Here is a 57,671-nt window from a genome sequence, read left to right on the forward strand (position 1 = left end):
TCGAGCAACGCGACGTCTACGTGTTGCCCAGTGCCAGTATGTTGACGCGCCAATAGCGCCGCCTGAATACCTATTGTCAGCTGCAACCCTGCAAACAGATCAACCACTGCGACGCCAACTTTGTGCGGTTCGCCATCGCTAGGACCCGTGATACTCATCAGCCCTGACAACCCTTGAATAATATAATCATAACCCGGACGCGCCGCATCTGGTCCTGTCTGACCAAACCCTGTCAATGAGGCATAAATCAAACGCGGATGGTCTTGCTTGAGACTGTCATAGTCTAAGCCGTATTTTTTCAGACCACCAACTTTAAAGTTTTCGACCAAAATATCACTCTCAGCGATGAGCTGCTTAATAATGGTTTGTCCTGTTAGCGTTGTGATATCCACTGTCAGTGACTTCTTATTGCGGTTAATGGTCGCGTAATAAGCGGAGGTATCGTCACTGAATACTGGCGGTGCCCAGTGCCGCGTCTCATCACCAATGTGTGGACGCTCAACCTTGATAACGTCTGCGCCCAGATCAGCGAGCACTTGCGTGCAAGAAGGCCCTGCCAACACTCTCGATAAATCAAGCACTTTTATACCGTGCAATGCACCCTCTGGCATATTAGCTATATCAGTCATATCTGCCATGAAATTCCCTTACCATGTCGCGTATTTTTTGATTTTTTGATCATAGAGTTATTCTTCATGATGTAATTGCCAAGCAGTTAAATCATGAAGAATAACTGAAGAACGTACGCTACTGCTTATATATGCTTCGTAAAAAGCCAAGCAGCAACGTACGTTAGGGCATGTTCCAAATCTGAACGTTTAACTTAACATCAGTTTAAAAGAATGCTTGGATACCTGTCTGTGCACGGCCTAGGATAAGCGCGTGGATATCATGTGTGCCCTCGTAAGTATTGACCGCTTCCAAGTTCATCACGTGACGGATAATGTGGAACTCATCAGAGATACCATTACCGCCATGCATATCACGAGCGATACGAGCGATATCTAACGCCTTACCGCAGTTGTTACGCTTGATCATGGAGATCATCTCAGGCGCGACATTGTTCTCATCCATCAGACGACCGACACGCAGCGCGGCTTGTAGACCTAGACTGATTTCTGTCTGCATATTGGCCAGTTTTAACTGTACCAGCTGGGTGGCTGCCAATGGACGACCGAACTGCTTACGATCTAGCGTGTACTGACGAGCCGCTTTCCAGCAGAACTCTGCTGCGCCCATCGAGCCCCAAGCGATACCATAGCGGGCTTTGTTTAAGCAGCCAAACGGCCCTTTTAGACCACGAATATCAGGGAAAGCATTGGCTTCAGGAACGAATACTTTGTCCATGACGATCTCACCGGTGACTGATGCACGTAGCGAGAATTTGCCTTCGATCTTGGGCGCAGACAAGCCTGTCATGCCTTTGTCTAAAACAAAACCACGAATCTCACCAGCATCATCTTTTGCCCATACGACAAACACATCAGCGATAGGACTGTTGGTAATCCACATTTTATTGCCCGTCAGCTCATAACCACCATCTACAGCGCGCGCACGCGTTGACATCGATGACGGATCTGACCCTGAGTCAGGCTCAGTCAGACCAAAGCAGCCGACATACTCACCGGTAGCAAGTTTTGGCAGATACTTTTCTCTTTGCTCTTCTGTGCCATATGCCCAAATAGGATGCATCACTAGGCTTGACTGCACGCTCATCGCTGAACGATAGCCTGAATCAACAGCTTCTACTTCCTTAGCAATCAGACCATAAGCAACGCTGGACAAGCCAGCACAACCATAACCTTCAATCGTGACGCCAAGCAGACCCATTTCACCCATTTGACGCATAATATTACGATCAAAATTTTCATTGCGGTTGGCTTCAACAATGCCTGGCATTAGCTCTTTTTGAAAAAATTGGCGGGCGCTGTCGGTGACCATACGTTCTTCTTCGGTGAGCTGGTCACGTAATAAAAAAGGATCTTCCCAATCAAAGCGCGGGCTAGTAGATGTTGCCATGTGGATCTCCTTGATATCAGTCATCCTGACTGACGAATAGTGATTGATACATCATTTAATTTAACAAGTTATTGACTTCATTATTCCGCTGTGCGAAACTTAGTTTCATAATTTAAAACTATTAAAACAAACTTTTGCCACCCTGTAAACCTTTATCAAAAAATATCACCATTAAAAGAGATAGAAATGAAATGACAAAACCCTTATCGACAGCTACGCCACTACTAGAACGCATGCATGACGTCATGAGTCAGAGCAAAGAAGATAACGATCGCCAGTTTGTGATGGCACTAGGTCGTGGATTGGTCATCTTGGCTGCTTTTGAACATGATGAGCAACTCACCCATCAGCAATTGTGTCAGATGACAGATTTACCAAAAGCAACCATCACTCGCCTTATCCATACTTTGATTACGCTTGGGTTATTGCGTACGAATAAATACGGGCAATATCAATTAGGCAGTAGTGCGGTACGTCTTAGTGCGACTGCATGGAGTCGTCATGACATGGTGGCATACGCTGAGCCACTATTACGTCAGTTCGCTAGTGAAAATGAAGTATCAGTGAATCTAGCGACCGAAGTCGAAGGAGAAATGCGCTATCACGCCTGCTGTCGTAGCCCTGCTCGACTATCGGTCAACTTACAGGTTGGCTCCGCTGTACCCGTCACACGCACTGCCATTGGACGTGCTTTTTATGCGGTAAGCTCGCAAGCGAGACAGACGGTCATTATTAGCAATCTACAAGAGAATTTATCTGTTGAGGAATTCAACCATGCACAAAGCGCTCTATCTAGCGCAGCGGAGCATTATGAAAAATACGGCTATACCGTGTCTGATGGAGAGTTTTCTACTGACATATTGGCAGTCGCGGTTGGGGTATATGATGTCGCTACGGGGCAATACGCGTATTCGCTCAATGCCAGTGTGCCAAGTGCCAACTGGGAAGCCGATGAGTATGCTGCGATGATAGTACCAAAGTTACAGGTGTTGGCTGAGCGGATTGGTGACGGGGTTTAATTAGCTATGGGTGAAAGCCTGATAAAAATTGGCCTGATAAGATAGCATATGCAAGGCTGTTACCCATTGATACCGACGTCGCGACCTCATACGTGTATGATGTACGCGACAAATGTAAGCATCTTATCTATCCAAAGAACAACTATTGAGCCTCGTTATGCCTGAATCTCGCACCAACCTAAATCCTGAAGCCAAAACCAGCTCACCGTATTTTATCGGATTATTGCTGCGTTATAGTATGTTTGGGGCAGCCATCTGTCTACTATTAGCAGGATTGCTACTGATGCATGGCTGGCTGATTCTGATTGGCGGCTTAGGAGTTGCATTAGGCATTTATGATTTGACTCAATCCAAGCATTCAGTGCTAAAAAACTACCCAATAGCTGGGCATATTCGCTATGTATTGGAAGATTTTCGTCCTGAGATTCGTCAGTATTTACTTGAGGATGACAAAGAACAAGTACCGTTTTCACGCCAACAGCGTGCTTTGGTGTATCAGCGGGCAAAGAACGTCAGCGACACCAATGCGTTTGGGACCTTGGACAATCTCTATACTCATGGCAAAGAATGGTTTTTGCAATCTGCTATCAGTGCCCCACTAGAAAACAAAGACTTTCGCATCACGGTGGGCGGCGAGCGTTGTCAGCAGCCACACGACATGTCGGTATTTAATATCTCAGCGATGAGTTTTGGTAGTCTATCAGCGAACGCCATTATGGCACTCAATCAGGGTGCAAAAATAGGCGGCTTTACGCATGATACGGGCGAAGGGGCTATCAGTCCTCATCATCGTAAGTTCGGTGGTGATTTGATTTGGGAGTTGGGTACTGGGTATTTTGGCTGTCGTGATGTCGAAGGTAATTTTGATCCACAGTCTTTTGCCGAAAAAGCCATTGATCCACAAGTTAAAATGATCGAAATTAAATTATCACAAGGCGCTAAGCCTGGTAAAGGTGGCGTGTTGCCATCAAGCAAAATCACGCAAGAGATTGCGGATACCCGTCAAGTACCTACGGGTCAAGACTGTATCTCGCCCTCCTCGCACACTGCATTTAGCACACCGCGTGAGCTTGTCGCCTTTTGGCAACAGCTACGTGACTTATCTGGCGGCAAGCCTGTTGGTTTTAAGCTATGTGTGGGTCAACCTTGGCAGTTTATGGCAATTGTCAAAGCCATGATCGAGACGGACAACTATCCTGATTTTATTGTCATTGATGGGGCTGAGGGCGGTACAGGTGCCGCTCCCGTCGAGTTCATGGACAATGTCGGTATGCCAATGGTTGAAGGGTTTTTGCTCGTTCATAACACTTTAGTCGGTGCAGGTATCCGTGACAAGATCAAGCTTGGCGTCAGTGGTAAGATTGTCTCAGGTTTTGATATTGCACGCATGATTGCGCTGGGTGCAGACTGGTGTAACTCAGCACGTGGCTTTATGTTTGCGGTTGGCTGTATCCAGTCGCGCTCTTGTCACACCAATACTTGCCCGACAGGTGTGGCTACCCAAGACCCATACCGTCAACAAGCACTCGATGTCCCAAGCAAAGCAGAGCGCGTTGCCAGCTTCCACAAAAATACGCTAAAATCGCTCGCTAGCATCGTCGGTGCTGTTGGTTTACAGCATCCTAGCCAATTACAGCCTTATCATATCGCTCGCCGTCTCGATGATGGACAGATTAAGCTATTGTCCAAGTTTTTCTATTTTGCGGACAAAGACGCCTTGCTCGATCATAGCGCCCGTGCCGATATTTTTAATCAAATGTGGGTCATGGCAAACCCTGATAGCTTCTTAGCCAATAACGATGCGCTCATTGCTTATAACAAGGACTCACGTGATAAGGGTAAAGAGACAAGTGCGCCAACAGAGCATAGTACTGGATATAACGCTGAATATGACTCTGAACACTCGGATGCTACTAACGGCGGACAACTCATCGGCAATGTCAACAATACCTTTCGTAACTTCCCACCGACTGGCGATTGATAATTAATGATTAAAAGATGCTGATTATTGATAAGAGCCAATAAAAATTCGATATGCCAGCGAACCTTAGTAATCCCATACAACCACCCTGTTAAAAGACGCGTGATCGATGCCGACCTCTATTTTTACTCTATCGCTATCATTGGCAGTGCTTACGCTCAGCCTTAGTGCTTGTCAGCAAGAAGACACTGTTGTCTTGAGCACTGATACGGACAGCTGGTCTTGTCAGACAGCAGACTATCCCTTTACTTATAGCGTCTGCCGTGTGAATGCTAGCGCGTTGACAAGCACCCGTTATTCGTTACAGTTATTTTGGCAGTCCACCAATAGTGCTCAGCCGCTATTGACCTTTGATGGATTGTTGGCAGCATTACCAGAAGACAAAACCCTCAATTTTGCGATGAATGCCGGTATGTATGATGAGCGATATGCGCCGATTGGCTACACTATCATTGAGGGCAAAGAGGTCAAGTCACTAAACCTAAAAGAAGGTGGCGGCAATTTTCATCTATTGCCTAATGGGGTGATGTGGTGGGACAAAGCTGGCAACGTGCAAATCACCGAAAGTAACGTGTTAAATGAACAGCTAAACAATGGTGATGTGCAGCCTTGGTATGCGACGCAATCTGGCCCCATGCTGGTCATCAATGATGAGATACATCCGCAGTTCAACCCTGATAGCACCTCAGTCAAACTGCGTAATGGCGCAGGCGTCTGTACGGATGGCAGCATACAATTTGTCAATAGCGATGCACCTGTGACTTTCTATCAATTTGCAGAATTATTCAAGGATGAGCTGGGTTGTCCAAACGCGCTGTTTTTAGATGGCGGCATTGCCTCAGCGTTATATGCGCCTAGTATCGACAAACAAGACAAAAAAGAGATGGGCGTGATGATAGGACTGGTTGAAAACAAGAAATAGCCATAGTACTTATTATAAAATATGAACTTGCCATTTTTTATCACTATTTGTCACTCATTAAAAAAGCACTTAAGACTATAGCATCGTCTTAAGTGCTTTTTATTTTGCGCATACGAGCGTAGCAATAGCATTACCGCGCCATATATTGAGTCATCTCCTCAACACCATGCAAGGTCATCGGGTACATTTTGTTTTCAAACAGCTTTTTGATCTCAACGATGGTTTGGGTGTACTGCCAGTAGCTTGGATTTTCAGGATTGAGCCAAGTTACTTTATCAAAATGCTCAAGTACGCGCTTGAGCCATACGATACCCGCCTCGTCATTCATATACTCGACACTGCCGCCTACTGTCATCAGCTCATAGGGTGACATAGAGGCATCACCGACGAAAATGACTCGATACTCTCGACCATATTTATTAAGTAACTCAAAAGTCGGCATCGGGGCACTGTGTCGACGGTTGTTATCCTTCCACACGTAATCGTACAAGCAGTTGTGAAAATAAAAGAACTCTAACGTTTGAAATTCATTCTTTGCTGCAGAAAACAGTTTTTCTAGTGTTTCAACGTGGATATCCATACTACCGCCCACATCGAACAGCATCAGTACTTTGACGCGGTTACGACGCTCCGCTTGCATATGAATATCGAGCACGCCCTTTTTTGCGGTACGTTTGATCGTCTCATGAATATCGAGCTCATCTGCACTGCCCGTACGTGCAAACTGACGCAGGTTACGTAGTGCCATCTGGATTTGACGGGTACCAAGCTGATTGTTGTCATCGAGGTTACGGTATTTACGCTGCTCCCAGACTTTTGCGGCGCTGCGTTTGCGTGATTCACCGCCGACGCGCACACCTTCTGGATGATCACCGTAAGCTCCAAATGGCGAAGTGCCACCTGTGCCGACCCATTTACTACCACCTTGGTGACGCTCTTTTTGCTCTTTTAACCGCTCTTCTAGCGCCTTCATCAACTCTTCTAATGAGCCATACTTCTTCAGCAGACGTCTTTGCTCTTCGGTTAGGTTTTTTGGATCCAGCTTTAGATCAAGCCACTCTTTGGGTACGTCTGTCAGTTTTGCCAACAGCGCATCCATATCAAGGCTATCTACCCCTTCAAAGTAATCTGCCATTGCCCGATCAAATTTATCAAAATGACGCTCGTCTTTGACCATACACAGCCGAATCAACCGGTACATGTCTTCACGACTCGCAAAAGTAGTGAGTGCTGGGTCTTCAGGATGCGTCTGCATCATCAGCCCTTTATCTAAAGCGGCATTGAGATCAAGCAGTTCACGCGTACTGACTGGCACGCCATAGGTCCGCAAAGTATAGAATAGTTTTATAAACATAAGCACTGCACCACTAATTGACGTAAAACAAAAAAAGCATCTTCACCTATATGCGCTTAACGGCGCATCATATTGGCAAAACGCTGCAATAAATTCACATCCGCTTCGTTTTTGAGCAGCGCGCCATATAGTGGCGGAATAGACTTTTCGCCACGTAGGTTTTCTTCTAGCTCCTCTTGTGCCATATCATCAGCTAGCAACAAGGTCAACCAATCAACCAATTCAGACGTTGATGGTGGCTTTTTGAGGCCCTGAATATTACGTAATTTATAGAATATATCCAAAGCATCGTTGACCAGTTTTTCTTGAATATCAGGGAAATGCACCTCAATGATCTGGCGCATGGTTTGCTCTTCTGGAAAGTCGATATAATGGAAAAAACAACGACGCAAAAAAGCATCTGGTAGCTCTTTTTCGTTGTTTGAGGTGATGATCACGACAGGACGCTGCTCTGCGGTGATGGTCTCGCCCGTCTCATAAACATAAAAAGACATCTTATCAAGCTCATGTAGCAAATCATTTGGGAATTCAATATCTGCTTTATCGATCTCATCGATCAATAGTACGCTACGCTCTTTACTGGTAAAGGCATCCCATAACTTACCTGGCTTGATATAGTTACCAATCTCATAAACCTTGTCATCACCCAACTGCGAATCACGCAGGCGCGATACTGCATCATACTCATACAGACCTTGCTCAGCTTTGGTGGTCGACTTGATATGCCAAGTAATCAGCGGCATACCTAAGCTTTCTGCGACCTCTTCGGCCAGCAGAGTCTTACCAGTCCCTGGCTCACCTTTGATCAGTAGCGGCTTTTGTAATGTCATAGCCGCATTCACTGCCAGTTGCAGGTCATCTGTTGCGATATAGTTTTGTGTGCCTGTAAAGGTTTTGTCGGTCATAGTCAGATCTCGATTGTTGTTATAAATGAGGGGTTGTAGATGAATGGGTGTAAAAAGTGGATAACAAATCAATATAATAAATTAGATTATCACAGCCTGACGTATTGCCAAAATACTCATGCGTTCGCAGTTATTAACAATTGTTATGTGTGCCTAATAATGTGCCTAACAAGCTGTCATTGTTGATATAACCTACAAACAATCTTGCACACAAATAGTTTGGCGCGAAAGTAATATGCCACAACATCAATCTGGCACAAAAAAAGACACGCCTTGGTGTCTTTTTTATTTACTCTTTATATTCTGAACGTATGAGTCCATTGTGTAAGCAGGCACTACCTTTCTGTCGCTTTCCAGACTCTATCGCTTTCCAAATTCTATCGCTTTTCAGAGATTTTATTATCTGCTTTTTTGGATAGTGTACTGTCTTTCGTTAGGCTAACATTGTTGTCTGCTTTTGTACTAGCACCGTCTTTATAAACATTGTCTTTATGATGACTGGTTTCAGTCTTAGCAGACAGTGTAGACTCATCAGACGGTTCACTCAGCGTAGCGCTGTCCGCCAAATAGCTGCCTGTCGTCAGTTGCATCGTCGCCTGTGTATCTTCTGCGCTGCGGCTACGTGCTTTGTCCAGACTGGAGGCAAAAGCACCGCGTATCAGCTGCCACAAAAAGCCGATGAATAATCCGAAAACCAATACCACTAATATCGGTAACATATTGGCAATCGCACCTGCAAAATCTTTCATCATGATAGCGTAGACCACACTGATACTGGCTGGTGCAAGCTCACTGGCATCACCAAGCGCTGTACCTGGCGCTAATAGCACGGCAAACAATATCATCCAACTCATACCGCCTAAGGGTTTTGGCAGTACACGAGCGACCAGTAGCCACAATACCAGCACCACGATAGCACCGCCAAGATAAGCATACATTGGCAGATCCGCGGGCGGTACGTTCTTTACCATCTGACCCCACCAAATAGCAATCTCGCCGAGAATGTCACTGATAGATTCTAATGGTAAGCTGTGTAAGATATTTTTTAACCAGTCCATGCGTGTGTTGTTACCTGCGTTTATCACCGATGACACATTGTGCCTAGCAGTGTATGGTGCGTGCTATCGTACCAAAATAAGACTCAATAAATAATCGATACATATCATCGGTGCCGATTATTTAATTCTCTATATAGATGTCGCGGACTGTCAGTTTATCACGACTCTCTACCCAAATGCATGTGAACGAATGTGTCACGGACGCTTTAACCATACCGCTGTAGAGACCACACTCTAGATCACTTTGCCATCATACCTCAACCAGCACACTAATCATAAATGCTGTCTTGTGCTTCACGAGCGCGCAGCTCTGCTTGGCGACGCATCACATCTTGCGGCGGCAGCTGTACAAAATAGCCTTGAGACTGCAGTTTTGTCAGTACTTCTGCTTTATCAACACGCGCAAGTGTTGGCGTCGCTGCCAAGTCCAAATGCATGACAAACTTGCTACGACCTAACCCTGCACGGAAATCTTTTGGTAACACACCAAGCCAGTCTTTTATTTCATCAGTATCATCAGGATAATCAGGACGCGCAATGTAGACATACATATCGTCATGTTTGGGAAATTTATAAATATCGCAATGCATAAAAACCACCTATCAGAAACTATGGGCGTAGGTTAGCATATTTCAGGTAAATACCAGTAGTTGCTTTGCGTTTTGCTATGGTAATTTTTGCGATTATATATGGTTTGAAATGGTTTAAAAACTGCTATAGAGACAGAAAATACAATACTAACGCTCGCATACTGTCAGTAAGCTGCCCAAACAAAATATGATTTTTGCTAAATTTATCGATTTTAATGGCTCGGATGACTTGTAAAAGCGCTTTGAACCTTTCATAATAAAAGCGTTTTTCAGGAGAGCGTTATAGGCGCCTATTTTTTTGTATCGAACCCTATTGGTGATACAAAATTCACGACCGCCATATAACCACCGAAGGCGCATCCACCCTGCCAATCGCTCAGGTAAAAGGACTGAAAAACGCATGTCACTGTTGTTTGATAGTGTCGCGCTCATAGCGCACTACACCTTCAAAACACTTTCAAACCTCAGGCATAACAAATCTGGAGAGTGGTAAGAACGGACGACGTCTTACCCACCGAAGGGGAGAAAATACGCTATCATCGATTATAGGGTTTATATCATTGCCCATAAATGATGATTCGTGTTGAAAATCTCAGGTCACAGGACAGATGGGGCTTTAGCTCAAATTGACGTTCAGCGTCTATTTGGCTTACGTCTTTATCTTTGCTTTCTGTGTCAACCTTTGATGTAATATTTGCACCTTGCAATATTGCTTCTCGCTACTTTCACGTTGCGCATTATGCCCGGCTCTACTGAGCTTGACTGATGTACACATAAGGATTTGTTATGACTGATACCCAAGATACTCACTCTAAAGCGCCTCAGCGTACCCCTTTTTACCAGTCTCACATTGATAGTGAGGGCAAACTGGTCGACTTCTCTGGTTGGGAATTGCCCATCAATTACGGTTCACAAATCGAAGAACATGACGCTGTAAGAACAGATGCTGGTATGTTTGATGTCTCACATATGGTGGTGACTGATATCAAAGGTGCTGATACTAAAGCATGGCTACAGAAGTTACTTGCCAACGATGTCAATAAACTCACTACCACTGGTAAAGCGCTATACTCTGGTATGCTCAATGAGCAAGGCGGCGTCATTGATGATTTGATTGTCTACCTGATGAATGCCGATGAAACTGAATACCGTATCGTCTCTAACGCCGCCACTCGTGACAAAGACTTAGCACAGTTTAATAAAGTTGCTGCAGGTTTTGATATTACGATTACCGAGCGTCCTGAACTTGCTATGCTTGCTGTTCAAGGTCCAAATGCTATTGCAAAACTGGCAGCTACCAAGCCAAGTTGGGCAAATACCTTAGCAGGACTAAAACCTTTCGTTGGTGCTGATTTGACAGATATTGAAGGCCCTGATTGGTTTGTGGCTCGTACTGGCTATACTGGTGAAGATGGGGTCGAGGTCATCATGCATGGTGATGATGCCCCTGCTTTCTTTGAGCAATTAAAAGCAAATGGTATCAAGCCTGCCGGTCTTGGCGCGCGTGATACGCTGCGTATGGAAGCCGGTATGAACCTGTATGGTCACGATATGGATGAGACCATCAGCCCTTACGAGTGCAACATGGGCTGGACGCTTGCACTAAAAGACGACCGCGCTTTTGTCGGCCGTGAAGCATTGGTCAGTAAACGTAAGCAGTCAAAAGAAGACAACACCGCTATGAAACAAGTGGGTCTACTATTGACCACGCGCGGCGTATTGCGTGAAGGCATGACAGTGACTATCAATCAAGGCACTGATAACGAGCAAACTGGCATTATCACCAGTGGCACATTCTCCCCTAGCCTAAAAAACTCAATCGCAATTGCCCGTGTGCCTGCCAGCGTATCAGAAGATGACAGCGTACAAGTCGATCTACGCGGCAAAGGTAAGTTCGTCGATGTGCGCGTATTGAAGCTACCTTTTGTCCGCAACGGCAAGCAACAGTTTGACTCTTAGGTCTTATAAATTCTATCATTAGAGCGCGTTGTCATTTTGCACACGATTATAAAAATGACAACACGCCCAGCCTCCATTACTTTTGTTAATTAACCTCTATCATTTAGGAGAGAGACCATGAGCAACATCCCAGCAGAGCTAAAATATATTGCGAGCCATGAGTGGTTACGCCTAGAAGACGACGGTACGATCACTGTTGGTATTACTGACCATGCTCAAGACCTATTGGGTGATGTGGTATTCGTTGAGCTACCAGACGTAGGCGATATCATCGCTGTTGATGACGAAATCTCAGTTGTTGAATCAGTAAAAGCAGCTTCTGACGTTTATGCCCCTATCTCAGGTGAAGTTATTGCGATCAATGAAGCACTAGAAGATGATCCAGAGATCATCAACTCTGACCCATATGGCGAAGGTTGGTTCTTTAGAATGAAGCCTGACAATATCGCTGACTACGAAGCACTAATGACTGCTGATGAGTACGAAAGCGACTTGTAAGCTAAACACGTAAGCTAAGCATGCTACTTATAAGTTAAACATGCTCTTATAAGGCATTAGCATTTGTAAAACTTTAGCTTATACAAAGCACTAGCCCCGACTAAACATCATAGATACTGGCAGCAGCTGGTATCTATATTCTCTATTTAAACAACTTGAAAACCTTTCTTATGAAAAGTATTGGCTCATTGACCATACTTGTCATTTAAAAGTAGCTTTATATATAGATCTCCAAAAATCATTATCGTCTGATGTTACTGCTCTCAAGCGTTATCTCATTGACTCGTATTGATCACCTATTCGAATCCCAATGAATACGTGCTATCAATAACGACGCAAACTGATAACCCAATTCTCAGCATGGATCCTAATATGAATGCCAACACCGATAATAAAGACCCCATTTCCACACCAAATCATACGCCGCAGCTACAAGCCTTCCGCGATATTGTAGAGTCACGCCGTTCAGTACGCCGCTTCACTGACACGCCCATACCTGATGATGTATTGGCAGACTGTCTACGCTTGGCGATGCTAGCGCCGAACTCTAGCAATTTGCAGCCGTGGGAGTTTTATGTTATCGATGATGCTGACAACAAAAAACGTGCCATCAAAAACTGCATGAATCAAAACGCGGCAAAAACATCAGCACGTTTGATTGCTATCGTTGCTCGCACCGACATCTGGCATGAGCATGCTCAGCAAATATTGCGCGAGTATCCCGATCAGCCAGTCCCAAAGAAAGTGAAAGACTACTATAACAAAGTCGTTACGATGGACTTTTTGCGCGGCCCAGCCAACGTGGTTTCGGCTGCAAAATGGGGCGCCACGCAAGTGGTCAGACGCGTCAAAGGCCCTCTCAAATCGCCTTACTATACCTTTGAAGACACCAAAAACTGGGCAACCAATAACACCGCGCTTGCCGCCGAAAACCTAATGTTGGCACTACGTGCTCATGGGTTTGATAGCTGTCCTATGGGCGGCTTTGATGAGCCTGCCATGAAAGCGTTGCTCAATCTTAGCGACGACCATCATATCGTTATGATGATTGGCGCAGGTGAGCGTGCTGACAATGGCGTTTACAACACTCAGTTCCGCTTTGATCAAAAACAGTTTGTGCATTACGTATAACGTACCGCTCACCTTATTCCCTTAATTGCTATTTTGTTTATTACTCCCTTAACCAAGGATTGTCATGACTATCTCTCAAAACCCATCGTTTAATACCTTTCAAGGATTGTTCAACGAAGCTGAATTTGTCTATCGCCACTTAGGCTCAAATGAGACTAAGCAAGCTGACCTACTCAGCGCTGTTGGTTATAAAGATATGCAAAGCTTTATCAATGACACAGTGCCTGAGCCAGTGCGCTTGCACAAAGAGTTGGATTTGCCAGTGGCGATGAGTGAGCATGCTGCACTTGCCAAACTGCGCACGATGGCAGACGACATCACTGTTAATAAAAGCTATATCGGCCAAGGCTACTCGCCTGTGCGTATGCCTGCTGTTATTCAGCGTAATGTCCTTGAAAATCCAGGCTGGTATACGGCTTATACGCCTTATCAAGCAGAAATCGCTCAAGGTCGTCTAGAAGCATTGCTAAACTTCCAGCAAGTATGTATCGATTTGACTGGTCTGGAGCTGGCTGGTGCGTCATTGCTTGATGAAGCGACGGCAGCGGCAGAAGCGATGGCGATGTCAAAGCGCGTGAGCAAAAGTAAATCAACGCAGTATTTCGTCGATGAGCGTGTCTATCCGCAGACGCTAGATGTTATTAATACTCGTGCCAAATACTTCGGTTGGGACGTGGTCGTTGGTGATTTTGAAACGGCTAAATCTGGCGACTACTTCGGCGCATTATTCCAATATGTTGGCGTAGAAGGTGACGTTAAAGATTTAACAGATGTCATCAGTGCCGTAAAAGAAAACAAAACCTATGTGAGTGTCGTCAGCGACATCATGAGCTTGGTGCTACTTAAGTCACCTGCCGATATGGGTGCAGACGTGGCACTAGGTAGCACACAGCGTTTTGGTATCCCAATGGGCTTTGGTGGTCCACATGCCGCTTTCTTTGCATTTTCTGATAAAGCCAAGCGTTCAGCGCCTGGTCGTATCATTGGTGTGTCAAAAGACGCACAAGGCAATACCGCACTGCGTATGGCACTACAAACACGTGAGCAGCATATCCGCCGCGAAAAAGCCAACTCAAACATCTGTACGTCACAGGTATTACTAGCCAATCTCGCTGGTATGTACGCGGTCTATCATGGTCCAGGCGGCGTCAAACGCATTGCCACGCGTATTCATGCCTTTGCGACTGCTTTCGCTGATGCTATCAAAGAAGCCAATGACAGCAGCCTAAATGTAGTACATGATCAATTCTTTGATACCGTTGTGATTGATTGCGGTTCAGAAAAACTGGCTACTCAAATCTTCAAAAACGCAGACAACGTGGGCTACAACTTATGGCGTCTAAGCGACACCAAATTAAGCGTTGCTTTTAGTGAAACCAGCGATCAGCAAGATTTTAAAATCTTGACTCAGCTTTTTGTAAGTAAGTCTCACGAGCTACCTGAAACCGCTCGCGTTTCTCTCGATAGTGCGCATCTGCGTACAGATAATATCTTGTCACATCCAGTATTCAACTCGCATCATACCGAGCATGAAATGCTGCGTTATCTCAAGTCGCTCGAAGACAAAGATCTAGCGATGAACCGTAGCATGATTTCACTGGGCAGCTGCACTATGAAATTGAATGCCACCAGTGAGATGCTACCAATCACTTGGCCTGAGTTCGCCAACGTGCATCCTTTTGCACCGCGTGACCAAGTCACCGGCTATATTGCGATGATTGATAGTTTGCAAGATCAGCTCAAAGCCATTACTGGGTTTGATGACGTCTCTATGCAGCCAAACTCTGGCGCCTCTGGTGAATATGCTGGTCTACTCGCTATTCGCCGTTATCACGCGTCACTCGGCGAGACCGATCGCGATGTGTGCCTGATTCCAATGTCAGCACACGGTACCAACCCTGCGACCGCCATGATGATGGGCATGAAAGTCGTCGTCGTCAAAACCGATGAGAATGGCAACGTTGATATCGATGATTTGACAGCCAAATGTGAAGAGCACAGTGATCGTCTAGGTGCGCTAATGATCACTTATCCATCGACGCATGGTGTGTTTGAAGAAGGTATCCGCAATATCTGTGATTTGACTCATAAGCACGGCGGTCAGGTCTATATGGATGGCGCTAACATGAATGCTCAGGTTGGTATGATGCAGCCTGCAGACGTTGGTGCTGATGTATTGCACATGAACCTGCACAAAACCTTCTGTATCCCTCATGGTGGCGGTGGTCCAGGTATGGGTCCTATCGGTATGAAGGCGCATTTGGCACCATTTATGGCCAACCACACCTTGAGCCCTGTACATAATGCGCAAAAAGACTGCTCAGCAGTATCGGCAGCCCCTTATGGCTCAGCGAGCATCTTGCCTATTTCATGGATGTACATTGCTATGATGGGCCGTGATGGTCTGCTAAAAGCGACAGAGCTGGCATTACTAAACGCCAATTACGTAGCAGCCGAGCTAAAAGGCCACTACCCTGTCCTATATGCAGGCAAAAACGGCCGCGTGGCTCACGAATGTATTATTGATATTCGTCCGTTAAAAGAAGAGACTGGTATCACTGAAAGCGATATCGCTAAGCGCTTGATGGATTATGGTTTCCATTCACCAACGATGAGCTTCCCAGTCGCTGGTACGCTAATGATTGAACCGACAGAGTCTGAGTCAAAAGAAGAATTGGATCGCTTTATTAGCGCGCTAAAATCTATCAAAGCTGAAGCAATCAAAGCCAAAGCGGGCGAAGATAACTGGACGCTAGAAGACAATCCATTGGTCAATGCACCGCATACGGCTGCTATGATTACTGGTGAAGAATGGACGCATCCATACAGCCGTGAGACTGCTGCGTTCCCACTACCTTATATCCGTGCAAACAAGTTCTGGCCAAGTGTGGCACGCGTTGATGATGCGTACGGTGATAAGAACCTAATGTGCTCTTGCCCAAGTATCGAAAACTATATGTAATCGTTACTATTTAAACGCTACATGTATAAAAAACCTCCAAGCCAGCTACTGGCTTGGAGGTTTTTATTTTGCTGACTTTTTATATACTCGATTAACAGGTACTATTACTGATAGTAGTATTTATAAAAATGGAAAATGTATCCACAACGAGACACTTAACTTAGATTTTTCAAAGCAGTTAATTGGGCAATACTATGCAACACAAATCACCTAAACGAAAGACGCGTGTCATCCTAATACATGGTTTACATCAGACAGCTTGGGTAATGCGCCCACTTGCCAAACGTTTGCAAGCCTCGGGGTTTGATACCTATCAATATAGCTACCGGAGCATGCGTGATAGCATCAAAACCAATAGCGCACGCTTAAACCATTGGTTAGAGAAAAACCATCATCCAGACCATCCCATAGATCTGGTCGGACACAGTTTGGGCGGTCTAATCATTCGTGATTTTGTCGCTCAATACCCTAAATGGCAGATTGGCCATTGTGTGACGCTAGGGACGCCGCATGTCGGCAGTGTTTGTGCCGATTATATCTGGCGGCTGACTCCTGCTGTCGTTGGTCGCTCCTACATCGATGCCTTAGATGGTACTGTCGCACCACTACCACAGCATGTGACCCTTGGCGTGATCGCTGGCAATCGTCCTTATGGTTTGGGTCAAATGTTTTTGCAGTATCACAATCGCAAGCTGCGTAAATCAGATAAGCCGCCACTCAAAGAGCATCTGGCACATGACGGAACCGTCTACATAGAGGAAACTAAGATTGAGGCGGCAGCAGATCATATCACCCTGCCTGTCTCTCATACTGGTATGCTCGTAAACCCAGAGGTCGCTGAGCAGACCAAATACTTCTTAGTACACGGTGTCTTTAAACGCTAACGATTAAACGCTATCTTGGATATCGGCTCTTAGCTTTACTAGACGTTATTGGGCATTGATGCCCATGCCTTGACGCAACTCAGTTTTGTGCTTTTCGATCACTGGTATCAAGGTTTGTATGACCCAGTCATTACGCCAGCCCTTCAGCCCTTGTGGCAATTGGCTAACATCTTTATCAAGAGCGACGACTTCATACAATTGTCCTAGCCATTTTTTGCGCATTAGTACGCTAGCAGGTACACCAGTCTCTCGTGCATGCTCATCAATCGCTTGTTGCACCGCTTTGGACAGCACTTTATTTTTTGAGCGATATGGCGGCACTAGGCAGTCTGGATGTTCTGTGAATGGCAAGCTTTTTGCCTCTCTTATTACTTTTAGCAACTCTTCACCATACAGACGCAGCATACTGCGGTGCATCGTTGTTTTGTGCGACAGCTCACGCATACTGTTCGGTTTTTCGGTGACGATCTCACGTACCGCTTGTTTCTTGATGATAAAGGTACGCGGCTGATTGGTCGCACGTGCCAGCTCTTCTCGCCACGTCGCCACTCCTTTGAGGATAGCCATTTGCTGTGAGGTATAGCGATAGTCGGCCATCGTGAGATACATCGCCTCGTCTTCGACATGCTGCGCATCATACAAGTCACTGGCATAGAGCTGACAATCAGCCCAGACATACTCGTACAGTCCTTGTGATTTTAGTGCATGCTCAATACTCAGATATAGTGCTGGCAAGTAGCGCACGTCATCAATTGCATACTGCTCTTGCTCAGCTGTCAACGGGCGCTGTAGCCAGTCAGATTGACTGTGCTCTTTATCAATATGCATATCCAGTTGGTCGGCGAGCGCCTGCTGGTAGCCCATTTGCAATTGACCTGTTAAATAAGACAAGGCAATCTGCGTATCAAAGATATTGGTCAGTGGCGGACAACCAGACAGCAGATAAAAAATCCCTAAATCTTCACCGCAAGCATGCCAAATAGCCACATCGACTTTACGCAGTGCCTCCCATAACTCTGCCAGCTGTAATTGCGGGGCATCCAGTAGATACACATGATCGCCAGTATTGAGTTGTACCAGTGCCAAACGTGGATAATAAGTGTCACGCTTGATAAACTCCGTATCCAATGCCACACGTCCACAAATTGCTAAGGCGTCAATAACGTCAACTAATTGATTCTGCTCACGCACCCAAGTGATATCAACCGCATCGGCAATATCCAGCAATGCGTCAATGTCTAATGTATCAACGTCTAACGCTGTTGGTATCGTTTCAGTGCGAGCTGATTGCTCTGAGACATCAGTAGTCATGCTATCTGGATCAGAATGGGCTAGAGCGTTTGAAACATTATTAGACACGGACAGATACCTGCATATATAAGAGAAAATAAAACGCTAATATGCATCTTATTAAGATTAAAGGAGAATACAATTATAACAACTTCACGAAATAAAGTGGCTAAGACTTAGTCTTTATCAAATACTATAAAAAAGAGCGGTTCTGCATGGCTTGACCAAGTGTCATGCTATCAAGATACTCAAGCTCGCCGCCCATCGGCACGCCTTGTGCCAAACGCGTGACTCTACTCACATGACGATTGACTGCTTCGCTAATAAAATGAGCAGTGGTCTGACCTTCAACGGTTGTGCCCGTGGCCAATATAATCTCTTCTACGGGTTCTTGCTTGACTCGCCACACCAGTTGGTCGATATTTAGATCATCAGCACTGATACCATCGATAGGTGATAAATGCCCGCCCAGTACAAAATAACGACCACGGTACCCTGCTGTCTGCTCAATGGCCATCACATCTGCCGCCGTCTCAACCACACATAGCAGACTGTCATCGCGCCTAGGGTCTTGGCACAGAGGACATACCTCTTCATCACTAAAGCTATGACAGCGCTGACACTCAACGATATCGCGCATGGCTTCATCGAGTGCTTGGGCAAGTGCCATACCCTGCGGGCGTTTTTTGCTGAGCAGATGTAACGCCATTCGCTGGGCGCTTTTTTGACCGACACCTGGCAAAATACGCAGCTGCTTGACTAGCTGATCAAATTTGGCTGTAAGCAAAGTGACTTTCCTTTAGTTGACTTTATTTAACTGAATTTATAAATCGTAGCTATAAAAATGGGGTCGTATCATGTCGATAACAACCCCATTATTGACTTCAGTACGACATATTTAGCGCTTAGAACATGCCTTGCATACCTGGTGGTAGACCCATACCTGAGGTCGCGCCTGCCATTGTTTCTTCATACAACTCGTCCGCTTGACGAACCGCATCATTGATGGCTGCCGCAATAAGATCTTCGATCATATCAGGCTCGTCTTCTAGCAAACTTGGATCAATAGTCAAACGCTTGACCACATGACGACCCGTCATCGTTACTTTAACCAAGCCACTGCCCGCTTCGGCTTGTACTTCTTTGTTAGCCAGCTCTTTTTTAGCCGACTCAACGTTTGCTTCTACTTTCTTTTGCATCGTTTGTGCTTGTTGCATCAATGCTTGAATGTTCATAGTTGCCTCTTTATCTTTTATATTTGAATGTTATACGGTGCGCATCGTAATTAGTAGTCATGAACCACGTAAAGTTCATATCATGCGTGAACAGTGATTATACCGCTATCTTTACAAACTGTCTAAACCACGTGCCAAGTCTTTGATGATATCTTCGACATCTTCTAAACCGACTGATAGACGAATCAGACCATCTTTGACCCCCGCTTCAGCACGAGCTTCAGGAGTCAGGCGGAAATGCGTGGTCGTTGCAGGATGCGTAATCGTGGTTTTGGCATCACCCAAATTATTGGTGATAGAGACCATTTGGGTCGAGTCAATTACATGCCACGCTGCTTCTTTTGTATCGCGGCTGTTTGACTCATTATTATCAGACGCTTTGACTTCAAAACCCATGATAGCACCGTAGCCGTCTTTCATATGATGCTGACGTGTGGCAAGTTCGTGTGCGCTATGATCGCTCAAGCCTGAGAAATGCACGGTGCTGACATTAGGATGATTGACCAAAAACTCTGCCACTTGATTGGCATTGTGACAATGCGCCTGCATACGTAATTTAAGTGTCTCAAGTCCTTTAGTAAATACCCATGCATTAAACGGGCTCATGCTGATACCGCCTGAGCGTACCACGGTAAATGCGTCTTGCATCAGCTTATCACTACCAACCAACGCACCGCCCAACACCCGACCCTGACCATCTAAATACTTAGTCGCCGAGTGAATAACCACGTCCGCACCTAAATCTAGTGGGCGCTGTAGAGCTGGCGTGGCAAAGCAGTTATCAACGACCAGTAAGATATCATTGGCTTTGCATAGCTCACTCAAGTAACCGATGTCACAAATCTGCGCTAGCGGATTGCTGGGACTTTCGCAATAAATGACTTTGGTATTTGGTTGAACAGCATTTGCCCATGCATCATTATCAAAACAATCCACATAGCTGACTTCCACACCGAACTTGGCCATATAGTTGTTGAATAGACCGATAGATGAGCCAAATAATTGATTGGCTGCGAGTAGATGATCGCCTGCTTTGAGATACGCCAGACACATGGTCAAGATCGCGCCCATACCAGAGGCCGTTGCAACAGCACGCTCACCATTTTCTAATGCAGCCAACCGACGCTCAAAAGTACGTACACTTGGGTTGGTATGACGAGAGTAGACATTACCGGTTTTTGTACCGTCAAAATGAGCAGCAGCATCAGCAGCTGATTGGTAGACATAAGAGCTGGTAGTAAAGATAGGCTCTGAATGCTCACCCTCATCGGTACGGTGTTGACCTGCCCGTACAGCAATGGTTTGCATACCATAGTCAAGACCCAAATCTAAGGCATCATTGCGCCAGTTTGGATCCAACCCGTTGGTTGAGGCTTTTTGGTTCAAACTGCTTTCATCTTTCGTTTGCGACTGACTCATAGACGTTCCATTGCTTTACTTTGGTTGGTATAAAATGACTGCTTATTTTTCTGATTATCAAGCAAACTCATTAGGGTTATCATATCATGTCGCCTTATTCTACACATCTGGTTTCAGAGTACCCCGAAATATTATTATCATATATTGCACTGCTCACGTATCCAGATTCTGTTATCGCCATATAAATTGGCTAGATTATAGTAAAAGCAGCCACTTCATCTAACAAAAATAACGTATTTATAATAGGCAGATATGCAAACAGCTGCTAAGCTGAGCGGCGATTTGGGTTTTGCCTTTGGTGATATAATGATAGAGCATCCAATCAATGCTATCATCTCTAAAATAGCTGAACGATTTCAGCATATTACTTATTCATACATTTTATTTATCAGCATTATTTAGACTCACTAAGGTAAACTCGTTATGTCGACGTTCAGTATAAAAGCAAACACCTTATCGCTCAGTCTAACGCTTGGTCTGACTTTGGGTCTAAGTGCTTGCCAGAGTCTACCTGAGCAGCCGCACCTGTCTGATAGCCAAGAGTTATCTGCCCGAGTCAATGCATTATACCAACAGTCAGATAGCCCAGACTCTGAACCAGAAACCACAGCAGAGCCAAGTCCCACTGATCTGGTGACTGCCATCACTGCCCAAAATGAGATCCACCCTGACTTATCAGGCTACCATCCGATTGTTACTGGGGCAAATGCGTTTGCAGCGCGTAGTATCTTGACCGGTATGGCCACGCGCAATATCGATGCGCAGTACTATATTTGGCACAATGACCAAGCTGGGCAGTTACTTTTAAAAGACTTATGGGAAGCCGCTGAACGCGGTATCATCGTGCGTTTGTTGTTAGATGATTTTAATAACAGTGCAAAGTTTGATCAGCACTTGCTACGTTTTGCTAGCCACCCTAATATCGCAGTGCGCATCATCAATCCTTTGATGCACCGTAAAATGCCGACCTTAAACTACGTCACTGGTTTGCCGCGTATCAATCGCCGTATGCACAATAAGAGCATGACTTTTGATAAGCAAATTACCATCATTGGCGGACGTAATATCGGCAACGAATACCTAAGTAACGATCAAAGCAGTCAGTTTGCAGATTTGGATGTTTTGCTTATCGGAAAGGTGGTCGCAGACATTGACAATAGCTTTGGCAGTTACTGGTCATCTCCTTTGGCGTTTGATATTGAGACCTTAGCTGAATTTGATACTGACGTGACGCCTGACTTTTTAAAGGCTTTGGACAAGCTCGGTATCGATGAGCAAAACAACGAAGGCAGTAGTCTGACTGTCTATAAGGCCGCTATCGAAGACTCTACCATTGATACTGATCTGATCAACAAACAGGTTCCCTTTCGTTGGACGGACATGCAGTTCTTGAGTGATGATGTGGGCAAACTGTCTAAAAGCGTCTCCTCTGAAACCAATTTGGTTCACCAACTGCGTACGTTACTTGGTAGCCCAACCAAACAGCTGACCATTATCTCTTCTTATTTTGTACCGACCAAAGATGGCGTCGATACGTTGGTGAAACTGGCTGAATCTGGTGTTGATATCAAAATCTTAACCAATTCATTTGATGCCACTGATGTCACTGCCGTTCACTCTGGCTATAGCCAATGGCGCCCTAACCTACTTCGCTCAGGTGTCAAAATATACGAGTTAAAATCAACGGCTGGTGAAGAAAAACGCGATAATAAACTGTGGCGAGCACGTAGCCAGTCATCGACCAGTTTGCATGCAAAAACCTTCGCAGTTGATGATTATCAAGTGTTTATTGGCTCATACAACGTTGACCCTCGCTCGGCCAATATCAACACTGAGATGGGTGTCATTATCAATGATGACGAGTTGGCAAGACAGCTGCACGGGGCACTGAGTGATGATTTACTAAACCAAGCTTATGAAGTTAAGCTGCTAGACAACGGTAGCTTGGAGTGGCACACCATGGAAGATGGCAAAGAAGTTGTTTATGACTCAGAGCCACGGGTCGATATGAGTGATCATATCTGGCTTACTATTATGTCTTGGTTACCCATTGACTGGCTACTGTAATATGTAAACTCTTTTCTAAATAGTCCCTAAAATTGCAGGATGTGCAGTTTCGCTTCTGGTAAAAGCCAAATCCTGTAATCAAAGTTCTTATTACAATACACAAAATTACTGTTCCGGCGAATCATTGTTTATATACTTTGATTTGCCGGTTTTTATCATGGCCGATTATCTAAACGATGATCGTCTTAATGACCACTTTACTCCGTGGATGCGTGATCTATTATGCCGACTCGTTCTCAATACGCCCTGATGTCTAAAAAAGACAAAAATACAGTCATATTCGTAAGCTTTATCAGCGCTGTAATCTTTTTTGATTTCTTGATTTATTTGTACATTGCAGACATTGTCTCAGCTGCTATTTTCCCCGCTAATAACGATCCTACGGTTGCTAAGCTGCAAGGAATGGGGCTGTTTGTCATTGGTTACTTGGCTCGGCCATTTGGTGGTATTCTGTTCGGGCGTTATGGTGATCTCAAAGGTCGAAAGCCGACCTTTTTCCTGAGCATAATCGTTACGGCAGGTAGCTTGCTCGCAATGGCCTGTCTGCCTACTTATGCGCAGTGGGGTGCGCTTGCACCTGCGTTATTCATATTGCTGAGAATCATACAAGGTATGGCATTTGGTCTTTACGCACCGCTATCTTGGGTATTTGTGGCGGAGCATGTCCCTCGGCAGTATTTGTCAGTGGCTTGTAGCTACGTTACGGCTAGCTTTTTGGTAGGTGTACTGTTCTCTAATGCGTTTTTTCTGTGGCTGACTGACTTTATGACCACCGTACAGCTGACTGATTATGGCTGGCGTTTGCCGTTTTTTGTTGGCGCCTTACTAACCTGTCTGCCATTGTTGGTATGGCGATTGGTTAAAGAGACTCCGTTTTTCTTGGCGTTAGATAAGCCAAAAACTGGTAAGAATTTGGGTAGACCATTTACGGTGTTATTCAAGCGCTGCAAGCATTCTATCTTTGTCAGTATGGTACTGACTCTAGTGATCTCTAGCATCACCTCCGTCATTGTCCTACTACTGCCAGATCTAATAGAAATCAACTTTACTTTAGACAGTGATTTGTTTAGCTTCTCTCACAGTTTGGGCATCGTATTTATGATTCTTGGCTGTGTCTTTTATGGCATGATCTCGACCTATGAGAACTTTGGTAAAATTTTGGTCATTGGTTCTGTTCTACTTATCGCTCAGATGCTGGCGTTCTTTTATCATTTGCAGGCGGGTGGCGATTATATATTGATTATGTATGCACTTTTGGGATTCTGTGCCGGTATCGTGGGCATGGTCCCTGCCATTTTAGTGCAGCTATTTCCGACCAATGTACGTCTCACAGGTATCGCTTTTTGTTATAATATTACCTACGGTATCGTTGGTGTACTGATCCCCTTTGGTCTTGGTTACGCCACGACGCTTATCAGCTTCTCACCAGCGCTATATATTGCCTTTGTGGGCTCTATCGGTATTATCATGGGGCTTTACTTCTATAATTTGCCCGAATTCAAAAAGATTGATCATGTTATTTTATAAATAATGGATCAGTCACTGATTTGAACAAAGTTTAAAACTAAGGTGCAATGGGATGTCTCGTCCATTGCACCTTATCCATTTATTTAAGACACAAATATTAAGGCTCAATAATCATGGTTGATATGACCAACAAACGCCTCTCAGTTGCGCCAATGATCGACTGGACAACGACAGATTATCGCTACTTTGCACGACTGTTCAATCCGCATACGTATCTATATACCGAGATGATCAGTACTGGTGCATTGATACATGGTAACCGAGCACGGCATCTACGTTTTGATACGCTCGAGCACCCGCTTGTATTGCAGCTTGGCGGTGCAGACATCGATGAGATGACGCAGTGTGCTGAGTTTGCTCAGCAGTATGGCTATGACGAGGTCAATATCAATGTCGGCTGTCCCTCTGATCGCGTACAACATAATAAGATAGGTGCTTGTCTGATGGCAGAGCCCAAAACGGTTGCCGACTTGGTCAAGCACATGCAAGCAGCTGTCGACATTCCAGTGACAGTCAAACACCGTATTGGTATTGATGACTTTGACAGCTACGAGTTTATGGTCGATTTTGTGCAGACAGTAGCTGCTGCTGGCTGTACACGTTTTATTGTTCATGCACGTACGGCATGGCTACAAGGTCTTAGTCCTAGGCAAAATCGCGAGATACCACCGCTACGTTATGATGATGTCTATCGCTTAAAGCAAGACTTTCCTGAGCTAGATATCGAAATCAATGGCGGTATCGACACGATAGAAGACATCAAAATGCACCTGCAGCATATCGATGGCGTGATGATAGGACGAGCGTTTTATCATAACCCGTACCTATTAGCAGAGGCCAATAGCTTGTGGGGCGAGACAACACCCGAGACTATCCCTAAGCGCTCAGAAATCTTGGCACGGCTATATCCATATCTAGAAGAACAAATTGAAAAAGGCGAAGCACTCCCAACAATGACGCGACATTATTTGGGATTATTTCAGGGGTTGATGGGCGCACGTAAATGGCGACAAGCACTAAGCGGCAAACCTCAGCTTACTCTCGATGATGTCAAAAGAGCGGCAGATGAGGTATTGTTGTTAAATCCTGACGCATAGCACAGATTGGCATGCAGTCAATTTAACAGACTACAGATTTTAGTCACTACTGTCATATTGTCACTATTACAATGTCAATTTTGACTACGATACTTGTGAGAGATACTGCCACATCGCTGCCCCATTATTAATGATATGTAGTGCGATTGGCAGTAATAGTGACCCTGACTTAATACGGGCATAGCAAAATATCAGTGCCAGTACAACAATAGTGCTGATCTCATAAATACCGTACTGCACATGGATAATAGCAAATATCAAACTTGTCACGATACTTGCTACTATCGCGCCGTGATGCACAGAGTATGACGGCGCTGTGAACTGCTCTGTAATCGCTGACCATAAGATGCCCCGAAAAATAACTTCTTCGTAAATTGGGGCAACGACTACCATCGCAAAGACCAACAGCCATATTGAGCTTACCGATTGATATAGTGGATCGACAAAAACCAGCGGTGTCATATCTAGCATATAGGTCAGTGCTTGACTGGCAATCATAAATATCAATAGCACGCCCAGCATACCCATACCTACCGCAAATGAAAACGGCTTCAATGTTAGGTACTGACGCACCTTACCGCCTCGTAGACGAATAACGAGAATACTGGTCGCTACCAACAGTACGCAGCCTACGATTATCGAGATACTTACGACCGTCCCGTCATTACTACCAAAAAAGAATATATCCCCCATCGATGCATTTTTTGTAGCGGGTAATACTAGCTTGCCAGCAATATATACGCCTACCAATTGACTGATAAAAAATGCAAATACTATACCTACTGTTAGTACAAATACTCCTAAGCGTGAAAACAATGGCGCACGATGAGGCAAGCGTTGCCTATCAGACGGTTCAGCTAGGTTATTTGGCGTAGAGTTTTTTGGCATAGGTTTGTTGGACACAGAGTTCTTGGACATATCAATATCACTTAGCAAATAGACAGTCAGCTCAGATCCAAGAGCCTGACGAGTTGATGGTACCTTACTTTTATTTTGGCAGTTGCTGCTCGATCAAGGCGAGCACCTGCATTGAGACAGACTCTGGATGCTCTAGCGGGAACATATGACCCCCTTTATGCGTCTCATAAGGAATGCCTAAACGCGACTGTATCTGTTGAGGGAAGCGACGTTTTAAAAAGATACTATCTTGACCTATAATCAAGGTAACAGGCACCTTCGGACCACGATTTGGTGCTAGCCAATACCAAGAAGGATTGGTGCGGAACACTTCGACTTCACTGGCTTTGGGAATGGCCAATGTGACCTTACCATCCGCGCGTTCATGCAAGCCATGATCGATATATCCTTGAAAACTGCGTTCATCAAAGTTTTTAAAAAATCCTTTGTGGCGCATCTTTTCATAGGCCTCATTTCGATCATTCCATACATCACGGCGATGTTTGGACACGCCTGCTGGTGATAGTTTGTCCATCAAGCGGTTATTCATAAGTGGCAATCTATCGGCTGTTTTTGCCAAATGCCACAACAGGCTGACTTTGCCATAAATCCAAGGCGGATCCATCAGTACGGCTTGAGCAAATAGTTCTGGCCGACGGTACGTTGCCTGCAAGGTACACATGGCTCCTAGCGAATGACCCACACCTACTACTTGCGCGACGCCATGCTTGTCACAGGCATCTTTTACACTGTCAATAATCTGCTGCGTTAGACTACGCCAATGATCGTCTACGGGGTAATCAGGGGTATCGCCCAACATGGCGATATATTCAATCGTAAAGAACGCTGACAATCTCTCAAAGAATGGCTCGTAAACAGCGCTTGGCATCCCATTGGCATGGGCAAAATGTAGCACAGGTTTATTGGTGATCTTGGAGACAGGTAGCACCGCAAAGGTCTGCGAATTTATTTCATCACTCATAACAGGCTCTCTTTAAATCGTTTGGTTTGTCTATTATTTTTAGTGGTTGTCATATTATTGCATTGTCGTATTGTTGCATTGCCAACATAAATACCAGACATGCTCTATAGCAAGTCTGATAATTGGCATATATACGTCGCTTATCTGGTAATTCTTATAACTTTAAACCATATGTTTTATTTAAGGTTGCACAAAATTAAGGCTGAGCATAATTATATGCCCAGCCTTAACAATCATACACACTATATCTAAAACATAAAACGCTTAACGCATTTTTGCATCACCATCTTCTTGCGGTAAGAAACCATCAAGGCTGACGCTTGAGCCGATACCTGCCCCTAGTTTTACGGCAAAACGGTCCATAAACATTTGGAACGGGTCAGTTGGACTATAGCTGATTACGGTATCTAGCTCTAACTGACGACTCAAACTGGTAATGCTACCGTTGTCGTCTGCTAGTCCCAGCTCGATAGACTGCTCACCTGTCCAAAACAGCCCTGAAAACAGTTTGTTTTGTTCAGGGTTTTTGAGACGGTCGCCGCGACCTTCTTTTACTGCATTGATGAAATGCTTATGCGTATTAGCCAGCACTCCTTCAACATGCTTTTCTTCATAATCAGTCAATGGACGTGACAAGCTTAAGATGTCTTTATACTCACCAGCGGTAATCGTACGATCTTCTACACCAACTTTGTCCATCAGACCTTCGACATTGTAGCTTGGCATAATGACACCGATAGAGCCGACCAAGCTCGATGGGTTGACATAAATCTCATCTGCTGCAGAAGCAATATAGTAAGCACCTGATGCGCCGATATCACCGATCACTGCATAAAGCTTTTTGTCCGGATACTCTTCACGTAATTCCATCATAGTCTGCCAAATTTCATCAGACTGTACAGGTGAACCACCAGGTGAGTTAATATCTAATGCAACGGCTTTGGAGTTGCTGTTTTCAAAGGCACTTCTTAGCGCATCATTGACATCGTAGGCGTTGGCCACATCATCGCTACTAATTACACCTTGCAGCTCTACTACAGCTAAATGCGGTGAGCTGGTATCTACGGCATCCATACCTGTTGGCGCGCTACTGCAACCGCGACCTAGGGTCAAAAATATCAATAAAATATAACCAAAGGTTAATAATTTAAAGAAAATGCTCCAGCGACGAGCGCGGCGCTGCTCGACCACACTAGCTAATAAGGTATTTTCTAGCACCTTCCATTCTTGTCCACTCGGCGCGTTTGGTTGCTGCATTTGTGTTGGCTGATGTGGCGAATTATCAGGACGTTTGTTAGGGTCTGGTGGCCAGTTGGGCATATAACTTCCTAAGTCAGAAACAAGCTAAAACAATAAAAAGATGAGGTTGACAGATACCACTAGAAGTAATGGTCTCTATGTCAAATCAGTCATCGGTATTCATGGGGTGCTAAGTATGGTTGTATTTCGACCATGGTTCAATAGTATAACTGTGAAATATCACTATATTGTAACGCTGGTAGTATCAGCATTATTCTTGAGGGCGAACAGCTTCAATATCAACACTATTATCAAGCGTGTTTAACGACAATGCCACTGGTAATGGCTTATCATCGTAGGTCATGACAGTATCAACGCTTTGACGAACCATGACATCGGCTATCACCTGAGAGGTACTATGACCAAGCCAGGTTGTATTTTTAAATACTGCGCGCTCGTCAGCTAGATCGGCCGTACATAGTAGCGACCACATTTGCCAGACGCGCTGGTGTGTATCGGTATCTAAAATCAGTCGTGAGCGAGAAGTGTCTGTACGACTAGTATCTATACGACTATCATCCAGATAGCTATTGGCTAATTGCAGGTGAGGATTTATAGGTGATGACTTGAGTGGATCAGCGGCATTGTATCTTCGTACTTGTATAGGTGTGCGGCTATCGATGGCAATTGTACAATCCCAAACACTAGCGTCGCCTATCTGGCTCCAGCCTGTCATTGCCTGTATGGATATATCTCCGTTGGCCAGCTGCCATAAACTTCCCTGCTCGCAGTTTTGGGCACTGATATTTGTTTGACTCTTGACACCGCTTGTTGTTTTGTATGCTTGCTGAAACGTAAGCCAATGCTCAGAGCGCCCTGCTTGCCAATATCGACTGATCGGTAGGCGCTCTCCCAAATGAATGACTGTTTTCGGTAATAACTCAGAGTTGTTGGTGCTAGAAATCATGCGTTGATTATCAGAGGTCAGCGTATCCGTCAGTCCGACGCTACTGCTCTGTACTATGACACTCTCCAAACGATTAACCGATAAGCTCCCTAGTTGCTGCTCTAAAGAAGCAGACAGTGTATCTACTGTCAGGCTATTTGGCGTGGTTCGTGTAGAAGCAGGTCTGTGATCAGCTAAGAACAACCAGTTACTACTTTCCTTGTTTACGATAGGATATGTCAGCAATGCTGCCGTTATATATGAATCACCCGTCGGTAGGACATACAGTGTCGGCACTATGGTCAGCGACTGCTGATTGGCATACACCGTCATCATCAATAGCGTCAATGGTGGCAGTATCAACCAACGACTGAGCAGACCTCGAGGCAATAACCAAGGCAAAATACTCAATACTACCATAAGCAATATAGCCATACTCACTGGTGTATAGAGCCATGCCTCTGACAGTGCTGGTAATGATGTTAGCCAACCAATCAGCTCATGTAAGCTGCTGACAATAGTAATCACTAGCGACCAAATACTATCGGCTACCATAGGTGATAACAGATAACACAGTCCTGCTAGTAGATTAAGCGGTACAATCACCCAACCAAAAAGCCCAATGGCAAATAAATTGACCACCAATCCCCATAATGAGGCCTTGCCAAATAAGACCAAGGTGATAGGCAATAAAGTAAAGAATAGCCAGAACTGTAGCTTAAGAATACGCCGGACAGCTCGCAAAGCATGCTTCAATAGCGCCGTGCTTACGTGAGTGCTTTTATTATTCGTATATGGCCCTGCCAACTCAGCGGTACTGCGCTGATGTAACGTATCGTCATATTTGAGCAATAGCGCTACTGCAATAAAGGACAACCAGTATCCTGCCTGCCAGAGCACATAAGGATCATACCATGCCATCAGTATGGCCAGCGCCAATAGTACTCGAATCGTACTAATAGGTAGCAATGTCACTCTCACAAGTCCAATCGCTAGTAGCATCCAAGCCGTACGAGCAGCAGGTACATCAAAACCTGTAAACAACGCGTAGATAAAGGCTGCACCAATCATTGTCCACCAACGCACTTGCCAGCGCGGAATATAACGATAAAGTGCTGGACATAACTGATTAAGCAGCAGCACAATGAGACCACCTAGTACAATAGCCAAGAACAATACGTGCGTCCCTGAGATAGCCAGTAAATGAGAAATACCTGCCAGTTGATACAAATCTTTGGTATCTCGATTAATTAGACTACGATCGCCTGTGAGTAAGCTCAACGTGACAGCTTTAGCCTGCTGTTCTGCTGTCGTTTGTGCTGACCAGTCTCTATAAAAATGCTGTCTTAATTGCCAGCGCCCTATATCAATATGCAAGCGCAAGCGCTCAAGATACGAGTCAGAAGTCGGATTTTGATGTGACGCCTCATTCAGGCTAGCTTTGTTATTACTTACGGTCAATGGGCTGATAGCCAAGATATTTGCGCTGCCATTAATATGCCGACCTCGCAACCAGCGATAGCTATCAAAACCAGAAGCGTTGTTTATTGTTTGATCGGAGGCCACCAATGGCGCAAGTGCTAAACTCATAAATAGCGTATCACCAGGCTGCAAATTATTGAGGTTTGAGAGTGTGGCATCAGTCGATGCACTTTTTGGATAAGCATTAAGTAATGCTCGGTACGTGACGTTACTGTCGTTGTCTTGGTTAGAACGATTGGTGTTGTTATTACTTAGGCTATTTTTTGCTATATAGTCTCTTGTACTATTTGCCAAATCTTGAGGCGTTAATTCAGTTATTAATGGCGTTACATTTGTTAGCACGGCTACTTGTCGATAGCCACTATCTGCGGATGGACTATAGACACTGTCGCTTAGCCCTTCAATACGAACAAGCGCTTGCACACGTATAGGATCGGTGATTTCTGCGGCTGCAGCTTTATGATGTGTCACTAACGCCTGTAGCGCGCTACCTGCTACCAACAAAGTGGCTAATATGGTAAATAAAAAGTACTTAACGATACGAGATGAGCGTTCAGCATTTTTGAATATGCTGCTTGAGGTGTGATGATTTGTTGCTGAGGAGACATGACACTGGGTAAGTATCAGTAGAATAATAGAAAATAATATAAGTAAGATAAACAAACCAGACGTACTAGCCAGCCCTATCGAAAACAGTTCAGTAGGGATCGCCACCTTGTCTGCGACTGTCAAAGTCCCCATCATAGCAATAACGACGAGGCTGCCAATTAACCAATACACCAGCACTCCTTGCTTGATGGGCAAAATAAGATAACGTCGTTCGCTATGGTTATTTATGCCAATAAAGGCATAGACATAACTGCATTCGTAGACATATTGGAAGCAACTGAATGAGCATAGTTATGATGCAATAGCATTTATATTTATATTACCCTATACTGATGAGAAATACGAAGGTGATGCCTGTCTGACATCACTGCCCTATGTATACTCACTATTACTTTTTATCCATAATATTACTCTATACCAGCCCCTCAACATCATTGAGCGGACTGTGGTTAACGATTAAAGGCGATCCTGTGCCCCAAAAACGTCTAAAAGACTTACTTCCTACACCAGAAAAAGTCCTAGAAAGTCGCACCTTAAAATTATTCGCGCCGCATTTAGCAGACCCACGTTTATGGCATTTTAATCGCCATAGTCTCAACAAGGCGGTTTATATTGGTGTGCTCAGCGCGTTTTTTCCATTGCCAGGGCAGATGTTATTGGCCTTAATTGGCTCGCTTATTTTTCGAGCCAATGTGCCTATGGCGCTCGGTCTGACATGGATTACCAATCCACTGACTAGTCTACCAATCTTTTATGCTGGATATTATATCGGCGCAAAAATTATTGACGCACCTGTGATCAGTTTGCGGTTTATCGGTAGGATGATTGCAGACTTTAGCTTATGGGCGCTATCAGATGGTGCCAATCCATTCATTACCTATAAAGGCACAGTATCGCTGACAGCATTTTGTATCGGATTAACGCTTTTGGCGGTTGTAACCAGCATTATTTGTGGACTTGCCTTTAAGGCAGTGTGGCGCTATAAAACCGTTGCAAGTTGGCAAAAACGTCAGAAAAAACCCGCTGACAAATCCTTTGAGCCTTAATACCACTTATGTCAGTCCAGCGGTATTAAGGTTGTTTTTGATTGATACCGCTACTCTGCTTTGTTCTTATCTATGGCGGCTTTGAGCTTATCTGTAAAGTCTTTGTCCATAGAGACAATCTCAATAACTTCATCGTTTTTGCATAGCGTATAACGTTTACCAGTTGCGCTGTCTTGAACCTTGAGATCAAAATCAACCCCAGCTAGAGTAATCGCATCAAACACTGGCGAGATTAAATCCTTTTGCTCTTGACTATCAATAGTCTCAAACACAGACGGATCGATATAAGGCTTTAATGGCTCATCACCTTCTTCAGCACTACCAAAAGCAGCGATTGGATCGTCATCTAAATTCATCATATGTGTTCCTATAAAATAGATACGGCAGCTGATTGGTAGCCGCCTCAGTATCTCTTGCTATTAAATATCTACTCGATAATACAACAATACATTTCACCAGAACAGCGCTTATTAGCGCCAATAGACAATACTTATGTCAATCTGACATTCTCGTCATATGGAGGGTTAATACTGCTCCCAATGACCATTGCGCAGCAACAATTGACGGTCAGCAAGCGCCGCTAGATTGCGATCATGTGTGACCATTAGTAATGCCGTTTGCATCGTGCTCTGTAGCTCTGACAACAATCCAAAGACGCTTTGCGCATTGTCGTAGTCCAAGTTACCCGTTGGCTCATCTGCCAAGATAAGCGAGGGCTTGGTCACTAGCGCACGCGCAATCGCCACACGTTGACGCTCACCGCCTGACAGCTCACCTGGTCTGTGCATCAGTCGATGCTCAAGACCGACATTCTCCAAAATCTCAACCGCTTGGGTGCGTGCCTGGGTCGTTGATACTTCTGGACGCATGAGCAGCGGCATTGCAACGTTTTCAACAGCTGTAAACTCTGCCAGCAAATGATGAAACTGGTAAATAAACCCCAAATGCTTGTTGCGCATGGCACCGCGTTCAGTCTCATTCATACTATTTAGTAGCTGACCATGTAGCCAGACTTCACCGCTGGTTGGTGTATCGAGACCACCAAGTAGATGCAGTAAGGTACTTTTTCCTGAGCCACTGGTACCAACGATAGCGATGCGCTCACCAGCATGAACCGTTAGATCGAGACCCGTCAATACTTGTGTACTGACTGCACCCTCATCATATATCTTGTTGATATTGGTCGCCTTCAAAATGGCAGACATAGCGCTTCCTTTATTTTATTTATTTTGATATTTGTGCGTTTAGGCTATTCGTAGCGTAATGTTTGAGCTGGCTGAATCTTGGCCGCACGACGTGCTGGATAAATAGTCGCCAAAAAGCTCAGTACAAACGATGCCCCTGTAATCAATAACACATCAAGCAAACGCAGCTGTGAAGGCAAATAATTCACAAAATAAGCGTCAAAAAGATTCAGATTAAAGACTTGATTGATAAAGCCCAAAATATCGCTGACGGTCAGTGCAAATATCACACCCAATATCGTACCAGCAACCGTACCGATCACACCGATAACCACGCCTTGAACCATAAACACTTGGGTAATCAGTCGAGGTGATGCGCCAAAGGTCTTCAAGATCGCAATATCGGCTTTTTTATCAGTAACGAGCATTACAAGACTTGAGACAATATTGAAAGCGGCCACTAAGATGATTAAAAACAGCAGCAAACCGACCATGGCTTTTTCCATTTGAATCGCCCCAAATAGATTACCATGCGTTTGTGTCCAGTCGTTAGGATACAGCTGCTGAGGGGCAATAGCAGCGGCTTTCTCTGCTGCAGCTGGTGCCGTAAAGATATCATCGAGCTTCATACGTACGCCTTGGGCGCCCTCGGGCAGACGTAATAGTTTGGCGGCATCCCCCATCGGGATAAATGCCATGAGACTATCGACTTCTGGGCTAATAGTGAAGATACCTGTCAAGGTAAAGCGCTTAAATCTCGGTATCACGCCTGCGGGTGACGGTGAGGCCTCTGGCAGTACTAGAGTCACCTTGTCCCCTATCTGCAAGCCCAAAGACTGCACCATCTCCTCGCCCAAAACGATACTAAAATCACCACTTTGCAAGGTATCAATACTGCCTTCAATCATGTGCTCATTTATGATGGAGACATCTTTTTCATATTCAGGCTCCACGCCAGTCACCATGATGCCTGCGACTTGACCATTAGATGTCAGCATGCCCTGTAATTGGATAAAGGGTGCCACCGCCGCCACTTCTGGATCTTCTTTTATTTTATCCGCCAATTGTTCCCAATCGCCGATGATCTCAGTAGATACCACCGTGGCCTGCGGCACCATACCCAAAATACGAGTTTTTAGCTCGCGATCAAACCCATTCATGACTGATAGCACCGTAATCAATACGGCAACCCCAAGCGTCAAACCGATCATTGAGATGAGTGATATAAAGGAGATAAAGCCATTACTGCGCTCTGCTCGGGTGTATCGTAAGCCGATAAATAACGCTAAAGGACGAAACATATTCAAACTCTTTATCTTATCTACGTGCGACTTTATATAGGTTGGATAATGAGCAGCAGTCAATGCATCAGACATTTGCTACTGCTCACATATAAATCGAACACAAAAACAGGGTTTCAGACGAGCCAAAGACAGCCGTCAAAAGGGAGCTAGTTTGACACAATTTGGCTGATATGTGCCAGTCATTAGCAAGTACTGAGAGGATTTTTTACCAAAAAACTGGTTTCTGTTATTATTTTTGAGAGAGGGTCTTGCTATTAGCCGTGTCCATACCTATATATTATATGCTAAAGACAATTGTCATTAACCCCACATTGTGATTTGTTCATGCCTTGCTGATCATATCGCTGACATCATAAACCAGTAATTTGAAATACTGAATGGTGTGTAAGTAACAGCAGTATTAGATACAAACCTCACGCTGACTTAATTTTGAGTATTTTCATGACCATAAATTATCAATACAAAAACATTCAATCTCCTACCAAGATCACGTTGACCGACGAGCAGTCTGCAGGTCACGGTGATCACTGGCGTATTTTGACCGATGACATGAGTCAAGATGTGCCAGAGTGGCTACAAAAAATGATTGAAGTCGCCGCCATGCCCAAAGGCCTGAACAACAATGTCAGTGCAAAAGACAGCTGTTTGTTGTTATCAGAAGACCGACCTTGTCATATTAATCAAGTGCTAGCGATGAAAGATGGCAAGCCTGAGCGCTTTATCAATGCATATCCTTGCGTCGATAGCCCTTATGGTCTTGACTGCAAAATCGAGCGCGTCATTGCCAATGACAACTCACACGATGCAGTGTTACGCCTGCGTACCGCTGATGGCAGTATTATTTATGCATTTGATCAGCTCTATACGACCAACCGCCATTTGTATCAGCGCGATACCTCTTATTTTGTAAATTTTAGCGCATGGGCACATGAGATTAAGCTAAGCGAACAGAATGAGGTGATCATGGTAGAAGATCAGGAATCTATCCGCTATCACCGTGCCTTTAACGATATCGTTGCAGCAAATGACGGAAAAATTCCAGATGACTTACAAGCGCAAATCAGTGAGTGGAAACCTGAAACCAAAGAACAAATGGCGCCTGTTGAAATCAATCTAGGTCATATGTGCGCTTACTTGTTTGGCGATACCTTAGGACAAGAAGACGAAGCTTGGTGTCAAGGTCAAGTCCTTGGTAAACAAGAGACTGAATTTAATGGTAAATCCATTATTTTGTTTGATGTGGTGACGCTACGTGAGCAGGATGCAGATCCGTTTGTGGTGCGTATCGGTGCTCTAAACACACCAGAGACCGCCAGTATCAAAGTACACGACTATGTACAAGCCAATGTGTGGTTACAAGCAGCGATATATAAAGAAAATCAGCAAAGCGCAAAACAGCCATCAAAAGCCAGCTAATTACTGGACAGCTGACAGTATTGCGTGCTACGACTTGTCTTCACACAACAAAAAGCCCCTAATTAGTATTAGGGGCTTTTTTGTATCTTATCGACTTTTGCCATTCAAAACTCTAGATTAAAAGTCGTACAAATACGTGATTAAGCCATCGTCGTCATTGATTTGATACGAGTATATAGCTCTTTTTGCTCTGCACTTGGGCGAGCAGTTTGTACTGCCATCAACTGTGACATATCACCTTCAACACGAATTTTGCCACTCATAAAGGCACCCATGATTTGATTGGTGTCAAAATCAGTGATGATGGACTGTAGAATGCTGCGATCCAATAGTAATGTCGTGGTCGCATCGCTATTCAAACCGCGATGCAATAGGCCATTAGCAAAATTGGCTTCGATATCTTTTTCCGTATCAGATACTTTTAGGTTGACGATCATATTAGCCAGTGCTGGTGGCAAGTTTAACTCACCCGCTTCACTACCCATCTTCTCTACTTGCTCAAACCATTCATCTGTCAAAAAAACTGCCATGTTATTGTCCTTAATTGGTATTTTTTTGGGTTAATACTACTATTTAGCGTATTAACCTCATTATCAATTTATTGAAATGATTGTTATTGATAGACTTATAAGACGTCGCTATCACTGATGTTCAGGCTCATTATAAGGGGCGATTTGATAATAAGTAAAACCTATTTGTACCACCTGTAAGCCCATTGTTACAAAATTATTTTAGAAGCACGTATTTACCTCTAATGAAGTTTGTCTTGGTTTGACACAGATACACATCTAGAATCGTGATAAAATTGAGTATAAAATAAGCAAATAGCGCAATAATAATAAGTTGCTTGCGAATTTTTATACCAAAGAGTTTGTATTTTGGCGCATAGTTCTGATGATATTTGATTAGGATTGCGTTACAATACCCTTAAACAGAGTCGGGAGTTTTAACCTAACATTACATAAAAATGTTTTTTGTCAGCCGCCGCTAGCATACATCTATGGTCAGTGCGTTTTTATAGCCCTATAGTATGGGTATCTATCTTCATTAGTACCGATTTTTTCGTAATAATTAAGATATATATTTAGCCTTACAAGATGTTTGATGCTCAAAAACGGCGCGTCTTCTTATTTATCTCGATAATCTATTAACAATCCTACTATCGATTGGCTGTAAACAAGGTGCACAAAGCGCCTCTTTTTATCCATCAGTACCTACTGATATAAAACACCAGCCCATATTGATAGTTAATGAGATTATGGTGATAAGCACGGCAAAGAACGGCATGTACCGCAGCTATTATAGTTTGTCAGTTTTTATAATACCTATAGCGCGGACTGTTGGTTAATTCTGTTGATAATTCGGGCTGTAAAGGAATCATCCAATGAGTTTACAAAACACAGCAGTCGCCCCAGTTGACCGTGAGTACGAAATTACTGTCGTAAGATTTTTTACGATTATGGCTGTCGTTTGGGGCATCTTCGGCATGAGTCTTGGTGTGTTCATTGCTTCACAGTTAGCATGGCCAGGACTCAACTTTGACATTCCATGGCTGACCTTTAGTCATCTAAGACCACTGCATACCAATGCGGTGATTTTTGCGTTCGGTGGTTCTGCCCTGTTCGCAACGTCTTATTACATCGTCCAGCGTACCTGTAAGACACGCTTGTTTGCGCCGTATTTGGCGTGGTTCACCTTTTGGGGATGGCAGGCAGTTATTGTCGCAGCCATCATCACCCTACCGCTAGGTTTGACCACAAGTAAAGAGTACGCTGAGCTTGAGTGGCCTATCGATATCTTGATTGCTTTGGTATGGATCTCTTATGCCATTGTATTTTTTGGTACGCTCATCAAACGTAAAACCTCACATATCTATGTGGCTAACTGGTTCTTTGCCGCTTTCATCATTACGATTGCCCTACTACACATCGTAAACAGCATGGCAATTCCGGTTAGTGCGTTCAAATCTTATTCGCTATTTGGCGGTGCAACTGATGCGATGGTGCAGTGGTGGTACGGGCATAACGCGGTAGGTTTTTACTTAACGGCCGCCTTCCTTGGAATGATGTATTATTTCGTTCCTGTACAGATTGGTCGTCCTATCTATTCGTATCGTTTGTCTATCGTTCACTTTTGGGCATTGATTGCTTCATATATGTGGGCTGGTGGTCACCATTTGCATTATTCAGCGCTTCCTGATTGGACGCAGTCATTGGCAATGGTATTCTCTATCATTCTATTCGCGCCATCTTGGGGTGGTATGATTAATGGTGTACTCACGTTATCAGGCAGTTGGGATAAGTTGCGCACCGATCCGATCATCCGCTTTATGATTGTGGCATTGTCGTTCTACGCAATGTCGACGTTCGAAGGCCCAATGATGTCTATTAAGACAGTCAATGCGCTATCGCACAACACGGACTGGACAATTGGTCACGTACACTCAGGTGCACTTGGCTGGGTTGGTATGATTACTATTGGTTCGCTATACGTATTGTTACCACGTATTTATAACAAACCAAAGATGTACTCTATTAGCTTGATCACCACGCATTTTTGGCTGGCGACTGCAGGAACGATTTTCTATATCGTATCTATGTGGATCTCAGGTATTGGTCAAGGCATGATGTGGCTTGCTACGAACCCAGACGGTACTTTGGTATATAGCTTCGTTGATACTGTTGAATTCTCGCATTTCCCATATATCGGTCGTGCTTTTGGTGGCTTCTTGTATGTATCGGGTATGTTTGTTATGGCTTATAACTGCTATAAAACACTCAAGATGCCAGAAGGTAAGCCTGTAGATGTCGCTGATCCAACGGATCATGAACCTAGTGTCGAAAAACCTTCGACAGCTAACGTATAAGGAGCGATCATGGCTGGTACACCGCATGAAATTATTGAAAAAAATACAGGCTTGTTAGTCATTGGTATCGTGATTGCTATTAGTTTTGCAACGCTGGTTGAAATCGTACCATTGATTTATGATAACAAAGGCCCTGAGGAAGGTGGGGTGAATGCTCCCCTACCTGCTATGGAGCCTTGGACAGCGCTTGAATTCGAAGGTCGTGATATTTATATCCGTGAAGGATGTCACGTTTGTCATACGCAAATGGTTCGTCCACTACGTGCAGAAGTCGAACGCTATGGACCGTATTCGCGTGCCGCTGAGTCAACGTGGGATCACCCATTCTTATGGGGATCGAAACGTACTGGACCAGATTTAGCACGTGTAGGTGGTCGTTATTCTGAAGACTGGCAAAAGCAGCATTTGATTGCGCCACGTTCGCTAGTGCCTGAATCAGTGATGCCTGGATTCCCTTGGCTTGCTGAAAATGAAGTAGATGGTGAAGACATTCAAGCTAAAATGCGTCTATTCCGCGATCGTTTTGGTGTTCCTTACACTGAAGAAGACATCGAAGGTGCTCCAGATGCTGTACTTGGTGCCACTGAGCTTGACGCTTTGGTTGCCTATCTACAGCAGTTAGGTACCGCAATGGAAGGACAGCGCTAATGGGTATTGGTGAATTACAAACAATTGCGACCGTTTCTGCCTTTATTGCCTTCGTAGGCGTTGCATGGTGGGCGTATTCGCCAAAAAACAAAAAACGCTTCGAAGAAGATGCACAACTTGCGCTTGATGACGAGGATATTAAATCCTTGTCTGAAGAGCAGCGCAATAAGGATAAACGATGACATTTTTTTGGAGTTCTTGGATCACGCTAATCAGTATCGGCTGCTGGGCTTTTATTCTTGGTGTCTTGTTGTTTGTTATCAAATACAAACCGAGCCTAGAAGACGACGGTACTACTGGTCATGAGTATGATGGCATCCGAGAATACGACAAAGCACTCCCTAAATGGTGGTTGGTAATCTTTTTTGGTTCAATCATTTGGGGCGTTGCCTATTGGGTATTTTTCCCAGCCATGTTCCCTAAACACTGGGAAGGTATCGCAACCGTAGAAGTCGATGGCGAAACAGTGCCTTGGACCTCTAAGAACGAGCTATTTAGTGAGCTTGAAAGCAACAACAAAGTATTTACAGATAACTTTGAAAAGAATATTTTGGTCAAAGCCGATGCAGCAGGTGCAACCGCGACGCTAGGGACACTGAATGAGTTGCAAGCGACTATGCGTCGTAGTGACAACCCACCAGCAGACTTACAGACTCAAATCGATGGTAAAGTAGCAGAACTTGCCCCCTATGTCGAAAAACTGTCTGAAAATCCAAATGCATTGAAAGTCGGTAGCCGTTTGTTCTTGCAGAACTGTGCGGTATGTCACGGCTCAAACGCCAAGGGTGCCACAGGCTATCCTAACCTGACCGACAATGATTGGTTATATGGTGGTGAAGCCAGCAATATCCTAACGACGTTACATAACGGGCGTGTCGGTGGTATGGCAGCATGGCGTGATCAGCTTGGTGAAGATGGCATACGTGCTGTTGCTGAATACGTCTTAGCGATGTCAGGCAATCAAAATGACTATGAGCTTGATCAAACGAAAGTGGCTCAAGGTAAGGTTATTTTCAATGAGCCTACCAACTGTGTTCTTTGTCATGGACCAGATGGTAAAGGTATGATTTCAGCGGGTGCACCGAATTTGACTGATAATATTTGGTTATATGGTGGTGACCGCGAGACTATTCGTGAGACGCTACGTTATGGTCGTGCTGGTGTGATGCCTAAGTGGGATACTAAGCTAGGTAATGAGCGTATTATGCTTCTTGCTGCTTACATCTACTCACTATCAGACAAGACTGGTAAATCACCTGAGGGATCAATGGTTACTGCAGCAGCGACTCAGCCTGTAGCAACTGAAGAAGCAACTGCTAACTAAGTATAGATACTGTACATGGACGAGATTTAATGAAGGGAGAACTGTCATTACAGTTCTCCCTTTTTATATATCCTTGCAGAATTCTATTCAAAATGACTATGAATTCAGAATGACTATGATAATCAATCATAGATAGTAAACATTATCAGGATATAGTAATTGCTTTTCACGATTATAACCCCATTATTAGTAGGGATAATGTTAGAATAGCTGGCGTTCAAAATAGCCTGTTAAGTATGACGCTATAAAGTCCTAACTTAGTCTCTACTAATTTGATCTCTATAATCGACTATTTGGTAAGTGGATGAGACTGGTATTTGTCCAGTTCTCTACCCTCTATTTACTGACATTGATAACATCGTACACTCATATACTTCAACGCTAGAGGTATTTGTTCATCATGCCAGCAGACTGATTCTTTTTTTAAAGAGGCACGTTTATGTCAGCACAACAATCACCCAATAAAATCCCTGTCCAACAGATTGATCTTGATGCGACCAAGCATCGTGTCCACCCGAGGTTTGTCACAGGTTTTTATCAAAACATTCGTGTCATCACGATGTATGCGCTCTTAGCCGCTTTTTTACTTTTGCCGTGGCTGCGCTATAATGGTAGACAAGCAATATGGTTCGATGTGCCCTCACAGCACTACTATATTTTTGGCATGACTTTTTTAACTCAAGATTTTTATTTTATTGCCGCATTTGCCATCATTGCCGCATTCACTTTGTTTATGGTGACTGTCTATGCAGGCCGTGTTTGGTGTGGTTATGCTTGTCCGCAAACGATTTGGACACATCTGTATCAGTACGTTGAAAAATGGGTCATTGGTGATCGCAATAAACGCATGAAATTTGACAAGGCACCCCTGAGTGCGAGTAAAATCTTCAAACGTACGGTGGTCTATTCGATTTGGCTTTTGCTTTCAGTTATCACAGCGGCGACTTTCGTCAGTTATGTGGCGGGCACAGACTCTCTGTATCATAGCTGGCAGACAGTAGGACTGATTCCTATACCTGATTGGCCTACATGGGTATGGGTATCGATGTTTATCTTTACCTTTGCCACTTATGCCAATGCAGGCTATATGCGTGAGCAGATGTGTGTACAGATTTGTCCTTATGGGCGTTTTCAGAGCGTGATGTTTGATAAAGATACCTTGATTGTCTCTTATGACTATGAGCGCGGTGAGCCGCGCGGTGCCCGCAAAAAAGGCACAAATCCTGAGCATCTAGGTGACTGTATCGAGTGTACTATGTGCGTACAGGTCTGCCCCACTGGTATCGATATTCGTGATGGCCTGCAAGTCGCCTGTATCCAATGCGCAGCCTGTATTGATGCGTGTAATGAGATCATGGATAAGGTTGGCTACCCGCGCGGGCTGATTCGTTATACAACCGAGCGTCAACTGGCAGAAAAAGAGCCTAGCCGCGTACTTCGCCCCAGACTGTTTGCTTATTTGGCTTTATTAGCGGTACTGTGTGGTGGGGTCATATATGCTCTAACAGATCGCGTGCCGTTAGAGATTGATATTCGCCGTGACCGCAATCAATTATCCTCGATCAATACTGAAGGCATGATAGAAAACAGCTATATCGTTAAACTGACCAATAAAACACAAGATGCGCATGCTTATAAAATCACGCTAGCACCGCAAGATGGACTGAGTCTAGAGCTACGCTTTAATGATGTGCCATTAGAAGCAGGCGAAAGCTTTGATATGCCCGTTAGTATTTATGGTGACCCTGATGTGATTGAGTTTGGTCAAACGCCAGTGACCCTAAATGTGGTCAGTGAAGACGGTAAGTATCAGGTCAGTAAACAGAATGTCTTTACCACCCAAGGGCAGTAAACCTTTGGATTTTATATATTTCATTCGATAGTTAGCGATGCAGCCTATTATAAGCTATCGAATGAGGAATCTATTATTGAACTGGCAGCGCTTAGCCGTCAAATTATCCGTTGATACCGTTTGTAGATATCTGATGTATAGATTTCTGATAAATAAGTATCTGATGAATAGGTATTTTATGTCTAATCAAGCACCGAACTTTAAGCATCAAGATACTCAGCCATGGTACAAGAACTATATGGTTGTTATCTTTGTCATAGGCATGCCAGCTGCGGTAGTAATCGCGTGCATCTGGTTTGTTTATTATTCTTACCAAATCCGTGACAGCGTGGTACGTGATGACTGGTATATGGATGGCAAGACGCTCTACCACGATGTATCACGTGATAAGCTCACTTATGATTTAGACTTGCATGGCGAAATGCAATTTGCAGATAATGGCGATATTGTGTTTTATCTTAATTATCCTGAGCAAAGCGTGCAGTCAGGCAAGCTACTAAACGGTGCACCACTCACCTATCCTGATACGCTGGATTTGTCTATCTCGCATGCAACCGATGTCAAAAAAGACCACGACGTCGTACTACAGCATATCGAGGACAATAAATACAGCGCGCAAGTAGATCTTGATGTGGTAAAAGCCAAGTATTATTTGCAAGTGAGCAACGATGGTGAGGATGACTGGCGTATGCAAGATGTGGCAAAACTACCGCGCTCAACAGTTAGCTTTGACCCATTACCAGTCTTCGCTAAGAGTTAATGTTATTAAGTTATATCCTAGCTCTACTATCCATACGCAAAAAAACCAGCCACTCATAACAGTGGCTGGTTTTTTATGGTTTACTCAATGAGTATTTATTTATAAAGGTTAAATAATAGGATTAATCGTTGGGATTTTTTGGGCGGTACGCTCACTTTTTGAGGTACTGTCTGACGCTGAGTCCGACGCTACCGAATGTAACTTCTCGCTGGCGAACTTTGGATTGAACGTCTGCGTTCTTGGTGATACTGGCAAACCAATATCCGCCAAGCTATCAGTCTGCCCTGCCTGAATATTGTCACCCTCAAACAGACGCTCATCATTATCACGATCAAGACTCAGTGTTTCAAAGTCAAACAACTCACGGTCAGCTAATTGCGATGGCGCTACGTTTTGCATGGCCTTAAAGATAGAAGCCAAACGCTGCGGATGCGCATCATCCCATTCACGTAACATGTCATTAATGATAGCGCGTTGTAGATTGGTCTGACTGCCACACAAATTACAAGGAATGATCGGAAATTCTTTTAATTTGGCATATTCAATGATGTCCTTTTCTTCGACATAGGCTAGCGGGCGAATCAGCATGTTTTGCTTGTCATCGCTCAACAATTTAGGTGGCATTGATTTGAGCGCACCGCCATGGAATAGGTTTAAAAAGAAGGTCGCAAGCATGTCGTCGCGATGATGTCCAAGCGCAATTTTGGTAGCACCGATTTGTTTGGCAAAACCATATAGTGAGCCTCGGCGCAGACGTGAGCACGCTGAACAGTAAGTTTTACCCTCTGGTACCACGCTTTTGACGATACTGTAGGTGTCTTTTTCTAAAATATAATGGGCAATGCCTTGCTCATTGAGATATGCAGGTAAAATATCCTCAGGATAGCCAGGCTGCTTTTGATCCAGATTGACCGCGACGATGTCAAAATGAATGGGGGCAATGCGTTTTAATAACAATAAAATATCCAGTAAGGTATAGCTGTCTTTACCGCCTGAGACGCAGACCATCACCACATCACCATCTTCGATCATATTAAAATCACGAATGGCCCATGACACTTGACGGCGTAGCTTCTTTTGGAGTTTACGAAAGTATGCAGACTTAGTAGGCGCTTGAGTATCGGCAGCTTGCTCAGCAACGACATCCTCATTGCTAGACGCTTTAGCCTCTGTGTCGGTATCGTCCTCTAGAACATAGCTACTAAATCCCGTTTCACTAGACATATGATCAGACATCTCATCAAAACTAGGAGCGATGTTTGGCGTAAATAAAGTTGCTGCAGTCATAAGTTACTCAATATCTTTATAAGAAGGGTTTTGCGATAAAACAGTTTGCAGTAAAGCACAGTGAATGACCTGTGGTGGCTGGTGCTTTTAAAGCGGCAATTATAACAAATATTGCTAACAGATTGAAAAGAGGACAGTCATTTGGACTTTATTTTTATCAGCATACTGACCACGTTCGCCTTGGCTACTTAATGACGCCTGATTGGTCGCTTCATGGTTCTGTAGTCGCTGTATTTTTGCTAAAATAGCCGTTTTCGTAAACCAACAATAGATATCACTATGACTAACGTTACTTTGCAGGATACTTCTCTCCCTCAATCCTCTGATACTGAGCTGGACGCCATTAACAAAAACCAAAACGCTGTTGTCCTATTATCGGGTGGTCTTGATTCGGTCACTTGTTTGTATTGGGCAAAAGCACGCTATGCCTCTGTAACAGCGGTCAGCTTTAATTATGGTCAACGTCACAACAGCGAGCTTGTCGCAGCAAAGACCATCGCAGAGACAGCAGGTGTTAATCATAGAATCATTGATATTGACATCGCCCAACTTGGCGGATCGTCACTCACTGACCATAGCATGATCGTACCAGATGGTGATTCAGATAAGTTCCCTAGCAAAAAGCGTGACGAGATTGACAATGACGCGATCCCAAACACTTATGTGCCTGCACGCAATACAATCTTTTTGTCTTATGCACTAGCCGTTGCAGAAGTAACGGATGCCAACCATATTGTCATTGGGGTCAGCTCAGTTGATTATTCTGGCTACCCAGACTGCCGCCCAGAGTACATAGAAGCCTTTGAGCACATGGCCAATCTTGCCACAAAAGCTGGCGTTACCGGTCATCGCCTGTCTATTCAAACGCCACTGCAACAACTGTCTAAAGCACAAACGATTGAGCTTGGTCTGTCGTTGGGTGTCGATTATGGACAAACGATTTCTTGTTATCGTGCAGATTCAAATGGCCTGGCTTGCGGAGTTTGTGACAGCTGTGCATTACGTCGTCAAGGGTTTAGCCAAGCTGGCGTCACTGATCCTACTCATTATCAAGCAGGATAGAGACGACAGACTGCGGATCAAACAGCGCTACCAATCAACATTAGCGAAACATTCGCTTGCATTAACACAGCACGTCGCCATTGTATTTCAATCGATATAATTGCTATGGTATGAACGATTATCTGTGTCATCAGATGAAATCGATCGTTACAGTCAGCCATATACCGATGAGCTGATGACGCACTGAATACCAAATCTATAAAACTGACGCTACCTGTAAGAGGAAATTTATGAAGTTATTGCCAGTATTACCCCTAGCCTTGGCTGCCGTATTTGCCATGCCACAAGCCAATGCTACCGATATCAAGCAAGATAATATCAACTCTTGTGTCAATGGCGCAGTCAAATATAAAGTTGCTAGTAAAAACGATGCTACTAAACTGTGTAATTGTACTATCGGCGTGCGTAGTAATATGACGATTGGTCAGATGTGGGAGATCGAAAGCTACGCAAAAGACAAAAAGGATCCCTCTGGCTTGCCTTATGTAAAAACCATGCAAAAAGACTTGCAACAGTGTACGGTCGGATTGGATTTGAAGCAGCCACAGAAACCTGCTTAACCGACTACTTATTTGATATACAAAAGACTGGCCATTGCCAGTCTTTTTTGTTGGCAATGAATGAGCAAAGTGTAAAACTGATTATTTATTTCTATTAATCTGCCTATAATAAGAACACGATAAATAAAATCTCAAATAAAACCAACATATAATCAAAACCAACAAGGATTTTACAATGGCAAAGCCAACCACAGAAACCATCGACCTACCTGACTTTCCAGTAACAATAGTACGCAAGCTCGCTGGTAACTTCATCCATGATGAAATCAGTCTAAAAGAGATGGTTGCCAATACGGACAAAGGTCTTATTCTCTATTTTTATCCAAAAGACAGCACCCCTGGCTGTACTACTCAAGCGACTGAGTTTACCGCTCATCTCCACGAATTTGATGATTTAGGTTATGACATCATTGGTGTCTCTCGTGATAGCGTCGAGTCTCACGAAAAGTTCATCGACAAGTATGATCTACAAATCCCGCTTATCAGTGACACTGATGAGCAGCTCTGCCAGTATTTTGAAGTTATTAAAGAAAAAAATATGTATGGCAAGATTACTCTAGGTCTAGTGCGCTCTGCATTTGTATTTGATAAAGACAGTCAATTGACTCATGCGCAGCGAAACCTACGTGCCAAAGACTACACCAGTCGCTTACTGACTATATTAGCATCATAAATTAGCACCATAATCTATAAGCTGAGCCATTTAATCAGCAGTTACGCACTATCCATAAACATGATAGTCGCGTAAACATAAAGGTCTTTGCCAATAATAAAACGCGCTGCTACTACAACCCTTCCTACTAGAGAATAATATGAACAAACCGTCTGATACTACTGATAATGCACCACATAACATCACACGCCACGTTTCTGTTGCCGTTATCGGCGCTGGTACCGCAGGTCAAAATGCATTTCGCCAAGCGAGCAAAATAAAGGACGACGTCGTCATTATCAATGAAGGGTTTTGGACAACAACCTGTATCGCAGTCGGTTGTATGCCTAGCAAGCTACTTATTGCGGCGGCTGATCGCGCACATGATGCCAATAACTCTAGCGAGTTTGGTGTTCATGCAACGGCAACGATTGACGGCAAGCAGGTCATGCAGCGCGTGCGTGACGAACGCAGTCATTTTGCCAGCTACATCAAAAAACAAGTAGACAGCTGGCCCGATCACAAAAAAATCGATGGACGTGCTCGTATCAATGAGCATGGATTGATCGAGGTAAATGACGAGATCATCTCAGCTGAACAAATCATTATGGCGACAGGCAGCTCACCGTTTATTCCTGATGGCTGGGCAGACATGCTTGGCGACACTATGCTCACCTCTAATAGTGTTTTTGAGCTGACAGATTTGCCCAAATCTATGGCCGTCATCGGTGCTGGCGCTATCGGTCTAGAGCTTGCGCAAGCATTCACGCGTTTGGGCGTAGAGGTCACGCTCCTAAACCGTGTAAAACAAGTAGCTGGTCTCAAAGATGAGGATATTAATCACAAAGCCATCGACTGCTTGAGTAGTGAGCTCACCATGCATTTGGGAAGCACCATCAACAATGTCGGCACAACATCAGATAGCGGTAACACGAGTGCGTTTATCGAATATGAGGACAGTGCAGGCACATCTCAGCGATGGCAAGGTGAGTATGTGCTGGTCGCTACTGGTCGCCGCAATAATATCAAACAGCTCGGAGTCGAGAACTTAGGTGTTGAGCTTGATGATAAAAACCGTCCAAAAGACTTAAGTAAGAAGACAGGGCAAATTGGCGACTTGGATATCTATATTGTCGGTGATGCCAATGCCAATATTCCGCTGCTACATGTCGCTAGTGACGAAGGCTATAGTGCAGGCAACATGGTCTGCGAAAATACAGAAAACGCATATATCCGTCCACCTGCCCCGCCTTTTTCTATTGTTTTTTGCTCGCCGCAAATCGTCAATATCGGTATGTCATTACCAGAAATCCAAGACGACTCAGAGCTTGAGTTTGTTATCGGTAGCGTGAGCTTTGACAATCAGGGCCGTAGCCGAGTGATGGGGGTCAATTGCGGGTTGCTACATATCTATGGGTGCAAAAAAACCGATAGGATTTTGGGTGCTAGCATGGTTGGTCCTGATGCTGAATATATCGGTCATATATTAGCTACTGCGATTACCAATGATTTGTGTATCAAACAACTGTTAGACACGCCTTTTTATCATCCTACGATACTAGAGGGACTACGTACGGCGCTGCGTGATGTTCAGGATAAAATGAAAATTCCATATCAGTCTCAAGACACTCAGGAAGACAATTTTTAATTGATGACCAAGCAATCCTATGTAGTCATGAGCAGCATCTTTAGATATAAGTCATGCTCAGTAGTAATATATTTGATTGCTTTGACCACTTGAGGTAATTTATTAGTAGATACCTCATATATAAAAATTTGTACAAACACACCCTGCATGGATGAGACAATGCCGATCGCCAGTGTTACCGACTTTTTCAAAGAGATCATTCGTGACCTGCATACTAGCCTCTACCTTGCTCTGGGTGGCTCCATAGATGAAGAATCCCTTAATTGGTCTTCTCAGGCGGTAGAGCTGACAAGTACTGGCATCAAAATCCTAATACTGCTTGCAGTATTGGGGTTTTTTTATTGGTTGGCCAATTATATCCTGAGACAAAGCAGAGCCAAAATTCATCTGAACGAGCGCCGTACCAAAATCGCTCGCTCAACCCTGCGTTATGTGTGGATTGTGGCGAGCCTGATTGCGATCATGAGTCAAATAAACTTTGAACCGGAAACGATCAAAGCCACAGTAAAAGCAAGCACTTGGGCTGGTATTTACTACGTGCTCTGGGCATCATCAGGTCAAATCATTCATAAAGTATTGCAGCATTACGGTCTCAACGCCTCGATAGAGCAGCTGCTCAAAAATATTTTATCAGTGCTCATATTGGTACTCGGGCTTGCCAGCGTGATGGCACAATTTGGCTTTGATATCGTATCATTGGTTGCTGGTTTGGGCATTGTTGGCTTAGCAGTCGGCTTTGCAGCTCAGTCAACCCTTGCCAACTTTATTGCAGGTATTACGATTTTGCTAGAGCAGTCCTTTCAGGTTGGCGACTGGATTCATATCAATGATAATGAAGGGCGCGTGGTGCTCATTGCTCTACGCACAACCCATATCCTGACGCGAGACAATATCACAGTCATTATCCCAAACTCCAACGTTGCCTCCTCTGAGGTAATCAATTTAACCTCCAAAAATTTCATACGTTTTGATATACGTGTGCGTATTGCCTTCGAAGACGACATCGAGATGGCGCGCAAAGAAATTTTGCAAGTGCTCAGCAATACCGATGCGGTGCTCAATCGTCCTGAGACTTCCGCCACAGTAGCCGAAATCGGAGAGTATGGCGTGTTTTTTATTGTGCGTTTTTGGGTAAAACCAGCAGCGGTTGCACGTATACCCAAAATCAAAGAAGTATTGCAAGAAGAGATCAAAGTTGCTTTTGATGCCGCTGAAATCTCGACGCCCTACCCGCATATGCGCCTGCTCATGCCAAAAGACGTTGACTACCCTATCGCGACCAAACCTTTTGCCACTACTACCCAAGTGGTGTCAGAAGAGTGACCTTTAGCAACAGATAAGTAGACACGTAACGTCTATAGACACATAACGTTATATGTTTGATCAGATTCTATGGGTTTGATCATATATAGTCAGCGAACTATTAAACCGCTACGGTGTTATCCTCCCTAGAGGTACTATGTGTACAATCTGCGGTCGACTGCCTTGTAGCTGTTTTAGATTTCTTTGACTATAGGTACGTCCTCATTTTGAACTATCCCACTACGAATTATGGTAAAATTGCGGGTTACACCGTCCTCTTATGATTTGCTTTTTTGTCAATTTAGCCCACAGGTATCCGTATGACCGAACAAACTGCCCCCGCATCTCTAGCAACCGCTACACCAGAGTTGATGCTTGATCTTATCATTACCTGTGCCGATGGGCTTGAGGCACCGCTGCAGACTGAGCTGACCAGCTTTGGTATTGAGAGCGACATCAAGAGTACGGGGCGTCTCGCCGTCACTGGTAACTTGCGTGACTTGTATACTATTTGCCTATGGTCCCGTGTGGCGTCACGAGTATTAATGCTCATCAAACGTCGAAACATCAACGCAGAATATGATGTCGCAGAGCAGCTCTATGGTTTAGCAAAATCGGTCAATTGGACAGAGCAGTTTAGCTTAGAGCAAACCTTTGCGATTCGTCTCTCTGTCGATAAGCGTGTCGCGGTGAGCCAGCAGTTTGCCATGCTACGTGTCAAAGATGCTATTGCAGACACTTTCAATGAAGTTTACGACAGCCGTCCTAATGTCGACAGCAAAAACCCAGATTTCTCTATTTTTGCCACCATCAATGACAAGCAAGCTGAGTTGTATCTAGATTTATCAGGCACCAGTTTGCATCGCCGTGGTTATCGTGTGGCCATGACAGAAGCGCCTTTAAAAGAAAACCTAGCAGCCGCCCTACTTTATAGTGCTGGCTGGCACAAGAAAAACGATGCAGGCAATGCGCCTTACTACAATGCCTTGATCGATCCTATGTGTGGCTCTGGAACGTTCCTTATCGAAGCGCTACTGATGCACTGCGATTACGCTGTGGGTATCGACAAAGCCGCCAATCAATTTGGATTTTATGAGTGGCAGCATCATGATGAGACGCTATGGCAAGAGATGATCGATGACGCTCAAACACGCTTTCGTGATGCCTTAGACATTGCCAATGAGCAACCAGATACCTTGCCACTGATGCTAGGGTTTGATGCCGACAATGGCGCAATCATCGCCACCGAAAAAAACCTCATTGCCGCAGGGTTACAAGACCTGCTACCACTACTTGATATCGAAACCCGCGCCCTTGATCAACTGGGCAGCACGCTAAAACCACTAGTGAATGATGGGCGATTGAGTAATCCTCTAATCATTACCAACCCACCTTATGGTGAGCGTCTGGGTGATGAGGAAATGATTAAACCGTTATACCAAGCAATTGGACTTATTGTTCAGGACAGCTTTGCTGGTAGCGGTATCGACCCAATGCTCGGCATCCTAGCGTCTCGCGTTGAGCAAGTAGACATACTCCCTATCAAAGAGCCGCGTACCCTGCGCTGCCATAATGGTGCGATTACGGTTTATTTCCGTTACGGAACACTGATCTCTGGGCAAACGGGCCATCTTGTCAGTCAGTTCGAGAAGCGTGAAATCGAAGTGGAAGAAGGACAGGATTTTATCAATCGTCTACAAAAAAATCTGGGTAAGCTCAAAAAGCTGGCTAAGAAAGGCAACGTGAGTAACATTCGCGTATACGATGCTGATTTACCTGATTTCAAAGTAGCTATCGACTTGTATGGCGACTACGCCCACGTACAAGAATATGCACCGCCAAAAACCATCCCACCTGAGACGGCCAAAAAACGCTTCAACTTGGCACTGATGGGTATTCGTGAAGTGTTTGATATTAACCGCGAACAAATCTTTATCAAGACACGAGCACGCCAGTCAGGTAATGATCAGTACAGCAAACAGAACACCACTGAAAAACGTGGCAAGTTTCATGTTGCTCGTGAAGATGGTGCCTATTTCTATGTTAACTTTACCGATTATTTAGATACGGGATTGTTCATCGATCACCGTAATATGCGCGCACGTATCAAAGACAACAGTCGCGGTAAGGCCGTCCTCAATCTATTTGCTTATACTTGCACCGCTAGTGTACACGCTGCTCTCGCTGGCGCTAAAAAAGTCACCAGTGTTGATTTGTCACAGAACTACCTAGATTGGGGCAAACAAAACTTTGTATTGAATGGTCTGGACGTTAGTCGAAATAAGTATCAATTTGTCGCGGCTGATATCTTTGAATGGATCAAAGACAATACCGAGCAATTCGACGTTATCTTTATTGATCCGCCGACATTTTCGAACTCTAAAAAATTCCAAGGTACCTTTGATGTGCAACGCGATCATGCCGCACTAATCAATCGTGCGATGAATCGTCTGACCTCCGATGGCGTCTTATACTTTTCTAATAACTTCACGCGCTTTGAGCTAGATAAGCAGTTGATAGAGCGCTACGATATCGTCGATATTACGCAAAAAACCATTGGCTTTGATTTTAATATCAAAAAGCCTATTCATCAGAGCTTTGAGATTCGTCATCGCCAGAGCCTATAATGTATTAAATATAAAGGTTCTTTATATGAGTAGAGCAATGAGCAGTAGTCACATAACTGTCTGAAACGTAAGTTTTTTGCTCAATGTATATGAAATATAACCATGACCCAATCGGCTTTGATTGGGTCATTTTTTGTTGTTATGATAGAGCGTTACTAGGCGATGGGTTTGCGCAAATATAGCGTAACCATCGCCTTTTATTTCATAGTACTTCAAATAACAAGGATAACATTATGGCTTTATCACTCAACAAAGGCGGCAACCTATCACTCACAAAGACGGATCCAAACTTAACCAAGTTACTTATTGGTCTAGGTTGGGATGAGCGCGCCACCTCTGGTGCTGAATTTGATCTTGATGCCAGTGTGTTTTTGCTAAATGGTGCTGGCAAAGTACGCGGCGATCATGACTTTATCTTTTACAATCAGCTCAAATCTGACAATGGTGCGGTCGAGCACACTGGTGACAACCGTACTGGCGAAGGCGAAGGCGATGATGAAGTCATCAAAGTCAACTTAACTCAAGTTCCTGCTGACGTAGACAAAGTGGTTGTGACTGTGACCATCCATGACGCGGCTGCTCGTAGTCAAAACTTTGGTCAGGTGGCAAATGCCTTTATCCGCGTAGTCAATGAAGAAACGGGCACTGAAGTCGTTCGTTTTGATCTGGCAGAAGACTATTCTGTTGAGACGGCAATGGTGTTTGGTGAAGTATATCGCCATAACGGCGAATGGAAATTCCGCGCGGTAGGTCAAGGTTACTCAGGTGGCCTACAAGCGATGTGTCAGCAGTACGGTGTCGACATTTAAAGGCGTATCTATATTGGCATTTAGACCCTCATCGGTCTTAAATATCACGTCCAAAACGTAGAGCAATCATCGTTGCAAATAGTCACAATTTTTAATGCTCAAATGACTAGTAATGCTTTACGTTTCGTTTAAAATTATGCATAAAAAGTGGTTAGCAATAGCCACTTTTTTGCGGCTTGTGTCTATACTAGACCAGCTTTACGCAACCAGACAGGATGTGTCATGAGACATTTTTATTTAGATTTTATCTTTACCGCAATTGCGTTGGCAATCGCAGCATGGTGGGGATATTCACATGGTGGTATGGGTGGCATGATTGCCACGCTCTCTATTACCGCTATTTTGGCCGTCATGGAAATTTCGTTATCTTTCGATAACGCGGTGGTCAACGCCTCAGTCCTCAAAGGCTGGGACGAGTTTTGGAAAAAGATATTTTTGACCGTTGGTATTTTGATCGCGGTCTTCGGTATGCGCTTGGTATTCCCTATTGTCATCGTCGCCGTTACTGCTGACCTTGGTATGATGCAAGTGATTGATTTGGCATTGAATAACCCTCAAGAGTACTCAGCCAGACTGATGGCACATCATGCTGAAATCTCAGCATTTGGTGGTATATTCTTGTTGCTGGTCTTCTTAAACTTTATTTTTGATGACAAAGACGTACACTGGTTTAATTGGCTTGAGAGCCGCTTAGCAAAGCTTGGCAAAGTCGATGCCATGAGCGTGTTTGTTGCGCTTATCGTCTTGATGGTTGCCGTATCGTGGGCTTCTGCTGAACAATCAAGTGCTGTCTTAATCGCTGGTGTTTGGGGTATCTTGGTCTATCTTGGTGTGCAGGTCGTATCCGGTATGCTTGAGGGTGACCTTGAGGAAGACTTAGAGAACGAAGAGAATGGATCAGGTGCAGCTGCAACCAGCGCTATTATGAAAGGCGGTATCATTGGTTTCTTATACTTAGAAGTCCTTGATGCTTCATTCAGTTTCGATGGTGTGATTGGCGCATTCGCCATTACCAATGACGTTATCGTTATCATGCTGGGTCTTGCGATTGGTGCGATGTTCGTACGTTCTATGACAATCTTCTTGGTGGATAAAGGCACGCTTGATGAGTTTATCTATCTTGAGCATGGTGCACACTACGCTATCGGTGCCTTGGCAATCATCATGTTGTTGTCAGTCAAGTTCCATGTTCCGGAGATTATCACTGGGCTTATTGGTATTGCCTTTATTGGTTGGGCACTGCTGGCATCACTTCAGCACCGCAAAGCTGAAAGAGCAAGCTTAAACTAAGACAGCTTATTAGTATTGTATCTGCTGTTACGCATTTAGGCAGGTCATATCATCAGGTATGACCTGCTTTTTTTCGTCACTTTTAGTGTGACATAACCCCATCCTTTATTCATGTATGCGTATACTACGAGTACGTCATTCTGTATGATGAGCGCTTAACTATAGGCACCCCGCTTCATTACCAAATGCCTTATCCTTCAACAATACGACAAAACTAAGACCTCATGATTGATATACAGAAAATTCTTGATGATATCGCCGCAGAGATGGCAGTTGAAACCGATCGCGGAAAGGTAGCAGACTACATACCTCAGCTGGCACATGTGGACGCAAACCAGTTTGGTATGGCAGTCGCAACCCCCGATGGACAGCTCTATACCGCAGGGGATGCCAGTACACTTTTCTCAATCCAAAGTATCTCTAAGGTATTTACCCTGACCATTGGTCTTGGCAAGTTAGGTGATGGGCTGTGGACACACGTTGGCCGTGAGCCATCTGGCGACCCCTTTAACTCGATTGTGATGCTCGAGCATGAGACTGGTCGACCGCGCAATCCGTTTATCAATGCCGGCGCTATCGCGGTGGTGGATGCTATTATGATGGGTCACAAACCTAAAGAGACATTGGGTGAGATTCTTCAATTTGTTCACCTCATTGCAGATGACGAGTCCATTCGCTTTGATCATAAAGTAGCGGCGTCTGAGATGGCGCACAAAGACCGAAACGCCTCTTTGGCACATTTTATGAAATCCTTTGGTCGTCTAAAACATGAGGTGGACAATGTATTAGGTACCTATTTTCATCAATGCTCGATTGCCATGAATTGCCAACAGTTAGCCAGTGCCGGTCTGTACTTAGTCTCTAATGGGGTTGATAAGCACTCAGGAGTACGTGTGATCAATGAACACCGAGCACGGCGTATCAACTCACTAATGATGATGTGTGGTCATTATGATGGTTCTGGAGAGTTTGCTTACCGTGTGGGCTTACCTGGTAAAAGCGGGGTTGGTGGCGGTATTTTGACCATAGCGCCCGGTAAAGGCTCTATCGCGGTATGGTCGCCAGGGCTTGATCATATAGGCAACTCTAAACTTGGGTTAAAAGCGCTAGAGCGTTTTGTGCAGGAAACTGGTTGGTCAGTTTTTGCAGAATAAGCACGACATCTATATTTGCTTAGATTAGACATTTACTTTTCATAACAATGTCTTATCCACTATTGCTAAGATGATTAAAAAGTATCAAGTTTGCAGGGTTATTATGTCCCTTGGTAAGCATATAGTAAGCGCACAAAATACGCCTTGCTTAGTGAGCGAACGCTTAGTATAGTAAAACGTAATGATATACAGCATATAGCGTACAGCTCAGATTTTTGCTGTTCTGGCTGATATATCAGTCACTGCACAACTTTTAATTTATTTTTTATAACCAATCCACTTAACTATTAATCCAAAGGATATTTGTATGGCTATTAGCTTAACAAAAGGCGGCAACGTAAACTTATCAAAAGAAGCGCCAGGTTTAACTAACATTACAGTCGGTCTAGGCTGGGATCCGCGCGCAACTGACGGTCAAGAGTTTGATTTAGATGCCATTGGCTTTTTGATCAATGAAGCAGGGAAAGTCCGTAATGACCAAGATTTTATCTTTTTTAACAACCTAAAATCAGATAACGGCGCTGTCGAGCACACTGGTGACAACCGCACTGGTGAAGGCGATGGCGATGACGAAAAAATCAAAATCAACCTTGCCAACATCCCATCTGATGTAAACAAAGTAGCCATTTGTGCCATCATTTATGAAGGTCAGGCACGTAACCAAAACTTTGGTCAAGTTGGCGATGCTTATATCCGTGTCGTAAACGATAATGGCGAATCTGAAATCGCTCGTTACGACCTATCAGAAGATGGTAGCACCGAAACGGCTATGATCTTTGGTGAGCTATATCGTCATAACGGCGACTGG

50 protein-coding genes and 2 riboswitches (2 of these 52 cut by a window edge) are annotated in these 57,671 nt (G+C 44.4%); of the genes, 31 read left to right on the plus strand and 19 right to left on the minus strand.

What is annotated here, in order from left to right; all coding sequences use genetic code 11:
• Positions 1-629 carry the 5' portion of a CaiB/BaiF CoA transferase family protein gene (locus AC5JPY_RS03110; protein WP_493852722.1) on the minus strand. 580 nt of this gene lie to the left of the window's left edge, so 629 of the gene's 1,209 nt are visible here — the first part of the coding sequence; the start codon lies at positions 627-629; its stop codon lies off the left edge, out of view.
• Between the two features lie 205 nt (positions 630-834).
• Entirely contained in the window at positions 835-2,019 is a 1,185-nt protein-coding gene (locus tag AC5JPY_RS03115; protein ID WP_493852088.1) for an acyl-CoA dehydrogenase, read from the minus strand.
• Between the two features lie 191 nt (positions 2,020-2,210).
• On the opposite strand from AC5JPY_RS03115, the gene AC5JPY_RS03120 reads away from it, so the two are divergent.
• The 3 genes from AC5JPY_RS03120 to AC5JPY_RS03130 all read left to right on the plus strand — a co-directional run bounded on the left by AC5JPY_RS03120 (position 2,211) and on the right by AC5JPY_RS03130 (position 5,941).
• Entirely contained in the window at positions 2,211-3,038 is an 828-nt protein-coding gene (locus AC5JPY_RS03120; protein ID WP_493852089.1) for an IclR family transcriptional regulator, read from the plus strand.
• Positions 3,039-3,195: 157 nt separating this feature from the next.
• Positions 3,196-5,019 carry an FMN-binding glutamate synthase family protein gene (locus tag AC5JPY_RS03125; protein WP_493852090.1) on the plus strand — a complete coding sequence of 608 codons (1,824 nt, stop codon included), beginning with the start codon at positions 3,196-3,198 and terminating at the stop codon, positions 5,017-5,019.
• Positions 5,020-5,128: 109 nt separating this feature from the next.
• Positions 5,129-5,941, plus strand: coding sequence for a phosphodiester glycosidase family protein (locus tag AC5JPY_RS03130; RefSeq protein WP_493852091.1), 813 nt, complete (start codon positions 5,129-5,131; stop codon positions 5,939-5,941).
• A gap of 130 nt (positions 5,942-6,071) precedes the next feature.
• Here the strand turns inward: AC5JPY_RS03130 and AC5JPY_RS03135 are convergent, their stop codons facing one another.
• The 4 genes from AC5JPY_RS03135 to AC5JPY_RS03150 all read right to left on the minus strand — a co-directional run bounded on the left by AC5JPY_RS03135 (position 6,072) and on the right by AC5JPY_RS03150 (position 9,848).
• Complete coding sequence (locus AC5JPY_RS03135; protein WP_493852092.1) at positions 6,072-7,295, minus strand: vWA domain-containing protein; 1,224 nt, start codon at positions 7,293-7,295, stop codon at positions 6,072-6,074.
• Positions 7,296-7,351: 56 nt separating this feature from the next.
• Positions 7,352-8,200, minus strand: coding sequence for an AAA family ATPase (locus tag AC5JPY_RS03140; protein ID WP_443526263.1), 849 nt, complete (start codon positions 8,198-8,200; stop codon positions 7,352-7,354).
• A 377-nt stretch (positions 8,201-8,577) separates the two neighbouring features.
• On the minus strand, positions 8,578-9,294 hold the full coding sequence (locus tag AC5JPY_RS03145; RefSeq protein ID WP_493852093.1) for a hypothetical protein: 717 nt from the start codon (positions 9,292-9,294) through the stop codon (positions 8,578-8,580).
• Positions 9,295-9,527: 233 nt separating this feature from the next.
• A complete protein-coding gene (locus AC5JPY_RS03150; protein WP_493852094.1) occupies positions 9,528-9,848 on the minus strand; it encodes a YcgL domain-containing protein in 321 nt (106 codons plus the stop codon).
• 260 nt (positions 9,849-10,108) lie between these two features.
• Positions 10,109-10,250, plus strand: a riboswitch (glycine riboswitch).
• A 67-nt stretch (positions 10,251-10,317) separates the two neighbouring features.
• A riboswitch (glycine riboswitch) is annotated at positions 10,318-10,466 on the plus strand.
• Between the two features lie 168 nt (positions 10,467-10,634).
• On the opposite strand from AC5JPY_RS03150, the gene gcvT reads away from it, so the two are divergent.
• From gcvT to AC5JPY_RS03175, 5 genes are all read left to right on the plus strand, one after another.
• Positions 10,635-11,807 carry a glycine cleavage system aminomethyltransferase GcvT gene (gene gcvT / locus AC5JPY_RS03155; protein WP_493852095.1) on the plus strand — a complete coding sequence of 391 codons (1,173 nt, stop codon included), beginning with the start codon at positions 10,635-10,637 and terminating at the stop codon, positions 11,805-11,807.
• Positions 11,808-11,924: 117 nt separating this feature from the next.
• Positions 11,925-12,305, plus strand: coding sequence for a glycine cleavage system protein GcvH (gcvH, locus tag AC5JPY_RS03160; protein WP_057760766.1), 381 nt, complete (start codon positions 11,925-11,927; stop codon positions 12,303-12,305).
• 372 nt (positions 12,306-12,677) lie between these two features.
• The gene (locus AC5JPY_RS03165) at positions 12,678-13,436 is read left to right on the plus strand and encodes a nitroreductase family protein (protein ID WP_493852096.1); all 759 of its coding nucleotides are present in this window, start codon (positions 12,678-12,680) and stop codon (positions 13,434-13,436) included.
• 64 nt (positions 13,437-13,500) lie between these two features.
• Positions 13,501-16,398, plus strand: a complete 2,898-nt coding sequence (gcvP, locus tag AC5JPY_RS03170; protein WP_493852097.1) for an aminomethyl-transferring glycine dehydrogenase — start codon at positions 13,501-13,503, stop codon at positions 16,396-16,398.
• 194 nt (positions 16,399-16,592) lie between these two features.
• Positions 16,593-17,282 (plus strand): esterase/lipase family protein, encoded by a 690-nt coding sequence (locus AC5JPY_RS03175; protein ID WP_319050521.1) that lies wholly within the window; start codon positions 16,593-16,595, stop codon positions 17,280-17,282.
• A 45-nt stretch (positions 17,283-17,327) separates the two neighbouring features.
• Here the strand turns inward: AC5JPY_RS03175 and AC5JPY_RS03180 are convergent, their stop codons facing one another.
• The 4 genes from AC5JPY_RS03180 to AC5JPY_RS03195 all read right to left on the minus strand — a co-directional run bounded on the left by AC5JPY_RS03180 (position 17,328) and on the right by AC5JPY_RS03195 (position 21,226).
• Positions 17,328-18,641, minus strand: a complete 1,314-nt coding sequence (locus tag AC5JPY_RS03180) for a ribonuclease D (RefSeq protein ID WP_493852098.1) — start codon at positions 18,639-18,641, stop codon at positions 17,328-17,330.
• A gap of 124 nt (positions 18,642-18,765) precedes the next feature.
• Positions 18,766-19,359, minus strand: coding sequence for a recombination mediator RecR (gene recR / locus AC5JPY_RS03185; protein ID WP_319050523.1), 594 nt, complete (start codon positions 19,357-19,359; stop codon positions 18,766-18,768).
• Positions 19,360-19,477: 118 nt separating this feature from the next.
• Positions 19,478-19,807, minus strand: coding sequence for a YbaB/EbfC family nucleoid-associated protein (locus AC5JPY_RS03190; protein WP_319050524.1), 330 nt, complete (start codon positions 19,805-19,807; stop codon positions 19,478-19,480).
• Positions 19,808-19,918: 111 nt separating this feature from the next.
• Positions 19,919-21,226 (minus strand): O-succinylhomoserine sulfhydrylase, encoded by a 1,308-nt coding sequence (locus AC5JPY_RS03195; protein ID WP_493852099.1) that lies wholly within the window; start codon positions 21,224-21,226, stop codon positions 19,919-19,921.
• Between the two features lie 252 nt (positions 21,227-21,478).
• On the opposite strand from AC5JPY_RS03195, the gene AC5JPY_RS03200 reads away from it, so the two are divergent.
• The 4 genes from AC5JPY_RS03200 to dusA all read left to right on the plus strand — a co-directional run bounded on the left by AC5JPY_RS03200 (position 21,479) and on the right by dusA (position 25,917).
• Positions 21,479-21,628 (plus strand): hypothetical protein, encoded by a 150-nt coding sequence (locus tag AC5JPY_RS03200; protein WP_493852100.1) that lies wholly within the window; start codon positions 21,479-21,481, stop codon positions 21,626-21,628.
• Positions 21,629-21,649: 21 nt separating this feature from the next.
• Positions 21,650-23,293: a phospholipase D family protein gene (locus AC5JPY_RS03205; protein WP_493852101.1), complete on the plus strand. Its 1,644-nt coding sequence runs from the start codon at positions 21,650-21,652 to the stop codon at positions 23,291-23,293.
• Between the two features lie 222 nt (positions 23,294-23,515).
• Positions 23,516-24,820: an MFS transporter gene (locus tag AC5JPY_RS03210; protein WP_493852102.1), complete on the plus strand. Its 1,305-nt coding sequence runs from the start codon at positions 23,516-23,518 to the stop codon at positions 24,818-24,820.
• Between the two features lie 113 nt (positions 24,821-24,933).
• Positions 24,934-25,917 (plus strand): tRNA dihydrouridine(20/20a) synthase DusA, encoded by a 984-nt coding sequence (dusA, locus tag AC5JPY_RS03215; protein WP_493852103.1) that lies wholly within the window; start codon positions 24,934-24,936, stop codon positions 25,915-25,917.
• Positions 25,918-26,001: 84 nt separating this feature from the next.
• On the opposite strand, the gene AC5JPY_RS03220 is transcribed toward dusA, so the two are convergent.
• From AC5JPY_RS03220 to AC5JPY_RS03235, 4 genes are all read right to left on the minus strand, one after another.
• Positions 26,002-26,805: a CPBP family intramembrane glutamic endopeptidase gene (locus tag AC5JPY_RS03220; RefSeq protein ID WP_493852723.1), complete on the minus strand. Its 804-nt coding sequence runs from the start codon at positions 26,803-26,805 to the stop codon at positions 26,002-26,004.
• 100 nt (positions 26,806-26,905) lie between these two features.
• The gene (locus AC5JPY_RS03225) at positions 26,906-27,796 is read right to left on the minus strand and encodes an alpha/beta fold hydrolase (protein WP_493852104.1); all 891 of its coding nucleotides are present in this window, start codon (positions 27,794-27,796) and stop codon (positions 26,906-26,908) included.
• A 264-nt stretch (positions 27,797-28,060) separates the two neighbouring features.
• Positions 28,061-29,116, minus strand: coding sequence for a signal peptide peptidase SppA (gene sppA, locus AC5JPY_RS03230; RefSeq protein ID WP_493852105.1), 1,056 nt, complete (start codon positions 29,114-29,116; stop codon positions 28,061-28,063).
• A gap of 190 nt (positions 29,117-29,306) precedes the next feature.
• Positions 29,307-32,243: a ComEC/Rec2 family competence protein gene (locus AC5JPY_RS03235; RefSeq protein ID WP_493852106.1), complete on the minus strand. Its 2,937-nt coding sequence runs from the start codon at positions 32,241-32,243 to the stop codon at positions 29,307-29,309.
• A gap of 299 nt (positions 32,244-32,542) precedes the next feature.
• On the opposite strand from AC5JPY_RS03235, the gene AC5JPY_RS03240 reads away from it, so the two are divergent.
• A complete protein-coding gene (locus tag AC5JPY_RS03240) occupies positions 32,543-33,118 on the plus strand; it encodes a DUF2062 domain-containing protein (protein ID WP_319050532.1) in 576 nt (191 codons plus the stop codon).
• Between the two features lie 50 nt (positions 33,119-33,168).
• Here AC5JPY_RS03240 and AC5JPY_RS03245 read toward each other — a convergent pair whose 3' ends face one another.
• The 3 genes from AC5JPY_RS03245 to AC5JPY_RS03255 all read right to left on the minus strand — a co-directional run bounded on the left by AC5JPY_RS03245 (position 33,169) and on the right by AC5JPY_RS03255 (position 35,603).
• Positions 33,169-33,477: a hypothetical protein gene (locus tag AC5JPY_RS03245; RefSeq protein ID WP_319050533.1), complete on the minus strand. Its 309-nt coding sequence runs from the start codon at positions 33,475-33,477 to the stop codon at positions 33,169-33,171.
• A gap of 165 nt (positions 33,478-33,642) precedes the next feature.
• Positions 33,643-34,323 carry a lipoprotein-releasing ABC transporter ATP-binding protein LolD gene (gene lolD / locus AC5JPY_RS03250; RefSeq protein WP_319050534.1) on the minus strand — a complete coding sequence of 227 codons (681 nt, stop codon included), beginning with the start codon at positions 34,321-34,323 and terminating at the stop codon, positions 33,643-33,645.
• A 44-nt stretch (positions 34,324-34,367) separates the two neighbouring features.
• Positions 34,368-35,603: a lipoprotein-releasing ABC transporter permease subunit gene (locus AC5JPY_RS03255; protein WP_319050535.1), complete on the minus strand. Its 1,236-nt coding sequence runs from the start codon at positions 35,601-35,603 to the stop codon at positions 34,368-34,370.
• A gap of 444 nt (positions 35,604-36,047) precedes the next feature.
• On the opposite strand from AC5JPY_RS03255, the gene AC5JPY_RS03260 reads away from it, so the two are divergent.
• Positions 36,048-37,022 carry a hypothetical protein gene (locus tag AC5JPY_RS03260; protein ID WP_493852107.1) on the plus strand — a complete coding sequence of 325 codons (975 nt, stop codon included), beginning with the start codon at positions 36,048-36,050 and terminating at the stop codon, positions 37,020-37,022.
• 140 nt (positions 37,023-37,162) lie between these two features.
• Here AC5JPY_RS03260 and AC5JPY_RS03265 read toward each other — a convergent pair whose 3' ends face one another.
• Entirely contained in the window at positions 37,163-37,552 is a 390-nt protein-coding gene (locus AC5JPY_RS03265) for an SCP2 sterol-binding domain-containing protein (RefSeq protein ID WP_319050537.1), read from the minus strand.
• An 854-nt stretch (positions 37,553-38,406) separates the two neighbouring features.
• On the opposite strand from AC5JPY_RS03265, the gene ccoN reads away from it, so the two are divergent.
• The 7 genes from ccoN to AC5JPY_RS03300 all read left to right on the plus strand — a co-directional run bounded on the left by ccoN (position 38,407) and on the right by AC5JPY_RS03300 (position 44,472).
• Complete coding sequence (gene ccoN / locus AC5JPY_RS03270; protein ID WP_319050538.1) at positions 38,407-39,888, plus strand: cytochrome-c oxidase, cbb3-type subunit I; 1,482 nt, start codon at positions 38,407-38,409, stop codon at positions 39,886-39,888.
• 9 nt (positions 39,889-39,897) lie between these two features.
• Positions 39,898-40,536 carry a cytochrome-c oxidase, cbb3-type subunit II gene (gene ccoO / locus AC5JPY_RS03275; protein WP_201601089.1) on the plus strand — a complete coding sequence of 213 codons (639 nt, stop codon included), beginning with the start codon at positions 39,898-39,900 and terminating at the stop codon, positions 40,534-40,536.
• Complete coding sequence (locus AC5JPY_RS03280; protein ID WP_194197257.1) at positions 40,536-40,718, plus strand: cbb3-type cytochrome oxidase subunit 3; 183 nt, start codon at positions 40,536-40,538, stop codon at positions 40,716-40,718. The genes ccoO and AC5JPY_RS03280 overlap by 1 nt, the downstream gene beginning before the upstream one ends.
• On the plus strand, positions 40,715-41,860 hold the full coding sequence (gene ccoP, locus AC5JPY_RS03285; protein ID WP_493842891.1) for a cytochrome-c oxidase, cbb3-type subunit III: 1,146 nt from the start codon (positions 40,715-40,717) through the stop codon (positions 41,858-41,860). Before AC5JPY_RS03280 ends, ccoP begins: the two co-directional genes overlap by 4 nt.
• A 159-nt stretch (positions 41,861-42,019) precedes the next feature.
• Positions 42,020-42,070 (plus strand): type I addiction module toxin, Fst family, encoded by a 51-nt coding sequence (locus AC5JPY_RS03290; RefSeq protein WP_493852724.1) that lies wholly within the window; start codon positions 42,020-42,022, stop codon positions 42,068-42,070.
• 229 nt (positions 42,071-42,299) lie between these two features.
• Positions 42,300-43,712 carry a cytochrome c oxidase accessory protein CcoG gene (gene ccoG / locus AC5JPY_RS03295; RefSeq protein WP_493852108.1) on the plus strand — a complete coding sequence of 471 codons (1,413 nt, stop codon included), beginning with the start codon at positions 42,300-42,302 and terminating at the stop codon, positions 43,710-43,712.
• A 178-nt stretch (positions 43,713-43,890) separates the two neighbouring features.
• Positions 43,891-44,472, plus strand: coding sequence for a FixH family protein (locus AC5JPY_RS03300; RefSeq protein ID WP_319050541.1), 582 nt, complete (start codon positions 43,891-43,893; stop codon positions 44,470-44,472).
• Between the two features lie 108 nt (positions 44,473-44,580).
• Here the strand turns inward: AC5JPY_RS03300 and ttcA are convergent, their stop codons facing one another.
• Complete coding sequence (ttcA, locus tag AC5JPY_RS03305) at positions 44,581-45,759, minus strand: tRNA 2-thiocytidine(32) synthetase TtcA (RefSeq protein ID WP_493852109.1); 1,179 nt, start codon at positions 45,757-45,759, stop codon at positions 44,581-44,583.
• Between the two features lie 342 nt (positions 45,760-46,101).
• Here ttcA and queC point away from each other — a divergent pair, with 342 nt between their 5' ends.
• The 10 genes from queC to AC5JPY_RS03355 form a co-directional block, all read left to right on the plus strand.
• Positions 46,102-46,821, plus strand: coding sequence for a 7-cyano-7-deazaguanine synthase QueC (queC, locus tag AC5JPY_RS03310; RefSeq protein WP_319050665.1), 720 nt, complete (start codon positions 46,102-46,104; stop codon positions 46,819-46,821).
• A 230-nt stretch (positions 46,822-47,051) separates the two neighbouring features.
• Positions 47,052-47,381: a hypothetical protein gene (locus AC5JPY_RS03315; RefSeq protein ID WP_319050543.1), complete on the plus strand. Its 330-nt coding sequence runs from the start codon at positions 47,052-47,054 to the stop codon at positions 47,379-47,381.
• Between the two features lie 175 nt (positions 47,382-47,556).
• The gene (locus tag AC5JPY_RS03320) at positions 47,557-48,054 is read left to right on the plus strand and encodes a peroxiredoxin (RefSeq protein WP_319050544.1); all 498 of its coding nucleotides are present in this window, start codon (positions 47,557-47,559) and stop codon (positions 48,052-48,054) included.
• 139 nt (positions 48,055-48,193) lie between these two features.
• Positions 48,194-49,681: a dihydrolipoyl dehydrogenase gene (locus AC5JPY_RS03325; protein ID WP_319050545.1), complete on the plus strand. Its 1,488-nt coding sequence runs from the start codon at positions 48,194-48,196 to the stop codon at positions 49,679-49,681.
• A gap of 159 nt (positions 49,682-49,840) precedes the next feature.
• Positions 49,841-51,004: a mechanosensitive ion channel family protein gene (locus AC5JPY_RS03330; RefSeq protein WP_493852110.1), complete on the plus strand. Its 1,164-nt coding sequence runs from the start codon at positions 49,841-49,843 to the stop codon at positions 51,002-51,004.
• A 299-nt stretch (positions 51,005-51,303) separates the two neighbouring features.
• Positions 51,304-53,610, plus strand: a complete 2,307-nt coding sequence (gene rlmKL / locus AC5JPY_RS03335; protein WP_493852111.1) for a bifunctional 23S rRNA (guanine(2069)-N(7))-methyltransferase RlmK/23S rRNA (guanine(2445)-N(2))-methyltransferase RlmL — start codon at positions 51,304-51,306, stop codon at positions 53,608-53,610.
• 233 nt (positions 53,611-53,843) lie between these two features.
• Positions 53,844-54,419 carry a TerD family protein gene (locus AC5JPY_RS03340; protein ID WP_493852112.1) on the plus strand — a complete coding sequence of 192 codons (576 nt, stop codon included), beginning with the start codon at positions 53,844-53,846 and terminating at the stop codon, positions 54,417-54,419.
• 222 nt (positions 54,420-54,641) lie between these two features.
• Complete coding sequence (locus AC5JPY_RS03345; protein ID WP_493852113.1) at positions 54,642-55,709, plus strand: DUF475 domain-containing protein; 1,068 nt, start codon at positions 54,642-54,644, stop codon at positions 55,707-55,709.
• 224 nt (positions 55,710-55,933) lie between these two features.
• Positions 55,934-56,863 carry a glutaminase gene (locus AC5JPY_RS03350; RefSeq protein WP_493852114.1) on the plus strand — a complete coding sequence of 310 codons (930 nt, stop codon included), beginning with the start codon at positions 55,934-55,936 and terminating at the stop codon, positions 56,861-56,863.
• Between the two features lie 307 nt (positions 56,864-57,170).
• A protein-coding gene (locus AC5JPY_RS03355) for a TerD family protein (RefSeq protein ID WP_319050551.1) crosses the window boundary here: on the plus strand, positions 57,171-57,671 show its 5' portion. It continues 75 nt past the right edge of the window; 501 of the gene's 576 nt are visible here — the first part of the coding sequence; its start codon is at positions 57,171-57,173; its stop codon lies off the right edge, out of view.

It is taken from the genome of Psychrobacter sp. H27 (genome assembly GCF_059072655.1).

What these genes read in the sequence shown, in the direction of transcription:
- rlmKL (WP_493852111.1), top strand. Translation starts at nt 51,304, where the DNA reads ATGACCGAACAAACTGCCCCCGCATCTCTAGCAACCGCTACACCAGAG.
- sppA (WP_493852105.1), bottom strand. Translation starts at nt 29,116, where the DNA reads ATGCCCAACTGGCCACCAGACCCTAACAAACGTCCTGATAATTCGCCA.
- ccoN (WP_319050538.1), top strand. Translation starts at nt 38,407, where the DNA reads ATGAGTTTACAAAACACAGCAGTCGCCCCAGTTGACCGTGAGTACGAA.
- AC5JPY_RS03135 (WP_493852092.1), bottom strand. Translation starts at nt 7,295, where the DNA reads ATGTTTATAAAACTATTCTATACTTTGCGGACCTATGGCGTGCCAGTC.
- AC5JPY_RS03225 (WP_493852104.1), bottom strand. Translation starts at nt 27,796, where the DNA reads ATGAGTGATGAAATAAATTCGCAGACCTTTGCGGTGCTACCTGTCTCC.
- AC5JPY_RS03255 (WP_319050535.1), bottom strand. Translation starts at nt 35,603, where the DNA reads ATGTTTCGTCCTTTAGCGTTATTTATCGGCTTACGATACACCCGAGCA.
- AC5JPY_RS03190 (WP_319050524.1), bottom strand. Translation starts at nt 19,807, where the DNA reads ATGAACATTCAAGCATTGATGCAACAAGCACAAACGATGCAAAAGAAA.
- AC5JPY_RS03260 (WP_493852107.1), top strand. Translation starts at nt 36,048, where the DNA reads ATGACCATAAATTATCAATACAAAAACATTCAATCTCCTACCAAGATC.
- AC5JPY_RS03200 (WP_493852100.1), top strand. Translation starts at nt 21,479, where the DNA reads ATGCAAACAGCTGCTAAGCTGAGCGGCGATTTGGGTTTTGCCTTTGGT.
- AC5JPY_RS03140 (WP_443526263.1), bottom strand. Translation starts at nt 8,200, where the DNA reads ATGACCGACAAAACCTTTACAGGCACACAAAACTATATCGCAACAGAT.
- AC5JPY_RS03340 (WP_493852112.1), top strand. Translation starts at nt 53,844, where the DNA reads ATGGCTTTATCACTCAACAAAGGCGGCAACCTATCACTCACAAAGACG.
- AC5JPY_RS03280 (WP_194197257.1), top strand. Translation starts at nt 40,536, where the DNA reads ATGGGTATTGGTGAATTACAAACAATTGCGACCGTTTCTGCCTTTATT.
- AC5JPY_RS03120 (WP_493852089.1), top strand. Translation starts at nt 2,211, where the DNA reads ATGACAAAACCCTTATCGACAGCTACGCCACTACTAGAACGCATGCAT.
- AC5JPY_RS03130 (WP_493852091.1), top strand. Translation starts at nt 5,129, where the DNA reads ATGCCGACCTCTATTTTTACTCTATCGCTATCATTGGCAGTGCTTACG.
- dusA (WP_493852103.1), top strand. Translation starts at nt 24,934, where the DNA reads ATGGTTGATATGACCAACAAACGCCTCTCAGTTGCGCCAATGATCGAC.
- AC5JPY_RS03125 (WP_493852090.1), top strand. Translation starts at nt 3,196, where the DNA reads ATGCCTGAATCTCGCACCAACCTAAATCCTGAAGCCAAAACCAGCTCA.
- gcvP (WP_493852097.1), top strand. Translation starts at nt 13,501, where the DNA reads ATGACTATCTCTCAAAACCCATCGTTTAATACCTTTCAAGGATTGTTC.
- AC5JPY_RS03300 (WP_319050541.1), top strand. Translation starts at nt 43,891, where the DNA reads ATGTCTAATCAAGCACCGAACTTTAAGCATCAAGATACTCAGCCATGG.
- AC5JPY_RS03165 (WP_493852096.1), top strand. Translation starts at nt 12,678, where the DNA reads ATGAATGCCAACACCGATAATAAAGACCCCATTTCCACACCAAATCAT.
- lolD (WP_319050534.1), bottom strand. Translation starts at nt 34,323, where the DNA reads ATGTCTGCCATTTTGAAGGCGACCAATATCAACAAGATATATGATGAG.
- AC5JPY_RS03245 (WP_319050533.1), bottom strand. Translation starts at nt 33,477, where the DNA reads ATGATGAATTTAGATGACGATCCAATCGCTGCTTTTGGTAGTGCTGAA.
- AC5JPY_RS03150 (WP_493852094.1), bottom strand. Translation starts at nt 9,848, where the DNA reads ATGCATTGCGATATTTATAAATTTCCCAAACATGACGATATGTATGTC.
- AC5JPY_RS03195 (WP_493852099.1), bottom strand. Translation starts at nt 21,226, where the DNA reads ATGAGTCAGTCGCAAACGAAAGATGAAAGCAGTTTGAACCAAAAAGCC.
- AC5JPY_RS03265 (WP_319050537.1), bottom strand. Translation starts at nt 37,552, where the DNA reads ATGGCAGTTTTTTTGACAGATGAATGGTTTGAGCAAGTAGAGAAGATG.
- ttcA (WP_493852109.1), bottom strand. Translation starts at nt 45,759, where the DNA reads ATGACTGCAGCAACTTTATTTACGCCAAACATCGCTCCTAGTTTTGAT.
- gcvH (WP_057760766.1), top strand. Translation starts at nt 11,925, where the DNA reads ATGAGCAACATCCCAGCAGAGCTAAAATATATTGCGAGCCATGAGTGG.
- AC5JPY_RS03210 (WP_493852102.1), top strand. Translation starts at nt 23,516, where the DNA reads ATGCCGACTCGTTCTCAATACGCCCTGATGTCTAAAAAAGACAAAAAT.
- AC5JPY_RS03115 (WP_493852088.1), bottom strand. Translation starts at nt 2,019, where the DNA reads ATGGCAACATCTACTAGCCCGCGCTTTGATTGGGAAGATCCTTTTTTA.
- AC5JPY_RS03220 (WP_493852723.1), bottom strand. Translation starts at nt 26,805, where the DNA reads ATGCCAAAAAACTCTACGCCAAATAACCTAGCTGAACCGTCTGATAGG.
- AC5JPY_RS03205 (WP_493852101.1), top strand. Translation starts at nt 21,650, where the DNA reads ATGTCGACGTTCAGTATAAAAGCAAACACCTTATCGCTCAGTCTAACG.
- gcvT (WP_493852095.1), top strand. Translation starts at nt 10,635, where the DNA reads ATGACTGATACCCAAGATACTCACTCTAAAGCGCCTCAGCGTACCCCT.
- ccoG (WP_493852108.1), top strand. Translation starts at nt 42,300, where the DNA reads ATGTCAGCACAACAATCACCCAATAAAATCCCTGTCCAACAGATTGAT.
- AC5JPY_RS03325 (WP_319050545.1), top strand. Translation starts at nt 48,194, where the DNA reads ATGAACAAACCGTCTGATACTACTGATAATGCACCACATAACATCACA.
- ccoO (WP_201601089.1), top strand. Translation starts at nt 39,898, where the DNA reads ATGGCTGGTACACCGCATGAAATTATTGAAAAAAATACAGGCTTGTTA.
- AC5JPY_RS03315 (WP_319050543.1), top strand. Translation starts at nt 47,052, where the DNA reads ATGAAGTTATTGCCAGTATTACCCCTAGCCTTGGCTGCCGTATTTGCC.
- AC5JPY_RS03175 (WP_319050521.1), top strand. Translation starts at nt 16,593, where the DNA reads ATGCAACACAAATCACCTAAACGAAAGACGCGTGTCATCCTAATACAT.
- AC5JPY_RS03350 (WP_493852114.1), top strand. Translation starts at nt 55,934, where the DNA reads ATGATTGATATACAGAAAATTCTTGATGATATCGCCGCAGAGATGGCA.
- AC5JPY_RS03320 (WP_319050544.1), top strand. Translation starts at nt 47,557, where the DNA reads ATGGCAAAGCCAACCACAGAAACCATCGACCTACCTGACTTTCCAGTA.
- AC5JPY_RS03345 (WP_493852113.1), top strand. Translation starts at nt 54,642, where the DNA reads ATGAGACATTTTTATTTAGATTTTATCTTTACCGCAATTGCGTTGGCA.
- ccoP (WP_493842891.1), top strand. Translation starts at nt 40,715, where the DNA reads ATGACATTTTTTTGGAGTTCTTGGATCACGCTAATCAGTATCGGCTGC.
- AC5JPY_RS03330 (WP_493852110.1), top strand. Translation starts at nt 49,841, where the DNA reads ATGCCGATCGCCAGTGTTACCGACTTTTTCAAAGAGATCATTCGTGAC.